This is a genomic window from Micromonospora sp. CNZ297 (assembly GCF_007827625.1).
The window spans coordinates 112922-156260 of record NZ_VISU01000018.1 but is presented as its reverse complement, the minus strand read 5'-3'; the positions used below and the strand labels follow the sequence as shown (position 1 = coordinate 156260).

Annotated in this window: 39 protein-coding genes (1 of these 39 only partly in view); 19 read left to right on the top strand and 20 right to left on the bottom strand. The window is 72.3% G+C overall.

Annotated elements, in window-relative coordinates; genetic code table 11:
- Positions 1 to 118 precede the first annotated feature (118 nt).
- The 5 genes from fabI to FB454_RS26380 all read right to left on the bottom strand — a co-directional run bounded on the left by fabI (position 119) and on the right by FB454_RS26380 (position 5162).
- Complete coding sequence (gene fabI, locus FB454_RS26400) at positions 119 to 886, bottom strand: enoyl-ACP reductase FabI (protein WP_145751994.1); 768 nt, start codon at positions 884 to 886, stop codon at positions 119 to 121.
- Between the two features lie 23 nt (positions 887 to 909).
- Positions 910 to 1614, bottom strand: coding sequence for a beta-ketoacyl-ACP reductase (fabG, locus tag FB454_RS26395; RefSeq protein WP_013287372.1), 705 nt, complete (start codon positions 1612 to 1614; stop codon positions 910 to 912).
- Between the two features lie 568 nt (positions 1615 to 2182).
- On the bottom strand, positions 2183 to 3133 hold the full coding sequence (locus tag FB454_RS26390) for a VWA domain-containing protein (protein ID WP_013287373.1): 951 nt from the start codon (positions 3131 to 3133) through the stop codon (positions 2183 to 2185).
- Positions 3130 to 4077 carry a DUF58 domain-containing protein gene (locus FB454_RS26385; RefSeq protein WP_041799075.1) on the bottom strand — a complete coding sequence of 316 codons (948 nt, stop codon included), beginning with the start codon at positions 4075 to 4077 and terminating at the stop codon, positions 3130 to 3132. Before FB454_RS26385 ends, FB454_RS26390 begins: the two co-directional genes overlap by 4 nt.
- Positions 4056 to 5162 (bottom strand): AAA family ATPase, encoded by a 1107-nt coding sequence (locus FB454_RS26380; protein WP_013287375.1) that lies wholly within the window; start codon positions 5160 to 5162, stop codon positions 4056 to 4058. Before FB454_RS26380 ends, FB454_RS26385 begins: the two co-directional genes overlap by 22 nt.
- 254 nt (positions 5163 to 5416) lie before the next feature.
- Between FB454_RS26380 and FB454_RS26375 the strand changes: the two genes are divergently transcribed.
- The 3 genes from FB454_RS26375 (at position 5417) to FB454_RS26360 (ending at position 7888) form a co-directional block, all read left to right on the top strand.
- Positions 5417 to 5626 (top strand): hypothetical protein, encoded by a 210-nt coding sequence (locus tag FB454_RS26375; protein ID WP_013287376.1) that lies wholly within the window; start codon positions 5417 to 5419, stop codon positions 5624 to 5626.
- 73 nt (positions 5627 to 5699) lie between these two features.
- Positions 5700 to 6227, top strand: coding sequence for a PH domain-containing protein (locus FB454_RS26370; protein ID WP_145823705.1), 528 nt, complete (start codon positions 5700 to 5702; stop codon positions 6225 to 6227).
- Positions 6228 to 6523: 296 nt separating this feature from the next.
- Positions 6524 to 7888 (top strand): PH domain-containing protein, encoded by a 1365-nt coding sequence (locus FB454_RS26360; protein WP_357001298.1) that lies wholly within the window; start codon positions 6524 to 6526, stop codon positions 7886 to 7888.
- A gap of 86 nt (positions 7889 to 7974) precedes the next feature.
- On the opposite strand, the gene FB454_RS26355 is transcribed toward FB454_RS26360, so the two are convergent.
- Positions 7975 to 9045, bottom strand: a complete 1071-nt coding sequence (locus FB454_RS26355) for a phosphatase PAP2 family protein (protein WP_013287379.1) — start codon at positions 9043 to 9045, stop codon at positions 7975 to 7977.
- 115 nt (positions 9046 to 9160) lie between these two features.
- Between FB454_RS26355 and FB454_RS26350 the strand changes: the two genes are divergently transcribed.
- Complete coding sequence (locus FB454_RS26350) at positions 9161 to 9565, top strand: thioesterase family protein (protein WP_013287380.1); 405 nt, start codon at positions 9161 to 9163, stop codon at positions 9563 to 9565.
- Positions 9562 to 10389: an MBL fold metallo-hydrolase gene (locus tag FB454_RS26345; RefSeq protein WP_013287381.1), complete on the top strand. Its 828-nt coding sequence runs from the start codon at positions 9562 to 9564 to the stop codon at positions 10387 to 10389. Before FB454_RS26350 ends, FB454_RS26345 begins: the two co-directional genes overlap by 4 nt.
- A 13-nt stretch (positions 10390 to 10402) precedes the next feature.
- On the opposite strand, the gene FB454_RS26340 is transcribed toward FB454_RS26345, so the two are convergent.
- The gene (locus tag FB454_RS26340; protein ID WP_013287382.1) at positions 10403 to 11305 is read right to left on the bottom strand and encodes an aminoglycoside phosphotransferase family protein; all 903 of its coding nucleotides are present in this window, start codon (positions 11303 to 11305) and stop codon (positions 10403 to 10405) included.
- Between the two features lie 7 nt (positions 11306 to 11312).
- Positions 11313 to 11822 (bottom strand): MarR family winged helix-turn-helix transcriptional regulator, encoded by a 510-nt coding sequence (locus tag FB454_RS26335; RefSeq protein ID WP_013287383.1) that lies wholly within the window; start codon positions 11820 to 11822, stop codon positions 11313 to 11315.
- Between the two features lie 82 nt (positions 11823 to 11904).
- On the opposite strand from FB454_RS26335, the gene FB454_RS26330 reads away from it, so the two are divergent.
- A complete protein-coding gene (locus FB454_RS26330; RefSeq protein WP_013287384.1) occupies positions 11905 to 13131 on the top strand; it encodes a multidrug effflux MFS transporter in 1227 nt (408 codons plus the stop codon).
- Positions 13132 to 13229: 98 nt separating this feature from the next.
- On the opposite strand, the gene FB454_RS26325 is transcribed toward FB454_RS26330, so the two are convergent.
- The gene (locus tag FB454_RS26325) at positions 13230 to 14159 is read right to left on the bottom strand and encodes a carbohydrate kinase family protein (protein WP_145823704.1); all 930 of its coding nucleotides are present in this window, start codon (positions 14157 to 14159) and stop codon (positions 13230 to 13232) included.
- Between the two features lie 328 nt (positions 14160 to 14487).
- Between FB454_RS26325 and FB454_RS26320 the strand changes: the two genes are divergently transcribed.
- Positions 14488 to 15621: a lytic polysaccharide monooxygenase auxiliary activity family 9 protein gene (locus FB454_RS26320; protein WP_176739886.1), complete on the top strand. Its 1134-nt coding sequence runs from the start codon at positions 14488 to 14490 to the stop codon at positions 15619 to 15621.
- A gap of 59 nt (positions 15622 to 15680) precedes the next feature.
- Here the strand turns inward: FB454_RS26320 and asnB are convergent, their stop codons facing one another.
- Positions 15681 to 17642 carry an asparagine synthase (glutamine-hydrolyzing) gene (gene asnB / locus FB454_RS26315; RefSeq protein ID WP_036311876.1) on the bottom strand — a complete coding sequence of 654 codons (1962 nt, stop codon included), beginning with the start codon at positions 17640 to 17642 and terminating at the stop codon, positions 15681 to 15683.
- Between the two features lie 113 nt (positions 17643 to 17755).
- On the opposite strand from asnB, the gene FB454_RS26310 reads away from it, so the two are divergent.
- The 3 genes from FB454_RS26310 (at position 17756) to FB454_RS26300 (ending at position 23400) form a co-directional block, all read left to right on the top strand.
- Positions 17756 to 19231 carry an aminopeptidase P family protein gene (locus tag FB454_RS26310; protein WP_145823703.1) on the top strand — a complete coding sequence of 492 codons (1476 nt, stop codon included), beginning with the start codon at positions 17756 to 17758 and terminating at the stop codon, positions 19229 to 19231.
- Positions 19232 to 19498: 267 nt separating this feature from the next.
- On the top strand, positions 19499 to 21259 hold the full coding sequence (locus tag FB454_RS26305) for a hypothetical protein (protein WP_145823702.1): 1761 nt from the start codon (positions 19499 to 19501) through the stop codon (positions 21257 to 21259).
- A gap of 284 nt (positions 21260 to 21543) precedes the next feature.
- Positions 21544 to 23400, top strand: a complete 1857-nt coding sequence (locus FB454_RS26300) for a hypothetical protein (protein WP_145823701.1) — start codon at positions 21544 to 21546, stop codon at positions 23398 to 23400.
- 69 nt (positions 23401 to 23469) lie between these two features.
- Here the strand turns inward: FB454_RS26300 and pulA are convergent, their stop codons facing one another.
- Both pulA and FB454_RS26290 read right to left on the bottom strand, forming a co-directional pair.
- Positions 23470 to 28965: a pullulanase-type alpha-1,6-glucosidase gene (gene pulA / locus FB454_RS26295; protein WP_145823700.1), complete on the bottom strand. Its 5496-nt coding sequence runs from the start codon at positions 28963 to 28965 to the stop codon at positions 23470 to 23472.
- Between the two features lie 142 nt (positions 28966 to 29107).
- A complete protein-coding gene (locus tag FB454_RS26290) occupies positions 29108 to 29797 on the bottom strand; it encodes a cellulose binding domain-containing protein (RefSeq protein WP_013287392.1) in 690 nt (229 codons plus the stop codon).
- A 153-nt stretch (positions 29798 to 29950) separates the two neighbouring features.
- Between FB454_RS26290 and FB454_RS26285 the strand changes: the two genes are divergently transcribed.
- Entirely contained in the window at positions 29951 to 30550 is a 600-nt protein-coding gene (locus FB454_RS26285; RefSeq protein ID WP_013287393.1) for a GNAT family N-acetyltransferase, read from the top strand.
- Positions 30551 to 30589: 39 nt separating this feature from the next.
- Here the strand turns inward: FB454_RS26285 and FB454_RS26280 are convergent, their stop codons facing one another.
- Entirely contained in the window at positions 30590 to 31243 is a 654-nt protein-coding gene (locus tag FB454_RS26280; RefSeq protein ID WP_013287394.1) for a GOLPH3/VPS74 family protein, read from the bottom strand.
- A 198-nt stretch (positions 31244 to 31441) separates the two neighbouring features.
- On the opposite strand from FB454_RS26280, the gene FB454_RS26275 reads away from it, so the two are divergent.
- On the top strand, positions 31442 to 32953 hold the full coding sequence (locus FB454_RS26275; protein ID WP_013475927.1) for an APC family permease: 1512 nt from the start codon (positions 31442 to 31444) through the stop codon (positions 32951 to 32953).
- Positions 32954 to 33005: 52 nt separating this feature from the next.
- Here FB454_RS26275 and FB454_RS26270 read toward each other — a convergent pair whose 3' ends face one another.
- Both FB454_RS26270 and FB454_RS26265 read right to left on the bottom strand, forming a co-directional pair.
- The gene (locus FB454_RS26270; protein ID WP_030274248.1) at positions 33006 to 33395 is read right to left on the bottom strand and encodes a hypothetical protein; all 390 of its coding nucleotides are present in this window, start codon (positions 33393 to 33395) and stop codon (positions 33006 to 33008) included.
- Between the two features lie 40 nt (positions 33396 to 33435).
- Positions 33436 to 34161, bottom strand: a complete 726-nt coding sequence (locus tag FB454_RS26265; RefSeq protein WP_145823699.1) for a C40 family peptidase — start codon at positions 34159 to 34161, stop codon at positions 33436 to 33438.
- Here FB454_RS26265 and FB454_RS26260 point away from each other — a divergent pair.
- Together FB454_RS26260 and FB454_RS26255 are read left to right on the top strand one after the other, a co-directional pair.
- Positions 34160 to 34351: a hypothetical protein gene (locus FB454_RS26260; RefSeq protein ID WP_139135452.1), complete on the top strand. Its 192-nt coding sequence runs from the start codon at positions 34160 to 34162 to the stop codon at positions 34349 to 34351. The two genes, FB454_RS26265 and FB454_RS26260, sit on opposite strands and share 2 nt — an antisense overlap.
- 41 nt (positions 34352 to 34392) lie before the next feature.
- Positions 34393 to 35157, top strand: a complete 765-nt coding sequence (locus FB454_RS26255; RefSeq protein ID WP_486485458.1) for a hypothetical protein — start codon at positions 34393 to 34395, stop codon at positions 35155 to 35157.
- A 499-nt stretch (positions 35158 to 35656) separates the two neighbouring features.
- Here the strand turns inward: FB454_RS26255 and FB454_RS26250 are convergent, their stop codons facing one another.
- Together FB454_RS26250 and FB454_RS26245 are read right to left on the bottom strand one after the other, a co-directional pair.
- Positions 35657 to 36310 carry a DedA family protein gene (locus FB454_RS26250; RefSeq protein ID WP_047893328.1) on the bottom strand — a complete coding sequence of 218 codons (654 nt, stop codon included), beginning with the start codon at positions 36308 to 36310 and terminating at the stop codon, positions 35657 to 35659.
- 23 nt (positions 36311 to 36333) lie between these two features.
- Positions 36334 to 36690, bottom strand: coding sequence for a VOC family protein (locus FB454_RS26245; RefSeq protein WP_013287401.1), 357 nt, complete (start codon positions 36688 to 36690; stop codon positions 36334 to 36336).
- A gap of 156 nt (positions 36691 to 36846) precedes the next feature.
- On the opposite strand from FB454_RS26245, the gene FB454_RS26240 reads away from it, so the two are divergent.
- A complete protein-coding gene (locus FB454_RS26240) occupies positions 36847 to 39702 on the top strand; it encodes an aconitate hydratase (protein ID WP_145823697.1) in 2856 nt (951 codons plus the stop codon).
- A 66-nt stretch (positions 39703 to 39768) separates the two neighbouring features.
- Here FB454_RS26240 and FB454_RS26235 read toward each other — a convergent pair whose 3' ends face one another.
- On the bottom strand, positions 39769 to 40083 hold the full coding sequence (locus tag FB454_RS26235) for a hypothetical protein (RefSeq protein WP_013287403.1): 315 nt from the start codon (positions 40081 to 40083) through the stop codon (positions 39769 to 39771).
- An 88-nt stretch (positions 40084 to 40171) separates the two neighbouring features.
- Between FB454_RS26235 and FB454_RS26230 the strand changes: the two genes are divergently transcribed.
- Both FB454_RS26230 and FB454_RS26225 read left to right on the top strand, forming a co-directional pair.
- Complete coding sequence (locus FB454_RS26230; RefSeq protein WP_047893331.1) at positions 40172 to 40939, top strand: DUF5753 domain-containing protein; 768 nt, start codon at positions 40172 to 40174, stop codon at positions 40937 to 40939.
- On the top strand, positions 40930 to 41115 hold the full coding sequence (locus FB454_RS26225) for a DUF397 domain-containing protein (RefSeq protein WP_145823696.1): 186 nt from the start codon (positions 40930 to 40932) through the stop codon (positions 41113 to 41115). Before FB454_RS26230 ends, FB454_RS26225 begins: the two co-directional genes overlap by 10 nt.
- Before the next feature lie 6 nt (positions 41116 to 41121).
- Here the strand turns inward: FB454_RS26225 and FB454_RS26220 are convergent, their stop codons facing one another.
- A complete protein-coding gene (locus FB454_RS26220) occupies positions 41122 to 41637 on the bottom strand; it encodes a GNAT family N-acetyltransferase (protein WP_145823695.1) in 516 nt (171 codons plus the stop codon).
- A gap of 279 nt (positions 41638 to 41916) precedes the next feature.
- On the opposite strand from FB454_RS26220, the gene FB454_RS26215 reads away from it, so the two are divergent.
- Positions 41917 to 42882 carry a trypsin-like serine peptidase gene (locus FB454_RS26215; protein ID WP_013287407.1) on the top strand — a complete coding sequence of 322 codons (966 nt, stop codon included), beginning with the start codon at positions 41917 to 41919 and terminating at the stop codon, positions 42880 to 42882.
- 82 nt (positions 42883 to 42964) lie between these two features.
- On the top strand, positions 42965 to 43171 hold the full coding sequence (locus FB454_RS26210; protein WP_013287408.1) for a hypothetical protein: 207 nt from the start codon (positions 42965 to 42967) through the stop codon (positions 43169 to 43171).
- Between the two features lie 64 nt (positions 43172 to 43235).
- Here FB454_RS26210 and FB454_RS26205 read toward each other — a convergent pair whose 3' ends face one another.
- Positions 43236 to 43339, bottom strand: the 3' end of a protein-coding gene (locus tag FB454_RS26205; RefSeq protein WP_013475915.1) for an SRPBCC family protein. It continues 301 nt past the right edge of the window; only the last 104 of its 405 coding nucleotides appear in the window; its start codon lies beyond the right edge, outside the window; it ends in the stop codon at positions 43236 to 43238.

Here is a 43339-nt window from a genome sequence, read left to right as displayed (position 1 = left end):
CTGGGCCATGATCCACGTCATGGTCACCCGCCTGGCCCGACACACGAAACCGGCCCAGGCAACCCACACCTGAGCCGGAATCTCAAACACTCACTAAGAAGGGGCCCTTCCTTACATCTCAGGCGCCGATGGCGTGGTAGCCGCCGTCGACGTGGACGACCTCGCCGGTGGTGGCCGGGAACCAGTCGGACAGCAGCGCCAGGCAGGCCCGCGCGGCGGGCTCCTGGTCGGTGAGGTTCCAGCCCAGCGGGGCGCGCTCGGTCCAGGCGTCCTCGAACCGGTCGAAGCCGGGGATGGACTTGGCCGCGATGGTCCGCAGCGGGCCGGCCGCGACCAGGTTGCTGCGGATGCCCTGCTTGCCCAGGTGCAGCGCCAGATAGCGGGAGGCGGACTCCAGCCCGGCCTTGGCCACGCCCATCCAGTCGTAGACCGGCCACGCCTTGGTGGCGTCGAACGTGAGACCCACCACGGCGCCCCCGGCGGACATCAGCGGCAGCGCGGCCATGGCGAGGGACTTGTACGAGTAGGTGGAGACCTGGAGCGCTGTCGCCACGTCCGCCCAGGGGGCGTCGAGGAAACCGCCGCCGAGGCAGCTCTGCGGGGCGAACCCGATCGAGTGCACGACGCCGTCCAGGCCGTCGACGTGCTCGCGCACCTTGTCGGCCAGCCCGGCCAGGTGCTCCTCGTTGCTGACGTCCAGCTCGATCACGGGCGCCGGCTCGGGCAACCGCTTGGCGATCCGCTCCACCAGGGAGAGCCGGCCGTAGCCGGTGAGCACGACCTGGGCGCCGTTCTCCTGGGCGAGCTTCGCCACCGAGAAGGCGATCGACGCGTCGGTGATGACGCCGGTGACCAGCAGCCGCTTACCGGCGAGAAGTCCGGACATTGCGTGTCTCCTCCGTGCTCTGCTCAGTGGCCCATGCCGAGGCCGCCGTCGACCGGGATGACGGCGCCGGTGACGTATCCGGCCGCGTCCGAGGCGAGCCAGGTGACGACGCCCGCGACCTCGTCCGGGGTGGCCATCCGGCCGGCCGGGATCGACTTGCGGATCTCCGCCTTGCGCTCCTCGGGCAGGCCCGCTGTCATGTCGGTGTCGATGAAGCCGGGCGCCACCACGTTCGCGGTGATGTTGCGGGTGCCCAGCTCGCGGGTGATCGAGCGGGCCACGCCGACCAGGCCGGCCTTGCTGGCCGCATAGTTGACCTGGCCCGCGCCGCCGGAGAGGCCGACCACCGAGGAAATGAAGATCATCCGGCCCCAGCGGCCGCGGAGCATCTTCGTCGAGGCCCGCTTGGCGACCCGGAACGAGCCGGTCAGGTTGGTGTCGAGGACGCGCGCGAACTGCTCCTCGGACATCCGCATGATCAGCGTGTCGTCGGTGATGCCGGCGTTGGCGACCAGCACCTCCACCGGGCCGAGTTCGGCCTCGATCGCGGTGAACGCGGCGTCGACCGACTCGGCGTCGGTCACGTCGCACCGCACCCCGAACAGGCCGTCGGGAGCCTCGCCGCTCCGGTACGTCACCGCCACCCGGTCGCCCTGCTTGGCGAACGCCTGCGCGATGGCCAGGCCGATCCCCCGGTTCCCGCCGGTCACCAGCACGGTTCGGGCCACGGATCCCCCTCTGCTCCAGTGATCTCTCGGTCGGTCGGAGCCTAGGGGTTACCGACAGGTAAGCGCTAACCCGCGCAGGTCACAGGGCCCACCCCGGCCGACGTCGGCGGGGGTCCGCGGAGGCTGCCGGCCGCGCGCGCGACACCCACACCCCCGGTGTACGATGATCGCGTCTACGGGCCGCTCCGTGCCCGCTCCGGGCCCCGCCGACCGCAGGAGGTGATCGCTGTGCGAGATAGCGATCCTCCCAGTCGTGGCCGGGCCCACCGTCAGCCCCGCTGAGCCACGGCTCGGTCCACCCGGCTGACCCGCTTCCCGCCCTCCGCACCGCATCCGCTTCCCGGCGACCACGCCGGGGTGTGGCCTGCCGCGCGGCGGAGCACCCGGTCACGACTTCGTGCGCGTACGCCCCGACCCCCCCACGGCCCTCACCGGCCGACCGTCGCCACGGAGCACACTCATGAGCCGTTACGTCGCCCCGCTGGGCTTCACCCTCGCCGCCGTCTGGGTGGCCGTCCTGTTCGTGCTGGCCGGCGGCGGTCACTGACCACCGCCGGCCGGTTCCGGCTCAGACCAGCCGGGACGTCCAGAGCAGACTCAGCCCGCCCGCGCACAGCGCCAGCAGCAACGCGATCCCCGCGTACCACTGGGTGATCTCGCGCGGCTCGGTCCGGTAGCCGATCGAGCTGCCCATGTCCTGGTAGACCTGCTTCAGTTCGCTGGCCGACGCGGCCTCGTAGAAGAAGCCCTGCGTGGTCTCCGCGAGCTGGGACAGCGCGGTGCGGTCCACCGGCACCCGCTGGAGCTGCCCGCCGATGTCGACCTGCCCGGAGTCGGTGCCGAACGCGATTGTGGACACCGGCACGTTCGCCGCCTGCGCCGCCGCGGCGGCCTCCTCGACCGAGCGGCCCGACGTGCGGTAGCCGTCGGACAGCAGCACGATCCGGGCCGGCGGGATGCCGGCGGCGCCGTCGGCCGGCACCGAGCGGATCGCCTCCAGGCAGGTGAAGACCGCCTCGCCGGTGGCGGTCGCCTCGGCCAGCACCAGCCCGTCGATGGCGGTGGTGACGGCGGCCCGGTCCTTGGTCGGCGGCACCAGGACGTTCGCCGACTTGGCGAACGAGACGAGCCCCAGGTTGTAGCTCTCCGGCAGCTCGCCGACGAACTGCTTCGCAGCCTCCTGGGCCGCCTCCAGGCGGTTCGGCGACACGTCGTCGGCCTGCATCGACAACGACACGTCGATGGCGAGCATCACCGTGGCCCGCTCCAGCGGCTCCCGGGTGTCGATCGCCGGCCGGGCCAGCCCGGTCGCCAGCACCAGCAGGCAGAGCAGGAACGCGGTGGCCGCGACGTGCCGCCGCCAGCCCAGTCCCTTGGGCGCGACGGTACGCAGCAGGTCCACGTTGGTGAACCGCAGCGCGTACTGCCGGCGGTGCAGTTGCCGCCAGACGTACGCGGCGGCGAGGGCGAGCACCGGCAGTACGGCGAGCAGCCACCACGGTTGCAGAAAACGGATCATCGCGTCGTCCCTCTGGTGCGGGCGTGCCGCTGCGCGGCGACGAAACGCACCATGTCCAGCAGCCAGTCTCGGTCGGTACGCAGGCGCAGGTGGGCCGCGCCCGCGGCGCGCAGCTCGGCGGCGATCGCCCCGCGCTGGGCGGCCGCCGCCTCGGCGTACCGGCGGCGCAGGCCCGGGTCGGCGGTCTGCACCTCGTGCAGTTCACCGCTCTCCGGGTCGACCACCGGCAGCACCCCCACGTCGGGCAGTTCCAGTTCCCGCGGATCGACCACCTCGACGGCCAGCACGTCGTGGCGGACCCGCAGCTTACGCAGCGGCCGGCCCCACTGCTGCGGCGGCGCGAGGAAGTCGGAGATCACCACCGCCACGCCGCGCCGCCGGGGCGGGCGGTTGAGCATGTCGACGAGCGCGCCGAGGTCGCTGCGGCCGGGCCGGATCTCGGCGCCGGCGACCGCCCGCAGCAGCCCCTGGGCCTCCTTGCGGCCGGAGCGGGCGGGCAGCCGCAGCATCGTCCCCGGCCCGCCGGTGCCGACCACCGCGCCGATCCGGTTGCCGCCCCGCACGGTGAGGTGGGCCAGCGCGGCGACCGCGGCGACCGCCACGTCCCGCTTGAGCCACCGGCCGGTGCCGAAGTCCAGGCTGGCCGACATGTCGACGGCCAGCCAGGTCTCCAGTTCGCGGTCGGCCACCGTACGCCGGACGTGCGGCATGGTGGTGCGGGCGGTGACGGGCCAGTCCATCCGGCGCACGTCGTCGCCGGGGCGGTACTCCCGGGACTCCCCCGCCTCGCTGCCAGGTCCGGGCAGCAGCCCGGCGTAGTCGCCCTGGAGCAGCCCGTCCAGCTTGCGGGTCACCATGAGCTGGAGCCGGGCCAGCACGGCCCCCGAGCGGTCGCCGGCGGCGCTCAGCGGGGTGGGCGAGGTCACGGCCGCTGCCCGGGCCATCCGTTGTGCGGGACGGCCGGTGGCGGCGGTGTGGCCTGCTGACGGGGCGCGACGGCGGGCAGCGGGATGGTCGACATCACCCGGTGCACGATGTGGTCGGCCGGTACGTCGTCGGCGAGCGCGTCGTAGCTGAGCACCAGCCGGTGGCGCAGGATGTCCGGCGCGATGTCCTGCACGTCCTGCGGCAGCGCGTAGTCCCGCCCGCGCAGCAGCGCCAGCGCGCGGGTGGCCCGGACCAGGCCGAGCGAGGCGCGCGGGCTGGCGCCGTACTGGATGAGCTGAGCCACGTCGGGCATGCCGTGCTCGGCCGGCGCCCGGGTCGCGAGCACCAGCCGGACCGCGTAGTCGACCAGCGCGTTGTGCACGAACACCTGGTCGGCCTTGTGCTGGAGGGCGACCAGGTCCGGGGTGTCGAACACCCGGGCCGGCTCGGGCGGTGCCACGCCCATCCGGTAGACGATCTCGCGCTCCTCGGCGTCGGTCGGGTAGCCCACGACGATCTTCATGAGGAACCGGTCCCGCTGCGCCTCGGGCAGCGGGTAGACGCCCTCCTGCTCGATCGGGTTCTGGGTGGCCATGACCAGGAACGGGTCGGGCACCCGGTGGCTCTCGCCGCCGATGGAGACCTGCCGCTCGCTCATCACCTCCAGCAGCGCCGACTGCACCTTGGCGGGCGCGCGGTTGATCTCGTCGGCGAGCAGGAAGTTGACGAAGACCGGGCCCAGCTCGACGTCGAACTTCTCGCTGGACTGCCGGTAGATCCGGGTGCCCATGATGTCGGCGGGCACCAGGTCGGGGGTGAACTGGACCCGGGCGAACGAGCCGCCGACGACCCGGGCCAGGGTCTCCACGGCGAGCGTCTTGGCCACACCCGGTACGCCCTCCAGCAGGCAGTGCCCGCGCGCCAGCAGCGCGACGAACATCCGCTCGACCATCCGGTCCTGGCCGACGATCACCCGCTTGGTCTCGAACAGCGCCCGCTCCAGCAGCGTGGCGTCCTGTGCCGGGGTGGTGCCCGCCGGGGGCGGCGCGTCCGGCGCCACCTCGGTCGGGTTCGGCACGTCGGGTGTGGTCGGCTGGGCCACCGGTCCTCCACAGCAGGTTCGTCGTCGCGGCGTGGTGCGTATCAAGACTGTCATGCCTCGCTGAGAGCCGAGGGTGGGAGAGGCACGATTTTCGCCGCGCCGTCCGGCCACGCCGTCCCGCCGCGCGGGAAACGCTGAACACGGGTGGACAACAAGGGGTCCGCAGTGTGTACGATTCACCCCGTCGCCGGGCGGCTCCCCCCGTGGCCGCCCGGCGCTAAAACTTCCGGCGTGCGGCCTCTAGACTCGCCCCGGTGACGACTCCCACCACCCCGGACGAGACGCTGATCTGCTCGGCGCGGGGGTGTCGCGCGCCCGCCGCCTTCCAGCTCCGCTGGCACAATCCCCGCCTGCACGCGCCCGACCGGCGCAAGACCTGGCTGGCCTGCCCGGACCACCGGGGCTCCCTCGGTGACTTCCTCGACGCACGCGGCTTCCTCCGCGAGGTGGTCCCGCTGCCCTGATCGCCTACGCTCGAAGCGTGAGCGAGCAGATGACCCGAGCCCGTACCGGCGGCGAGCACGGCAGGTCCTCCCGGTGAGCGGTGACGGCCCGGCCGGCCTCCCGCCCGCCTCGCGCAGCGCGTTGGAGCCCTGGCCGGACACGGTCCGCTGGCAGCCGATCTCCCGCGACCTGATCTGGGTGGAGCTGATCCGGCTCGGCATCGGGCTGGCCGTGGCGCTCGTGGTGCTCGGCGTGTCCTGGGCGCTGTCCGGGCACTGGCTGCTCGGCGCCGTCGTCGGCCTGGCGGTGCTGATGGGCGTCTGGCGGTCGGTCACCATCGTGCGGGCGGTCCGCGCCTGGGGGTACGCCGAGCGCGACGACGATCTGCTCGTGCGGCACGGCCTGCTGGTGCGGCGGTTGTCCATCGTGCCGTACTCGCGGATGCAGTTCGTCGATGTGAGCGCGGGTCCGCTGGAGCGCGCCTTCGACCTCGCCACCGTGCAATTGCATACGGCCGCGGCCGCGAGCGACGCGCGGGTGCCCGGGCTGCGTCCGGCCGAGGCGTCCCGGCTGCGCGACCGGCTGACCGCCCTGGGCGAGGACCGGGCGGAGGGCCTGTGAGCGAACGGAGCGACTCCGGCGCCCCGCCGCCCCAGGACGACCGGCCCGAGCCGACGCCCGGCCCGCCCACGCCGGCCGACGCGGCGCAGCCACCGGCTCCGGGTCAGCAGCCCAACGGGTATCCGTGGCCGCCCGCGCCGGGATACGGACCGCCGCCCGTCCCCGGACCACCATCCGGGTACGGGCCTCCGCCCGGCTACGGACCTCCGACCGGGTACGGGCCGCCCGGCTCGGCGGCACCCGGGTACGGGCCGCCGCCCGGACCCGACGCGGCGCCCGGGCCGTGGCCCGCGCCGCTGCCGCCGTACCCGGGACCGTGGGGTCCGGCGGCCGGGCCGCCCGCCGGTGGTGAGGAGCCCCGGCAGCGGCTGCATCCGCTCAGCCCGGCGCTGCACGGCGCGAAGTCGCTGGTCGTGGTGATCGCCGGGCTCTCCTGGTCGACGCTGTCGCGGGTCGGGTTCGGCTGGTTCGCGGTGCTGGTCACCGTCTTCGTGCTCGGCGCCACGGTGCTGTCGGTGGTGAGCTGGTGGAACACCGGCTACCACCTGGTGGGCCGCGAGCTGCGGGTCTACGAGGGCCTGCTGTGGCGGCGTACCCGGGCCATCCCGCTGGAGCGGTTGCAGGCGGTGGAGGTGGTCCGGCCGCTGCTGGCCCAGCTCACCGGCCTGGCCGAGCTGCGGCTGGAGGTGGTCGGCGGGGGCAAGACCGAGGCGCCCCTGGCCTACCTCAGCGTCGCCGAGGCCACCGCGCTGCGTCAGCGGCTGCTCGCGGTGGCCGGTCGCTCCGCCCCGGCGCCGGTTCCGGCGGCCGAGCCCGGCGCGCCGGTCGCGCCCGTGCCGGAAGGGCGCCGGCTGCACGCGGTACGCAACCAGGACCTGCTGATCAGCCAGTTGCTCACGCCGCAGGCGTTCCTGCTGCCGTTGGGCCTGGCGTTCGTCGGCGCCCAGTTCCTCTCCGAGGGCTCGTGGTCGTTCATCGCGGTGGCGAGCACGCTCACCGCGATGGCGGGCGTGGTGCTGCAACCGATCCGCCGGGTGCTCGACGACTGGAGCTTCCGGCTCGACCGGGACGACGGCACGCTGCGCGTGCACAACGGGCTGCTGGAGACGCGGATGCAGACCGTGCCGCTGCACCGGGTGCAGACCGTACGGGCGACCTGGCCGCTGCTCTGGCGGATGAAGGGGTGGTTGCGGCTGCGGCTGGAGGTGGCCGGCTACTCGGCCGGTGAGCCGGACGACCGCAACCGCCCGGACCGGCTGCTGCCGGTCGGCGACGCGGGCACCGGCGCGATGGTCGTGGCGGAGGTGCTGCCCGGCGTACGGCTGGACGCGCTGCCCGCCACGCCGCCCCCGTCGCGGGCCCGGTGGCTGCGCCCGCTGAGCCGCAAGGTGGTCGGCGCCGGTCTCGACGAGCGGGTCTTCGTGGCCCGCTCCGGGCTGCTGACCAGGCAGTTGACGCTGGTGCCGTACGCCCGGATCCAGAGCGTGCGGGTCACCCGCGGTCCGGTGCAGCGGCTGCTGCGGCTGGCCACCGTGCACGCGGACACCGCCGGTGGGGCCGGGGCTGCGGCTGTCGACCGGGATCTGGCCGACGCGTGGGAGCTGGCCGCGGAGCTGACCGAGCGGTCGCGCGCCGCCCGCCGTACCGACAGCGGCCGCTGACCCCGGCGGCCGCGACGCCACGACGGCGGCGGGCGAACCACGGCGGCGCGCAGACGACCCGGCCGCCCGTGACGGCGGCGGGGGGCCTACCGGCGCTCGGCGGGCACCGCGTCCCGGTCGTCGGCGGCGCGGTCCGGGGTGTCGGCGGCGGTGTCGCCGTCGGCGGACGGGGCACCTGCGGCGACGGCGGGCTCACCGGCACGCCGGGCCTGCCGCGCCGCCCACCAGCGCTCGGCCAGGCCGACCACCAGGAACGTCATGCCCACGTACGCCCAGCCGACCAGCACGTCGATCAGGTAGTGCTCGCCGCTGTACATCAGCGTGAACGTCATGGCCAGCGGATACGCCAGCATCAGCGGCCACCAGCGCTTGCGCACCGACCGCATGAAGAACAGCACCACGAACAGCGCGAACGCGGTGTGCAGCGACGGCATCGCGGCCACCGGGTTGGAGGCGATCTGCCCGGCGTTGAGCAGGTTGCCCGCGCCGTGCATGCCGATCTCCTTCCAGCCCCGGGTGGAGATCCGCGCGACCTCGGTGAGCAGGCCGTTCTGCGCCGCCCACCACGGCGGCGCGGCCGGGTAGGCGAAGTAGGTGACCAGGCCGGCCGCGCACAGGAAGCCCCAGCGCGACATGTACGCGATCCAGCGCCGCCGGTTGCGCATCCACAGCACCGCGGCGGCGGCGAACGTCGCCACGAAGTGCGAGAAGTAGATCCAGCTCACCAGCACGTCCCACCAGCGCACCTCGGACGCGTCGTACAGGCGCTCCTGGAGCCAGATCGTCGGCACCTCGCCGCCGGTGAGCCACCCGGTGAGGAAGCGGTCGGCGACGATCAGCTCCATCGCGTGCGGGGTGGCGCCGTTGTCGGCGAACCCGCGGGACAGGTTGTACGCGGCGAGCAGCAGCACCACCGGGATCCAGTCCCGGGCGAAGCGCAGGTGGCTGCGCCACGGGCGGGCCGAGTTCCACGCGACGGTGCCGGCCCAGATCCACAGGAACGCGTACGCCGGGTCGGTGGGCAGGCCGATGGCGAGCCAGGCGACGACGAAGGCGACGCCCCAGATGGTCATCGCGATCACACGGCGGCGCCCACCGTCGGGCGATTCGGTGGTCGCGTCGGGGGCGGGGGTCGGAGATTGTGTCAGCTCGGCCATCGCGGACAAGGTTAACGGCGGGCGACGGGCGGGCATGCGGGCGGGCGGTGGCGACCGGACCGGCGGCGGCCCGGACGCCGGACGGCCGCGGGTCGGCTGCACTAGGCTCGGCCGCATGCAGGAGCAGCCGGAGTCGCCCTTCACGCCGGGCCTGACCGCCCGGGTCGAGCTCACAGTGACCGACGCCGACACCGCGCAGGCGGTCGGCTCGGGGGACGTGCCGGTGCTCGGCACACCCCGGGTGCTGGCGCTGGCCGAGGCCGCGACGGTGGCCGCCACCGCGACCCGGATGCCGTCCGGGTCGACCACTGTCGGCGTGCGGGTGGAGCTGGAGCACCGCGCGGCCACGCCGGTCGGTCGTACCGTGGCCGCCCACGCCGAGCTGGTGAAGGTCGACGGGAAGCGGCTCGTCTTCGACGTGACAGTCACCGACGGGCCCACCGTGGCGGCGCAGGGCCGGGTCGAGCGGGTGCTCGTCGACCGGCAGCGCTTCGTCGAGCGGGCCGTGCGCCAGTCATGACGGCCGGGTTCTCCGAGGTCGCCGCCGGGGTGCACGTGCTGCGCGAGCCGACGCTCGCGGTGAACGTCGTGCTGGTGGCCGGTGACGGCGCGGCGCTGCTCGTCGACACGCTCTCGACCGCCCGGCAGGCCCGGGAGCTGGCGGAGGCGGCGCGGGCGGTGACGCCGTACCCGTGGACGATCGTGAACACGCACCACCACTTCGACCACTGCTTCGGCAACGCCACGCTGGCCGGGCCGGACACGGCGATCTACGCGCAGGCCCAGGCCGCGGCGGCGCTGCGGGACCGGTCCGACGCGGTGCGCCGCGCCGCGTACGAGGAGATGCGTGCCGGGCACCCGGCGCTGGCCGAGGAGCTGGCGCGTACCGAACTGCGGGCGCCGACGCACGAGGTGCACGAGGAGACGGTGCTCGACGTCGGCGGCCGGCGGGTGGTGCTGCGCCATCCCGGGCACGGGCACACCGACGCCGATCTGGTGGTGCACGTGCCCGACGCGGACGTGCTGGTCGCCGGCGACCTGGTGGAGCAGAGCGGGCCACCGGCGTTCGAGGAGTCGTACCCCCTGAAGTGGCCGGACGCGCTGGCCGACCTGCTGCGGCTGACCACGCCCGCGACGGTGGTGGTGCCCGGCCACGGCGAGCCGGTCGGCGTGGACTTCGTCCGCGAGCAGCACGCGCAGCTCGCGCGGCAGGCGTGGCTGATCCGCGCCGGGCACACCGGCAGCGCCCCGCCGGAGCGGGTGGCGGCCGAGTCGCCGTTCGGCGCCCGGCCGGGCCTGATCGCCGCCCGCCGCGGCTACGCGGAGCTGGACGGCACGGCCTGACCGGCGGCCGCGCTCAGCCGGCGTCGGCGAGGATCTCGCGGAGACGGTTGCGGCACTCGGCGACGAACGCCGGGAACGTGTCCCAGTAGTAGGAGACGCCGCTGGCCGCCACCCCGAGCGCCCAGGCGCGGGCCCGTGCCCAGGTCACGTCGTCCACGCCGAGCGCCTCCCGGTAGGCGTGCCGGGCCCGCGGCGGAAGGTCCCAGATCGGCGCGTGTTCCGCGTCGGGGTGCCCGACGGTCAGGCCGCCGAAGTCGATGACCGCCCGCAGCCGTCCGCCGTGCACCAGCAGGTTGGTGGGCTTGAGGTCGCCGTGCAGCCAGACGTGCGGCCCGGCGGGTTCGGGCAGGGTGAGGGCGTCCCGCCAGAGCCGGACCAGGGTGTCGACGTCCGTCTCGTCGCCGATCCGGCTCCGGCAGTCGTCGAGCGCCGCGGAGATCCAGGCGTCGCAGGGGTGGAGGCTGCCGCCGCGGTATCCGCTGAGCGGGCCCGCGCGGGTCGCGCCGAGCAGGTCGGTCGCGTGCAGGCGCCTGACGAATACGGCCAGGTCGGCGCCGAGGGCGGCCCAGTCCTCGACCGTGCCGGACCGGACCTCGTCGCCCGGTATCCACCGCTGCACCGACCACGGCAGCGGGAAGGCGTCGGCCGGGACGCCGGCGTACACCGGTTCCGGCACCCGGTACGGCAGCAGCGGCGCGAGCCGGGGCAGCCACTGCTGTTCCTTGCGCAGGGCACCGGCCTTCTCGGCGGTGCGCGGCAGCCGGACGAGCAGGTCGGCGCCGAGGCGGTACATCGTGTTGTCGGTCCCGGCCCCGGCCGGCGTCAGCGGCAGCGCGGCCCACTCGGGGCGCTGGTCGGCCAGCAGCGCCCGGACGACCTGCTCGTCCACGGGTATCTCGTCCTGGTGCAGGGCCATCCGGTGATCATGCGGGGCGGGACGGCGCGACGGCCACCGGGTTTCCGGGGGCCCGTCCGGGCGGTTCCGGCCGGGCATGGCCCCGCAGTGCGCCGAGCAGCGCGTCGAGGTGCGGGGCGGCGGCCAGGATCGCCTCCCTCGCCGCCGGGTCCAGCTCGGCCAGTGCCTCGTCGAGCAGCGCGGCGCGGTTGGTCTCGTAGTCGGCCATCCGGGCCCGGGCGGCCTCGGTCACGCGCAGCCGCAGCACCCGGCGGTCGCCGGGGTCGCGGTCACGGGCCAGCAGCCCGGCGTCGGTGAGGTCGCGGACCAGCGTGCTCACCGTGTTGGGCGCGGTGCAGAGGCGCCGGGCCACCTCCTTGCCGCTGATCCCCGGCGTCTCCCGGACCAGCAGCAGCAACTCCACCTGCGCCTCGGGCAGCGGGTCTCGTCCGACGCGCGCCCCGGTCCGGCGGCGCAGGAGGCGGTGCAGCTCCCCCACGACCGCTCCGACGCGCGCGACCTGCTCGTTCGTCGCCACGGGGTCACCCGCCTCACATCGCAATAGTTCTGACTACAGATGTAAGGTACCCGGACGCACCGGATCCAGGGGGTACCCACTCGTGAGCAACGCCGCGCCGACCGCCGCGCGCCCGGCCGCCGACCGCACCACCGCGTCCACCGGCGGCGTGACGCTGCTGGTGCTGCTCGGCACGCTCACCGCGATCGGTCCGCTGTCGCTGGACATGTACCTGCCGGCGTTCCCGGCCATGACCCGCGACCTCGGCGCCGACCAGGCCGGCATCCAGCTCTCGCTGACCACCTGCCTGATCGGCCTCGCCCTGGGCCAGCTCGTCACCGGTCCGCTCAGTGACCGCTGGGGGCGCCGCCGCCCGGTGCTGGTCGGCGTGGTCGCGTACACCGTGCTGGCGCTGGCGTGCGCCGCGGCGCCGAACGCCCCGCTGCTGGCCGCCGCGCGGTTCGCCCAGGGCGTCGCCGGCGGCATGGGCGTGGTGGTCGCCCGCGCGGTGGTCCGCGACCTCTACTCGGGACGGGACGCCGCGAAGTACTTCTCCCGGCTCACCCTGGTCTTCGGCGTGGCACCGGTGGCGGCGCCGGGCGTGGGCAGCCTGGTGCTGCGGTTCGGCTCGTGGCGGGCGGTCTTCGTGGCGCTCGCCGTCATCGGGGCGGTGCTCGCCGTGGCCGTCGCGCTGCGCCTGCCGGAGACGCTGCCGGCCGAGCGCCGCAGCACCGGTGGCCTGGGGGCCACCGTCCGGACCATGCGGTCGCTGCTCGCCGACCGGGTCTATCTCGGGTACGCGCTGACGCAGGGCTTCGCGTTCGCCGGGCTGTTCGCGTACATCTCCGGGTCGTCGTTCGTGTTCCAGGACGTCTTCGGCGTCTCCGCGGCCGTGTTCAGCGTGATCTTCGGCGTCAACGCGCTCGCCCTGGTCGCGGTCGGGCAGGCCAACGCCCGGCTGCTCGACCGGTTCACGCCGCGCCGGCTGCTGGTCACCACGCTCGTGGTCGGCCTGGTCACCGCGCTCGGCGTGCTGAGCGGCGCGCTGGCCGGCAGCCTGGCCGTGACGGCGGTGGCGCTGTTCGCCTTCGTCGGCTCGCTCGGCATGGTGATGCCGAACAGCACCGCGCTGGCGCTGGACGCGCACGCCCGGCACGCGGGCACCGCTGCGGCGCTGATGGGCGGCATCCAGTCGGTGGTCGGCGCGCTCGCCGCGCCGCTGGTCGGGCTCGGCGGCGAGGGCAGCGCGCTGCCGATGGCTGTGGTCCTGGCCGGCGCCGCGTTCCTGTCCCTGACCGCCGTCCTGACGATGACCCGTCCGCGCGCCTGAGCTCGCCCTCCGCGCGTGACGCCGGCCTCCGCGCGTGGGGGCGGGTGTTAAGAAGGGGCCCCTCCTCTACCGGAGGCGTTAAGAAGGGGCCCTTCCTTTCACGCGAAGCGGGCTTCGACCGCGGTGCGGGTGGGCATGGCGGTGGCGCCGCCCGGTGACTCGCACACCACCGCCGCCACCCGCAGCGCGAACGCGACCCGCTCCCGCCACCCGGCCGGGTCGGCCGGCTCACCGGCGACCAGCAGGTCGGCCACCAGCGCGCCCATCACCGAGTCGCCCGCGCCGGTGGCGTCCACCGCGTCCACCTTCGGCGCGGGCACGCGTACCACGTCGTCGCCGGCGGCGACCAGGGCGCCGTCCGCGCCGAGCGTGACCACGACGGTGCTCGCGCCCAGTTCCCGCAGGTACGCGGCGACGCCCTCGACCGGCTCGTCCGGGTAGAGCAGCCGCGCGTCGGCGCTGCTGAGCTTCACCAGGTGCGCGGCGGCGGCGAACTCGGCGACCACCGCCCGCAGCCCGTCCAGCGCGCCCGGCGTGGTGAGCAGGCGGGGCCGCACGTTCGGGTCGAACACCCGCAGCGCGCCCGCTATCGACCAGGCGCGCCGGGCGGCGGCCAGCACCGGCGGGTCGAGAAGCACGATCGAGCCGCAGTAGAGCACGTCCGCGCCCTCGACCAGCGCCACGTCCAGGTCGTCCGGGCCGAGCAGCGCGTACGAGCGGGGTTCGCCGTAGAAGCGGAAGTCCGGCTCCGCGCCGGCGAACGTCGCCACGGCGAGCGCTGTGGGCGCCGGCACCGTGACAGTCCCGCTCACGTCCACACCCGCGTCGGTGAGGAACGCGCGGATCCGTCCGGCCAGCGCGTCGTCGCCGAGCGACCCGACGAACCGCGCGTCTCCGCCGAGCCGGGCGATCGCCACCGCCACGTTGAGCGGGCCGCCGCCGATCGCCTGCCGGTAGACGGGTTCTCCGTCGTGCTCGGCGTCGAGCAGGTCCACCAGCGCCTCGCCGAGCACCACCGCGTACCCCATCCTGGCTCCCCTCGTCGTCCTCCCCCGATCCTGGCGCATGGCGGGGTCGCGGCGCGCCGCGACCCGGACATCGAGCAGCACCTATTGCGGGCGGCGTCCGGACGTGGTGGGATGGCGATGCCGGGTAACGACGCGGGGGGCTGCCGCGTCACCGGCCGCCGGGTCGAGCCGACGCGAGGGCATCCACGGTCCGTGGCAACGGACCGCAGGCGGTGCGCGCCCGCCGACGGCCCCGGCCGCACGCCGACCGGGCGCGGGCACCGCGATCGTCGCATCCGCTCGTCGCAGCGGGGCGGGCCGAACCGGGCCACGCTCCGCGAGTCAGGAGATCCCCGTGCACCGATCCCGTACGGCCGCGTTGCTCACCGCGGCCGCCACCCTGGCCCTGGGCGCGTTCGCCCTGGCCACCAACTCCGGACCGGCGGCCGCACACGGCGCGGCCATGACGCCGGGCGCCCGCACCTACCTGTGCTGGAAGGACGGCCTCACCGGAACCGGTGAGATCCGGCCGAACAACCCCGCCTGCTCGTCGGCGGTGGCCACGAGCGGGGCGAACTCGCTGTACAACTGGTTCAGCGTGCTGCGCTCCGACGCCGGCGGGCGGACCGTCGGGTTCATCCCCGACGGCAAGCTGTGCAGCGGCGGCAACCCCGGCTTCAGCGGGTACGACGCGGCGCGCAACGACTGGCCGATCACCCACCTGACGGCGGGCCGGTCGATGGAGTTCCGGTACAGCAACTGGGCCCACCACCCGGGCACGTTCTACTTCTACGTGACCAAGGACAGCTGGAGCCCGAACCGGCCGCTGGCCTGGAGCGACCTGGAGGAGCAGCCGTTCCTGCAGGTGACCAACCCGCCGCAGCGCGGCGCGGTCGGCACCAACGACGGTCACTACTACTTCACCGGTAACCTGCCGTCGAACAAGAGCGGCCGGCACATCATCTACTCGCGCTGGGTCCGCTCGGACAGCCAGGAGAACTTCTTCGGCTGCTCCGACGTGACGTTCGACGGGGGCAACGGCGAGGTGACCGGGATCGGTTCGGGCGGCAGCCCCGGCCCGACCACCCCGGCGCCGACCACGCCCGCCCCGACGACGCCCGCGCCGACCACCCCGGCCCCGACCACGCCCGCGCCGACGACGAGCCCGACCATGCCGTCCGGCACCTGCATGGCGGTGTACAAGGTGGTCAGCGCCTGGAACGGCGGCTTCCAGGGCGAAGTGATGATCATGAACCACAGCACCCGGACGTACTCCGGGTGGACGGCCAACTGGACCTGGCCCAGCGGTCAGACCATCAACCAGGTGTGGAACGGCACGTTGAGCGGCAGCGGGGCGTCGGTGAGCGTCTCCAACGCCGCCTACAACGGCAGCGTCCCGCCGGAGGGCACCACGACGTTCGGCTTCACCGCGAACTTCTCCGGCACCAACTCCCTGCCGACGGTCACCTGCACCGGCAGGTGATCCCGCAGTGAGAAGGGCCCCCGGGGGCGTACCCCGGGGGCCCTGTCACGTCTGGCGGGTCAGCGGACCATGCTGCCGACGACCGGCTTGGTGAGCAGCGCGGACTGGTTGCGCTGGATGCCCGGGTCGAGCGTCTTGGCCACGAAGATGGCGTGCCAGATGCAGAAGATCAGCACGGTCCACACCTTGCGGGAGTGGTCGGCCTCCTCCCGCTTGTGCTCGTCGAGCAGGCGCATCGCGTACGACAGGTCGATCAGGTCGCCCGCGCCCGAGGTGGCCAGCACGTGCCGCGCCCACTCGTACATCTCGCCGCGCAGCCAGACCCGGGTCGGGGTCGGGAAGCCCAGCTTCTTGCGGTTGACGATGGCCGGCGGCACGACGCCCTGGAGCGCCTGGCGCATCGCGTACTTGGTGGCCTCGGAGCGGGGCGGCAGCTTCAGGTCGACCGGGATGCCGGCGGCGACGTTGAACACCTCCCGGTCCAGGAACGGCACCCGCACCTCCAGCGAGTGCGCCATCGAGATCCGGTCGGCCTTGACCAGGATGTCGCCGCGCAGCCAGGTGTAGAGGTCGACGTACTGCATCTTGGTGACGTCGTCCAGCTCGGTGCACTCGGCGTAGATCGGCGCGGTCACGTCGGTGTAGCGCACCGAGGGGTCGTAGCGGCGCAGCAGGTGCTGCTTCTCCTCCTCGGTGAACATCCGGGCGTTGCCGTAGTAGCGCTCCTCGATCGGGGTGGTGCCGCGCTCCAGGAAGCTCTTGCCCTTGACGCCCTGCGGGATCGCCTTGGACACCGCGCGCAGGCCCTTCTGCACGCCGTCGGGCAGGCTGTTGACCGCGTTGAGCGACAACGGCTCCCGGTAGATCGTGTAGCCGCCGAAGAACTCGTCCGCGCCCTCACCGGAGAGCACCACTGTGACGTGCTCGGCGGCCTTCTTCGCCACGAAGTAGAGCGGCACCAGGGCCGGGTCGGCGACCGGGTCGTCCAGGTGCCAGACGATCTTCGGCAGCGCGTCGATCATGTCCTGCGGCCCGATCTTGGTCGGGATCGTGGTCACGTCGAGGTGCCGGGCCGAGTCCTGGGCCACGTCGATCTCGGAGTAGCCGGGCACGTCGTAGCCGACCGTGAAGGTGAGGATGTTCGGGTTGAACTCGCGGGCCAGCGCCACCACGGCTGTGGAGTCGATGCCGCTGGACAGGAACGAGCCGACCGGCACGTCCGAGCGCATGTGCATCCGTACGCTCTCGCGCAGCGTCTCCCGGATGTCGTGGTAGAGCCGCTGCTCGTCGGAGACCGGGGCCGGCCGGAACACCGGGCGGTACCAGCGGCGCACCTCGATCCGGCCACCAGGGGTCCAGGTCAGGTACTCCCCCGAGCCGATCCGGCTGATCCCCTTGTGCAGGGTGCCCGGCTCGGGCACGTACTGCAGCGTCAGGTAGTGGCTCAGGTTCGCGGTGTCGATACCAGCGTCGCCCTGGTACGCCGAGTGCGCGAACGGCAGCAGCGCCTTCTTCTCCGAGGCGAGGTAGAGGCCGTCCTGTGTCTCCAGGTAGTGCAGCGGCTTGATGCCGAAGTAGTCCCGCGCGCCGAAGGCCCGCCGCTCCTGCCGGTCCCAGATCACGAACGCGAACATGCCGCGCAGCTTGGTGAGCACCTGCTCACCCCAGTAGTGGTAGCCGGCGACGATCACCTCGCCGTCGCCGTTGGTGGCGAACTGGGCGCCGTAGTCGCGGATCAGCTCCTCGCGCAGCTCGATGTAGTTGTAGATCTCGCCGTTGAAGGTGAGCAGGTACCGCCCGCCCGCGTACGGCAGGGGCTCGTGGCTCAGCGCCACGTCGATGATCGCCAGGCGCTTGTGCGCGAACACGCCGTCCGCGTACCGGCCGGAGGCGTCGCCGACCACCTCGACCCCTGTCTCGTCCGGGCCGCGGTGGTGCAGGCACTCCAGTGCGCCGGCGATGTTGTCGCGGTGGGCGGCGGCGTCGCCGCGCGCGCTGAAGAAGGCCAGGAGTCCGCACATGGCCGCCATCTTTCCACGCGCCGGAAGCCACCGTCGCGGCACCGCAGGCACCTCCCGCTGTCGTGCGCGCGGTACCGTCGGGACCAGCGACGAGGCTCAGGGAGGGGCGGATCATGGCCGAGGAGCGGACCGGGCAGGGCAAGGCGGCGGACGGCACGGAGTCGCACGACCCGGATTTCCCGGAGGCGTTCCTGTCGTTCATGCGGCAGGGCTGGCGGGACACCGAACTGCCGGTCACACCGCGCGCCGAGGTGCCCAACCACGCCAAGCGCCGGGCCGCGCTGGCCGAGGCCTTCCCGGGCGAGACGCTGGTCATCCCCACCGGCAACGAGAAGGTACGCGCCAACGACACCGACCACCGGTTCCGGCCGGGCAGCGACTTCGCGTACCTGACCGGCGACCTGGAGCCGGACAGTGTCCTCGTGCTGCGGCCGGGCGGCGAGGCCACGCTGTTCATGCGGCCCCGGTCGTCCCGGGCGACCGATGAGTTCTTCCGCAGCCGCCACGGCGAGCTGTGGGTGGGCCGCCGGCCGACGCTGCGGGAGAAGTCGACCGAGCTGGGGCTGCCGACGGCCGACCTGAGCGAGCTGGACGCCGCGCTGGCCGAGCTGGCGCCGGGGCGTACCCGTGTGCTCCGCGGTTTCGACGCCCGGGTGGACGCGGCGGTGCGTCAGTACGACGGCGCGCGCGCCGAGGGGCAGCCCGGCCGCGACCGGGAGCTGGCGATCGCGATCGCTGAGCTGAAGCTGGTCAAGGACGAGTGGGAGATCGCGCAGCTCCAGGAGGCGTGCGACGCGACGGTGCGCGGCTTCGAGGACGTGGCACGGGCACTGCCCGCCGACCGCCGGGTCTCCGAGCGGCTGCTGGAGGGCGTCTTCGCGCTGCGTGCCCGGCACGACGGCAACGACGTCGGCTACGGCTCGATCGTCGGGGCCGGCGAGCACGCCACGATCCTGCACTGGGTGCACAACCACGGCGCCACCCGTCCGGGTGAGCTGCTGCTGATGGACATGGGCGTGGAGAACCGCAACCTCTACACCGCCGACGTGACCCGGGTGCTCCCGGTCGACGGCCGGTTCACGCCGTTGCAGCGTCAGGTCTACGACGCGGTGTACGCCGCGCAGCAGGCCGGCATCGAGATGTGCCGGCCCGGCGTGGCGTTCCGGGACGTGCACCTCGCCTCCATGCGGGTGCTGGCCGAGGCGTTGAAGGATCTCGGGCTGCTGCCGGTCAGCGTGGACGAGGCGATGGACCCGGCCTCCACGGTCTACCGGCGGTGGACGCTGCACGGCACCAGTCACATGCTCGGCATCGACGTGCACGACTGCGCCAACGCCCGCAAGGAGACCTACCGCGAGGGGCCGCTCGGCGAGGGGTACGTGCTCACCGTCGAGCCGGGGCTCTACTTCCAGCCGGAGGACGAGCTGGTCCCGGAGGAGTTGCGGGGCGTCGGCGTGCGGATCGAGGACGACATCCTGGTCACCGCCGACGGCCCGGTGAACATGTCGGCCGGGCTGCCGCGCGCCTCCGCCGAGGTGGAGACCTGGCTGGCCGAGCAGCGTGAGGCGGGCCCCCGCCTGCCTGGCTGATCCCCCGCGGCCGCGAACTCCCTCGGGCCCCACCACCGCGCCTTTCCGGCAGGTGGCGGGGCCCGCCGCCGTTCCGGGCCGTTCCCGTACCGCTCACGTGGTTGGTCACCGACCGCCGTTCGTGGGAGGAATGCGGGCTTTTTTCGGATACGTCTTCCTCGCGAGGAACCTTCTCATACGGTGCTGATCAGAGGCTACAACCGGTTTGTAGCTGGTCGCCCGGCCTGGGGCGGTGCGACCCGTTTGGGAAGAACCGAAAGGGCTCTCATGTCGAACGACGTAACGACACCCGACGGCGGCGCGCCGATGGCGCCCCCGCCGCGGACGAGCAAGCGGCGGGCGCTCTGGGTCGCCACCGGCGTGGCCGGGCTGACCGGCGTCGTCGGGCTGGCGGCACTCGGCGGTCTCGCCGCCCGCGACGACAAGTCCGGCACCGAACCGGTGGCGGAGAACCACGCCGCCGCGCCGCAGAACGCCGCTGACGACTCCCGCGCCGAGGGCGGGAAGGGCGGCGAGAAGGGCGAGGACGGGTACGGCAAGGGCGGCCGCGACCGTGGCGAGTGGGGCCCGGACAAGGGCGAGTGGGGCAAGGACGGCAAGGACGACCACGGCAAGACCCGCGAGGTCCCCTGCAAGGACGACGCCCTGATCGACGCCCTCGAACTGGCCAACCGCGACCACGGCGGCACCATCAAGCTCGCCGAGAACTGCACCTACGAACTCGGCGTCAAGGACCGCAAGTTCGGCTCCGCCCTGCCCGAGATCAAGCAGGACGTCACCATCAAGGGCAACAACTCCACCATCAAGCGCGACGCCGAAGACACCTTCCGCATCTTCCGCGTCGTCGACGGCGGCGACCTCACCCTCAAGGACCTCACCGTCAAGGGCGGCAACGCCAACGAGTTCAAGTACCCCGGCGGCGGTGGCCCCGCGCCGACGGCGCTCGTCCCGGACGGCAAGGACGACGACAAGCGGTTCGAGGGTGACGGCGGCGCGCTCCTGGTGGAGCGTGGCGGCAGCGCGCACCTGTCGAACGTGAAGCTCGTCGACAACAACGCCGAGGGCGACGGCGGCGCCATCGCCAACTACGGCCGCACCTGGCTCAAGGAGAGCAAGGTCGTCGGCAACCACGCCCAGGGCGACGGCGGCGGCGTCTACAACGAGGGCATCCTCAAGGTCGAGGAGACCCACGTCGACGACAACACCGCAGGCGGCAACGGCGGCGGCATCGCCAACGGCGGCGGTGAGCACCACGACGGGCCGGTCGACCTGGCCTCGGCCGCGAAGCCCGGCAAGGGCGACAAGGGCGAGCACGGCAAGCACCACGCGGGCACCGTCGAGATCATCGGGGCGCACGAGGGCAAGGACGCCTCGCTGAGCACGCTGAGCCACAACCGGGCCGGCCACAACGGTGGCGGTCTGTTCAGCAGCGGCGGCTGGGTCACCGTCTCGTTCACCGCGATCGGCGGCAACGTCGCCTGCGAGAACGGTGGCGGCGTGTACGCCGAGAACACCGACCTGCTCCTGGAGAAGGTCCACGTGGCGGGCAACCACGCCGACGGCGACGGCGGCGGCGTGGTGACGACCGGTGGTCGGGACTGGGCCGGTAACGGCGCCGAGAAGGACGGCCTCGCGGGGAGCGCCACGATCGCCGACAGCGCCGTCGTGGACAACACGGCCGGCCGGTTCGGTGGCGGCATCTTCAACGGTGAGTGGCTCGTCAAGATCGAGGACGGCTTCATCGTCCGCGACCACGACAAGGACGACAACGCCACCCTCACCATCCGCGACACCGACATCAAGGGCAACACCGCCCTCAACGGCGGCGGCATCTTCAACAACAAGGCGAAGATCACCCTGACCAAGACCCACGTCACCAAGAACACCGCCACCGACTCCAGCAAGCTCCACCGGGTCGCCGGCGGCGTCCTCAACAACGAAGGACGCGTCAAGCTCGACGACAAGTCCCTCATCAGCAACAACGACCCCACCAACTGCGCCAACACCGTCGAGGACTGCTTCAACTAACGGAACCACCACATAACCGGGAAGCCCTCCTCGCGCCGTGTCGCGAGGAGGGCTCCCACCCCGGGCAGCCCGGCTGGCCGTGGTGTCCCCCGCCGGGGCATCCGGGCCGCACTGCGCCCGCCCATCCCACCCGCACCCTTATGCGGGTTTTTTTCGTGTATGACCACGAGGCGAAGAAGGTTCTCATACGGTCATCTTCAGCAGCTACAACCGATTTGTAGCGAAGGCCGCCTCGCCAGGGCGAAGCGACCTTGTCAGGTACAAGGAGAGGGCAGAGAGCTCCGATGTCCAACTACCTTCGCAATAACGATGACGCCACCAGCAAGACCATCTCCCCGCTCCGGCGTCGCCGGATGTGGCTCGCCACCGGCGTTGTGGGCCTGACCGGAGCGGTCAGCCTCGCCGGCGTGGCCTACGCGACCACCGGGGCCACCGGCCCGCACCGGCTCGCCGACGTCAAGTGGTCGACCACGCAGCAGCTCAGCGACGGCGACTACGGCGACAAGGGCGCCGAGGGCGAGTACGACAAGGACGGGTACGACAAGGACGGGTACGGCAAGGACGGCAAGGACCGCGGCAAGGAAGGCCGCGACCGTGGCGAGTGGGGCCCGGACAAGGGCGAGTGGGGCAAGGACGGCAAGGACGACCACGGCAAGACCCGCGAGGTCCCCTGCAAGGACGACGCCCTGATCGACGCCCTCGAACTGGCCAACCGCGACCACGGCGGCACCATCAAGCTCGCCGAGAACTGCACCTACGAACTCGGCGTCAAGGACCGCAAGTTCGGCTCCGCCCTGCCCGAGATCAAGCAGGACGTCACCATCAAGGGCAACAACTCCACCATCAAGCGCGACGCCGAAGACACCTTCCGCATCTTCCGCGTCGTCGACGGCGGCGACCTCACCCTCAAGGACCTCACCGTCAAGGGCGGCAACGCCAACGAGTTCAAGTACCCCGGCGGCGGCCAGCCGCCGGCCGCCGCTCCGGCGGTAGCGGCCCCGGCTGTCGCGGCCCCGGCTGTCGCGGCTCCGGCCGCGGCGACCACGGCCGCCGCTGTCACGCCCGTCGCGGACGGCATGAACGGCGGCAAGGACGACGACAAGCGGGTCGAGGGCGACGGCGGCGCGCTGCTCGTCGAGCGTGGCGGCAGCGCCTACCTGGACAACGTCAAGCTCGTCGACAACAACGCCGAGGGCGACGGCGGCGCCATCGCCAACTACGGCCGCACCTGGCTCAAGGAGAGCAAGGTCGTCGGCAACCACGCCCAGGGCGACGGCGGCGGCGTCTACAACGAGGGCATCCTCAAGGTCGAGGAGACCCACGTCGACGACAACACCGCAGGCGGCAACGGCGGCGGCATCGCCAACGGCAGCGGCCTGTCCGGTGGGCACGGCCCGGCGGCCTCCGCCGCGCCGAAGGGCTACGACCCGAAGGGCAAGCACCACGAGGCCGGCATCGTCGAGATCTTCGGCTCCGACCACGGCAAGGACGGCGTCAAGTCCACCCTGTCGGACAACCGCGCCGGCAAGAACGGCGGCGGTCTGTTCAGCAGCGGCGGCACCGTCACGGTCTCCTTCACCGCGATCACGGGCAACACCGCCTGCGAGAACGGTGGCGGCGTGTACGCCGAGAACACCGACCTGCTCCTGGAGAAGGTCCACGTCGCCAAGAACCACGCCGACGGCGACGGTGGCGGTGTGGTGGTCACCGGTGGCAAGCACTGGGGCTACCCGGACAACAAGGAGCACGCCAGCGCCACGATCGCCGACAGCAAGATCGTCGACAACACCGCCAACCGCTTCGGCGGCGGCATCTTCAACGGTGAGTGGCTCGTCAAGATCGAGGACGGCTTCATCGTCCGCGACCACGACAAGGACGACAACGCCACCCTCACCATCCGCGACACCGACATCAAGGGCAACACCGCCCTCAACGGCGGCGGCATCTTCAACAACAAGGCGAAGATCACCCTGACCAAGACCCACGTCACCAAGAACACCGCCACCGACTCCAGCAAGCTCCACCGGGTCGCCGGCGGCGTCCTCAACAACGAAGGACGCGTCAAGCTCGACGACAAGTCCCTCATCAGCAACAACGACCCCACCAACTGCGCCAACACCGTCGAGGACTGCTTCAACTGACCTGACGGCCCGGGGTACGCGACCGGCCCCCTGCCACGAAACGTGGCAGGGGGCCGGTCGGCCGTGCGGTCAGCTCTGGACGAACACCGCCACGCTGCGCGCGGGCACGGTGAACGTGCCGGCGGCCCGGTCGAACGACGCGGTACGCAGCGCCGGGTCGGCCGAGTTCCGCAGCACCGGGTGCAGTGCCACGTTCGCCCCGCGCAGCCCGGTGACTGTCTGCTTCGCCGTCTCCGGCGTGGCGTTGAAGACGACTGTCACCGACTTCCACCTCCCGTCCAGCCCTCGCGCGTCGAGGGTCATGGTGAGCACGCCCGGGGTCTCCTTCGTCCCGGACAGCGGGAACGCCACCCGCTTCTGCACCTGGGCGGCGGTGTCGAGCCCGAACACCGGCGAGGACCGGCGGACGCGCAGCAGCTCCGCGTACCGGGCGTCGGCCAGGTCGATCGCCGCGCAGTCCGGCACCAGCGACGGATCGGCCAGCAGCGGCTTCGCGTACGACCACTTGTCCTTGTTGTCGGCCTCCGGCGGCAGGCCGGCGCCGAACCCGTTGCCCTGGGCGCAGTCCCACCGGATCTGGTTGAACCAGTCACCGGAGTTGTACGAGTTGCGGTCCAGCGACTTCGAGCGCAGCCGCTCCGAGCCGGTGGTCACGAACCCGGCACCCTGCCCGAGCGCGGTGGTCGCCAGCGCGAGCACCTGCATCCGGGCCCGGTCCTGCGCCGAGGTCCCCTGCGGCAGCTTGTACGCCAGCGCGTCGTACAGGATCTCGTTGTCGTGCGCGTCGACGTAGGTGACCGCCTCGCCCGGCGCGGCGGTGTACCCGGCCGGGGCGCCGTTGTAGTCGACCTGCGCCCCGGTGACCCGCTTGCCGGTGGAGTCGGTGAACCGGTAGCCGCGCAGGTTCCCGGTCAGCCCCACCTTGATCAGGTCGTGCTGGTGCAGCAGCCGGGCCCGCTGCTCGGCCGCCGAACCGTTGACGTCGTCGCCGTTGGGGTCGGTGTAGAGGCCGGAGGCGAAGCCCTGCGCCCGCGGGTTGGCGTCGAACGGGCCGCCGCCGCGCACCGCGTCGCGGAGCCGGTCGTTGAACGTGCCGACGCCGGTGCCGGCCATGTTGGCCTGGGTGGCCTGCGTGAACCGGGCGTCGTCGGCGACCTCGCCGAAGTTCCAGCCCTCGCCGTACAGCAGGATCTTGCGGCCGTCCACGCCGTCGCGGGCGAGCGTGAGCTTGTCCAGCGCGGCCCGTACGGCGAGGATGTTCGCCTTCGGGTGGTGGCCCATCAGGTCGAACCGGAAGCCGTCGACCTTGTACGCCTTGGCCCAGGTCACCAGCGAGTCCACCACGAGCTTGCCCATCATGGCGTGCTCCGGCGCGGTGTTGGCGCAGCAGGTGGAGTTGGCGACCGTCCCGTCCTCAAGGAGCCGGTGGTAGTAGCCCGGCACCACCTGGTCGAGCACCGACTTCGGGTCGGCGCCGGCGGCCGAGGTGTGGTTGTAGACCACGTCCATGACCACCCGCAGCCCGGCCTTGTTGACTCCGGCGACCATCTGGCGGAACTCGGTGGTGCGCTTCGCGCCGTTCGGGTCGGTGGCGTACCCACCCTCGGGCACCGTGTAGTGCAGCGGGTCGTACCCCCAGTTGTAGCCGTCGGTGCCGGCGACCGCCGCGACGCACTTCTGCTGCTCGTCGGAGTCCGGCGGCAGCGCGGCCAGGTCGCAGTTCGGCCGGGCCTGGTCGGCCCGCTTCTCCGGGATGGTGGCGAAGTCGAAGGCCGGCAGCAGGTGCAGGTGGTTGACCCCGGCGTCGCCGAGCTTGCGCAGGTGCTTCATGCCGGCGCTGTTCGGGTCGGTGAACGCCAGGTAGGTGCCCCGCCGGTCGGCGGGGACCGTGGTGTCGGCGATGGAGAAGTCCCGTACCGACAGCTCGGAGATCTGGACCTTGGACGCCGGCGGCGCGGCCGGCTTGCGCAGGTTCGCCCAGCCGGCCGGCGCGAGCGCCGGGTCGGTCAGGTCGACGATCTGGCTGTGCGTGGAGTTCGGCGCGAGCGCCACCGAGTACGGGTCGGTCACCGACGCGGTGACCATCTTCTGCGTGGCCGGCTGCCACGCCTGCACCCGGTAGCGGTAGTAGCGGCCGTTCCACGCCTTCGTGCCGCGTACCGACCAGACGCCGGTGCGGTCGTCGCGGCGCATCGCCACGGTGGCCGGCTGGGCCGTGGGCGAGTCGAACAGTTCCAGCGACACGGTCCGCGCGGTCGGAGCCCACACCGCCAGGGTGGGCACCCGGCCGGCGAACGTCGGCCCGAGCTTCGCGCCGGTCGCCGCCGCGTAGACGTCGTCGAGCACGCCGGGGATCTGCACGCCGGTGGCGGCGAGCAGCGCGCCCTCGGCGTCCCGCTCGGTCACCACGATCTGGCCGCGCAGCGCCGCCGGCACCCGGGCCAGGTCGGCGCGGTCCAGCGAGAAGGCGCGCGAGGCCCAGAGATGGGGGTACGCCTGCCGTTGCGCCTCGGTCAGCCCGTTGCGCTGCGCCCGCAGCGCGATGGTGGTGTACGTGCCGGTCAGCTCACCGTCGGCGAGGCCGATCCCACCGGCCGGGGCGACTGCCAGCGCGTACCGCCTGCCGTCGGTCGGCCCGGTCGCCCACGCCACCGTGGACCTGTCGATCCACTGCGCCTTCTGCTTGGTCAGGTCGAGATCCTTCGCGGCGCCGGACGTGGTGGTCGGCAGCAGCCGTCCCTTCACGCCGGCGAGCAGCCACACCTCGCGCCCGGCGGTGGCGAAGTCGAGCCGCTGGTCCTCGGGCTGATCCTTCTCGTCGCCTCGGTGGATGATGTAGCTCAGCCCGGTCGCCCCGGCGGCGAGGGGCACCCGGAACACCGCGCCGTACGCGTCGGTCTTCTCCGGCTTGAGCGGGGCGGCCCAGTCGGTCGGGTTGGCCGCGCCGTCCCACAGGTGCAGGCCCCAGCCGTCGTAGTTCCCGTCGGCCTTGCGCCAGTGGATCAGCGCGGTGTCCTGGGCGACGGGCGGGTCGGGCTCACCGGTGGCGGCCTGCCGCGTCGGGTAGACGGCCGGGTCGCCCTGCTTGACCCAGACCTCGCCGGTCGCAGTCACGTCGATGGTGCGGTCGTTCGCGACGTCCTTGTTGCCGTCGCCGTCGATCACGAGGAACCCGACCGTCTTCGCACCGGGCTTGAGCTTGACCCAGGCGAACCGGCCGTACGAGTCCTCACCGGCGAACGGCTGCCCGGCGGGCCACTGCGTCACGTACGCCGGGTCGATGTCGCCCCAGGCGTAGAGCCGCCAGTCGTCGTACCCGCCGGCCGGACGCTGGTAGTGCACGATCGCCCAGTCCCGCGACGCGCCCTGGGCGGGGGTGCCGACGGTGCCGGTGGCCCGGGCGGTGGCGGTGCGGCCCTTGCCGTCGCGGACCACCGCCTTGTACTCCACGCGGGTGCCGCCGGGCAGGCCGGTCAGGTCGTGGTGCACGGTGTACGGCGCGCGGTGCGCGGTGCCCAGCAGCGTCCACTTGCCGCCCGCGACCCGGGCGGCGAACGTGACGGTGGCGAGCGGGTCGCCGGTCACCTGGGCGGTGACGGCGGCCTTGCCGGGCACCGGGTCGTCGCCCGGCTCGGTGATCGTGATCGTCGGTGCCCCGGCCTGCGGGATCGCCCGGTCGGCCTTGAGCACCAGCGCCGACATGGCCGGCACGGTGACGCTCAGCTTGCCGTCCGCGCCGGCGGTCGCGCCGGTGGCGCCGCCGTACACGCCGGTGAAGCGGGCGCCGGCCGACCAGGTGTCCACTGTGACAGTCTGCGGCGTCGCGGCGTTGTTCACCGCCGCCACGTACTCGATCCGGTCGGCGGGCAGGACGCGGGAGAACGCGAAGACGCCCGGCCCGTCGGCCGCGTACCGGGTCACCTGCACGCCGTCGCGCAGCGCCGGGTGCGCCGTCCGCAGCTCGCCCAGCTCGGCGATGGTCCGGTAGAGCGGGTGGCGGGTGTCGTACTGGTCGGCGGCGTGGGTGCGGGTGGTGCCGATCAGGTCGTCGTCGAGGTAGTCGGCGGTCCGCGAGGCGAACATGTCCTGCCGGGCGTCCTTGTCGCCACCCGGTCCGGTGAAGCCCTGCTCGTCTCCGGAGTAGACGACCGGCTGGCCGCGGGTGAGGAACATGAGCTGGTGGGCGAGCCGGCTGCGGTTCAGCTGGGCGGCGTCGTCACCACCGGCGGCGGCGACGAACGAGCCGATCCGGCCCATGTCGTGGTTGCCCAGGAACGTGGTGAGCCGGTTGGCGTTCGTGTCCCGCGCGGAGTACAGGTCGTCCTTGGCGTAGACGTCGGCGAGCGACTTGGCCGAGCCGTCGGCGGCGGCGTACCCGCGTGCCGCCTCCTGGAACGAGAAGTCGAGCGTGGCGGGCAGTCCGCCCTGCCGAACGTAGGTGGACTGGATCTCCTGCTCGGCGCTGTAGACCTCGCCGAACATGAAGAAGTCCTTCTTGCCGGCCTTCGCGGCGGCGGCGTCGATGCCGCGGGCGAACTGCGGCCAGAAGTCGAGGTTGGCGTGCTTGACCGTGTCGAGGCGGAACCCGTCCACGCCGGCCTTGCCGATCCACTGGGCGTAGATGTCGGTCATGCCGCGGACCACCTCGGGACGCTCGGTCCACAGGTCGTCGAGGCCGAAGAAGTCGCCGTACTCGCTGTTCTCCCCGGCGAAGGTGGAGTCACCGCGGTTGTGGTACATGGTCGGGTCGTTCAGCCACGCCGGTACCTTGACCTTCGCGTCGGCCGGGGTGGCGAACACCGGGGTGTACGGGAACGACGTCGAGTTCACCGCCGGGAACTTCCGGGTGCCGTCGGCGTAGTTGCGGTCCTCGAAGGGACGCCCCTGCGCGTCGCGGTACGGCGCGGTCTTCTTGTCCACGTAGCCGTACTTGTCCTCGGCGTACCGGATGACGTCGGCGGTGTGGTTGACGATGATGTCGAGGTAGACCTTGATGCCCCGCCGGTGGGCCAGGTCGACCAGCTTCTTCAGCTCCGCGTTGGTGCCGAAGTGCGGGTCGACCTGGGTGAAGTCGGTGATCCAGTAGCCGTGGTAGCCGGCCGAGACATCCGCGCCGGTGCCCTGCACCGGCCGGTTCTTGAAGATCGGCGCAAGCCAGATGGCGGTGGTGCCGAGCCCCTGGATGTAGTCCATCCGGTCGATCAGGCCCTTGAGGTCGCCACCGTGGTAGAAGCCCTTGTCGGCCGGGTCGAGGCCGGTGGTGAGCCGGCCGCCGGTCAGACCGCCGGTGTCGTTGCGCTTGTCGCCGTTGGCGAACCGGTCGGGCAGGACGAAGTAGAACTGCTCGGCCTTGGCGGTGCCGGTGCCGGCCTTGAGGAGCGCGTCGGGGGAGGGCTCGCGGTTCCACTGCAGAGCATTGCCGGCGGCCAGGACGTCGGGGGTGGCGGCCGGGGCGGTGGCGTCGGCGCCGAGCTGGTGGAGAGCCACCGGCACGCCGACGAGAGTGAGTACGAGGGAGGTGACCAGGGCGAGCAGCGCCTTGGGGGATATCGGCGGCGGTTTCATCGACGGCCTTTCTCTGGTCGCTGATTCGCCCGCACGCTAGCCCTTGCCGAAACATTCTGCAATACCTTGCAAACCATGCCGCAACAAAGCAGTCACCTTGCAAGAGGAGACACTCGCGCCGGCCCCGACCGGGCCGCCGGATCTAACGGTCGGTGCAGGGCGTGCCGTCGACAGTGCAGCTCACCGGCCGGGTGCCGGCCCGCTCGATGTGGAACCGCACCGGCACGGACTGCCCGGGGGCCAGGTCGAACCCGCTGCGGTAGGTGAACACGCCGTCGTCGAAGCGGAACACGCCCTGCTCGGCGCCCTCGACCCAGGCGGTGACCAGCCGGCCACCGGGGAACACCGCGCGCACCGTCCAGCCCTGCGGCGTACGCGCGGTGTTGACCAGCAGCACCTCGCCGATGAAGCCGCCGTCGAAGGCGCTCATCACGCTGTACCGGCCGGTCACCGCGGACGGCGGCGGCGCGGGAGGCGGCGGCGGGGGCAGCACCGGCCGGGCCACGCCCCGAGGGCTGGGGGTCGGCGCGGCCGGCGTCGGCCGGGCGGGCAGCACCGTGGACCGGGGAGACAGGCCCGGCACCACCGGAGCGGTGGCGGCCACCGGCGACGGGCCGGTGGCGCTGACCGCCGTGGGCGTCAGCGGGACGTGCGGCAGCGACATCACCGGATCCGCCGGACCGGCCGCCGGGAACGTACGCCGGCCCCGCACCGAACCGAGCGCCACCACCAGCAGGACCACCATCACGACCACGCCCGCGGCGACGAGGATCCAGGGGGACGAGGTCATGGCGGTCCCGGGCTGCGGGCCGGGACGACGCGTGCGGGACATGGTCCTCCTGTCGGGGTCCGGGCCAGCGTAGCCACACGGACCGGGTCGCGGCGAGCACTCCGATCGGGGCCTGCCGCACGGCGTGGACACCTGATACCTTGCACGCCGATCAATGACCACAATGGCTCGTCGAGCCGGTAGGACGGTTGGCCAGTGAGTGAGTGGCAGGGCAACATCCGGCGGGCGTCCACGGCGGACGCAGCCGTCGTGACCGCGATCCTCGCCGAGGCGTTCATGCGGGATCCGGTGAGCGGCTGGGTCTTCCCGGCCGACGACCACCGCGCTCGGGTCCATCCCGCCTTCTTCGGACCGTTCGTCGCGCTGGCGCTGCGCACCGGTGAGGTGCACGTCGCCGGCGACGGCCTGGGCGCCACGCTCTGGCTGCCCACCGGCGAAGGACACGACGCCGACGAGGGCGACGAGTTCGACGAGATGGAGGCCGCGATCGGCGCGGAGGCCATGAAGCGGTTCGGCGTGCTGGACGAGATGATGAGCGCCCGGCACCCGGCTGAGCCGCACTGGTACCTGCCCTTCATCGCGGTACACCCCGACCATCACGGCAAGGGCGTCGGCTCGGCGCTGCTGCGTAACAAGCTGGCCGAGCTGGATCAGGCCGGCACCGCGGCGTACCTGGAGGCCAGTTCGCCGCGCAACGCCGCGCTCTACGAGCGGCTCGGATTCCGGCGCCGCCCGCTCACGCTGGACCTGCCGGAGGGCCCCAGCCTCTACCCGATGTGGCGCGACCCGGCCTGACCGGTACCGTCCCGCCCCGGCTCGGCCCGGGGCGGGACGTCATCGCCGTACCGTCGTGGTGGTGACGTCGAGCGCGCCCACGACGGCGGCGAGCAGCCCTTCGAGCTGAGCCGGCAGGAACCGGCGGCAGTCGCGCATCCGCGTGGCCACCTGCGGGTCGAAGATGTGCGTGGCCAGCCCGACCGCCTCGGCGAGGGTCGCCAGCAGCAGCGTGCCCGGGTCCAGTTCGGCCGGGGACGAGTGCATCAGCATCGCGGTCAGCCGCACCCGCGGTGAGGCCGCCTGGTTCGGGTCGATGGCCGGCCAGCGCACCATCCGGCCGATCAGCTTGCCCTGCTCGCGCCGGAGCACGCCGGCGGTGACCAGCCGGGTGCCCACGCGCTCGTTGATGTTGAGCTGGGTCCGCAGGTAGCGGATCCACAGCCGGGCCGGATGCGCACCCTCGCGGCGCAGGATCTCGGTGATCAGCAGGTCGGTGAGCGGCTCCTGCCACAACCGCGGATCGACAGCGGCGATCCCCCCTCCGTCGAGGGCGATCCGGCCCTCGAACATCAGCTCGGCGAGCGCGGCGCCAGCCAGCCCGCACTCCAGCCGGTCGACGGCGACATGTGGCTTGCCGGTGAACTCGTCGTGTCCGATAAGGAACAGCGCATCCGCAAGCCGGTAAGTGGCCTGCGCCCCGGGGTAGGTCATGGTCCATCCTCGAACGGTGGCCGTGATCGTCGACACGGGACGGTACGGCATGACCACGCACAGCTCAATTCCGGCCGATCACGCGCACCCCAATCGATATCGAAGCGGGGTTGTCACGATCAGTGATCACCAATACCCTGCTTCAGGTTGTTCCGAAGTAGACACCTCAATCCCCTCACCCCCTCCCCTGGAGAAGCCTTGTCCTCCGATCCGTTCTTCTCCGACGGTGGGCTGCGCCGCGGTCGTCTCGGCACCGCCCACCTCGTCTTCTTCACCGTCGCCGCGTCCGCCCCGCTGACCGTTCTCGGCGGTGGTGTCACCACCATGTACGCGGTCAGCGGCAACATCGGCGCCGCGCTCGGATACGTGCTCCTCGCCGCCGTGCTCGCCGTCTTCGCCACCGGCTACGCCGCGATGAGCCGGTACGTCGCCAACGCCGGCGCGTTCTACGCGTACATCGCCAACGGCCTCGGCCGGGCCGGCGGGGTGGCCGGCTCGGCTGTCGCGCTGGCGGCGTACAACGCGATCCAGATCGGTCTCTACGGCCTGCTCGGCGCGATCCTGGGCGACTTCATGGACGCCAAGACCGGCATCAGTCTCGACTGGTGGGTCTGGGCGCTGCTGGCCTGGGTGTTCATCGGCGCGCTCGGCGTCCTGCGCATCGACCTCAACGCCACGGTCCTCGCCGTGCTGCTCATCCTCGAGTGCGTGGCCGTGCTGATCTTCGACCTGGTCGCCTTCGCCAACCCCGACGGCGGCACCGTCACCACCGCCGGCATCAGCCCCGGCCACCTGTTCGGCGCCGGCTTCGGCGCGGTGCTCGCGTTCACCATCGCCTCCTTCACCGGCTTCGAGAGCGGCGCCATCTACAGCGAGGAGGTCAAGGACCCGCGGCGCACGGTCGCCCGGGCCACCTACATCGCGGTCGCGTTCACCGGCCTGTTCTACGCCTTCTCCGCCTGGGCGCTGACCGTGCTCACCGGTCCGGAGAACGCCCCGGCGGCCAGTGCCGAGGCGGGGCCGGGCATCATCTTCGGCGCACTCGACCAGTACACCGGCGCGGTCGTCGCGGACATCGCCAACGTCCTGTTCATCACCAGCGTGCTGGCCGCCCTGCTGTCGTTCCACAACGGCGTGGCGCGTTACCTGTTCGCCCTGGGCCGGGAGCGGGTGCTGCCGGGCTTCCTCGGCGCCACCTCCAGCCGCAGCGGCGCGCCGGTCGCGGGCTCGCTCGTGCAGAGCGTCCTCGCAGTGGTGGTGTTCCTGGCGTTCGCGATGACCGGCCGTGACCCGGTCATCGACCTGTTCACCTGGCTGTCCGGCGCCGCGGCCGTCGGCGTCGTGCTGCTGATGACGCTCACCTCGGCCTCCGTGGTGGGCTTCTTCCGGGGCCGCCCCGGCCCGGAGAGCGCGTGGCAGCGGGCGATCGCCCCGGCGCTCGGCACGGTCCTGCTCACCGCCGTGCTGCTGGTGCTGCTGTTCAACTTCGACGCGCTGCTCGCCCCCGACACGGCGAGCTACCTGAAGTGGCTGCTGCCGGCGATCCCGGTGGCGGCGGGCGTGGTCGGCCTGATCTGGGGCGCGATCCTGCGTACCAGCCGGCCGGACACGTACCGCCGGATCGGCCAGGTCACCGAGGAGGGCCTGCACGAGCCCGGCCTGCACCCGGCCCCCGAGGCCGACCGCTGGGCCGGCGCCCACCACCGCTGACACCGGTCGGTGCGGCGGCCGGCCCGCGTGGCCGGCCGCCGCACCACCACGATCAGGCGGTACGGATGACGGTGCAGATCACCGGGCCGTCCTCGGTGGTGCGCAGCAGATAGCGGTAGCGCTCGCCGGGCACCGCGCCGCCCTGGCTGTCCAGGAACTCCCAGCGCACCGCAACCTCGGTGAGCAGTGCCGAGATCTGCTGCACGTCCTCGATCTGCGCGTTCGCGGCGACGAGTTCCCGCTCCTGGTAGTCCGGGGCGGCGCCGACGAAGCTGAGCGCCACCGCCGCGGGCGAGGTGAACGAGAAGCTGTAGGTGTCGGCGACCACCAGCCCGGGCAGGGCGTAGCAGCCGGCGATGGCCGGCACGTCGGCGGTGGTCAGCGCCACGCCGTACCGGTCGAAGAAGTCGGTGAGCGTGTCGAGGTCGGTGGAAGCCGTCACGACGCTCCTCATTACCGGCACGCCCCGGCGGCAAACCTGGTCAGCGCGGCGGGATCTGCACCTCGATCTCGGCACCGAGGTGCGCGCCGCCGTTGAGGGCCAGGTCGTCGCCGCTCCAGAACCGCCCCGGGTCGTACCAGTTGGGCCGTCGCCCGGCGGGCAGCAGGCCCATCGCCTCGTAGGTAACAGCGACCACCTCGGCGCAGTACGCCGTCTCCAGTGCTGCGGCGTTCTCCCTGCTGGTGTCGCCGATCCTGCTCGTGTCGGCGGTCCTGCTGGTGTCGGCGGTCCTGCTGGTGTCGGCGGCCCTGCCCCGGAGGCCGCCGAGGCTCAGGCGGGGCGGGTGCGGCAGCCGCCCCCGGGCCCACCGCCAGGCGAGCTGCGCGGTGGACGGGAACGGTGTCCCGTCCAGACGAGCCACGGTACGCAGCACCGCCTCCTCCATCGCCGTGTCGGCCGGCGGTTCGAGCTGGCGCAGCCAGCCCCGCTGGCCGTACCGGTTGCCCCAGACGCAGACCGCGTCCCGGAGGTCGTGCAGCTGCACGCCGCGCTGGTGGGTGCCGGTCCACATGTCCGGCAGCGAACGGCCCAGCTCGGCGTGCCACATCAGCGGCGGCATGTCGTCGAGCACCACGGCCATGCCCACGTGGTTCACCGGGCTGTTCGTGGTGAGCTGGATGGCCCGGTCGGGCACGCTGCGTCCGCGGAACACCCACAGATCGCCGGTGCGGGTCAGCTCCACGGCCTCGTCCAGGCTGATGCTCATGGAGGACTACCCTATGCGGATGCGGCAACGGATGCGGTGGTGGAAGGTACTCGGGCTCGCGGGTCTCGCCGGCGTCGCGGCGACCGGAGTGGTCGTGGCGCGGGCCGAGCGGCGGCGCCGGGCGTACACCCCGGAGGAGATCCGGGACCGGCTGCGCGAACGGCACGCCAAGGCGTCCTCGTCGTCCTGACCGGACAGTCGCGGGCGGCGGATTCTCCTACCATCGCCATGATGGGAACCGTTTTCTGGGAGAGCCCGTTCGTCCTCGATCCCCCGCCCGCCGCCGTGGAACGGCACGGCGACGTCGACCTGCACGTGCCCGTGGGCGACGGCCGGCATCCCGCTGTCGTCGTCGTGCACGGCGTACCGGGGCCGCCCGAAGCACCCGACGCGCGGGACTGGCCGCTCTACCGCGGCTACGGCGCGCTGCTCGCCGAGGCAGGCGTGCTGACCGCGATCCCCCGGCTCACCGTCGCGAGCCCCGACGACCTGTACACGGTCGCCGCGCGGGTCGCCGCCGCCGCCGAAATGCTCCGCGCCGACCCGCGCGTCGACGCCGACCGGCTCGGGCTGTGGTTCTTCTCCGGCGCCGGCCTGCTGCTCGGCGACTGGCTCCGCGACCCGCCCGCCTGGCTGCGGGGCGTGGCCGCCACCTATCCCCTGCTGGCGCCGCTGCCCGGATGGCCGCCGGTGGACCCGCGCTTCCGCCCGATCGACGCCCTCGACCTGCCCGCCGGCGCAGGTGTCGGAGCCGCGCAGACGGAGGGCGCGGCACGGCCGACGCTCGTGCTGACCCGGGCCGGGCGGGAGCGGCCCGAGGTCGCCCCCACGATCGAGGCGTTCACGGCTGTCGCGCAGCGTCGCGGCATCCCGTTGTGCGTGGTGGACGTGCCGAACGGGCAGCACGGATTCGACGCGCTGGACCACACCGAGGAGTCCCGCGACGCAGTTCGCGCCGCCCGCGACACCCTGCTCACCCTGCTCACCGCCCCCTGACCACCGGCACGCGCCCCGCCCCGTCGATCATGAAGTTGACGGCGTTTCCTGTCCGTTTTGTCGCCGCCAACTTCATGATCGACGCTCTGGAGTGGTCGGGTCGGGTGCGGCCGGCCGAGATCTTGGTAGGAAACGGCCCCTCTGAGGGCCTTTTCCTACCAAGATCTCGTGGGCCTTCCCGCTGCGGGACATCACGCCCCCGGTCCACCCGGGCATCGCGCCCACCCGGTCCACCGTGACCCCGCACTGCTCGCCGCCCCACCCACCCACATCGGTGATCAAGGAGTTTGTGTCACTGCGGGAGCCACTGCAGGACACAAACTCCTTGATCAACCGGGTAGGGGCGGGCAGCGCAAGGGTGAGGCGGGGCCTGGCGAGGGCGGGCAGCGCAAGGGCGAGTGCCGGGCCGGGCGAGAGCGGGACCAGGCGAGGGCGGCGGCGCAGAGGCGAGGGCACGCCGGGGCAGAGGCAGAGGCGAGGGAAGGCGCTGGGGCGGGGGTCAGCGGTCGGCTGCGGGGACCGGGGTGGGCTGGTCGGAAGGCTCGGACACGTGCAGGCGCTTGGCCCGGCGGCGCAGCCACGCGGTGCTGACCACGCCGGCCAGCACCGCCAGCACCAGCCCGGCCCAGGAGATGTCCTTGAGCCAGTGCTCGGCGGCCTGCCCGAGGTAGAACAGCAGGTAGGTGGTGCCGAACGCCCACACCAGCCCGCCTGCGGCGTTCGCGACCAGGAACCGGCGGTACGGCACGCGCAGCGCCCCGGCGAGCGGCCCGGCGAGGATGCGCAGCAGCGCGACGAACCGCCCGAAGAACACGGCCCAGACGCCGTGCCGGGCGAAGCTCAGCTCGGCGCGGGCCAGGTGTGCCGGGCCGAGGTGTTTCGGGAAGCGCCGGCCGAGCCGTTCCAGCAGGGGGCGGCCACCACGGCGGCCGACGGCGTACCCGACGGAGTCGCCGATGATGGCGCCTGTCGCCGCGGCGGCGGCCACCCACTCGGGCCCGACGGCGCCTGTGGCGGCGAGCAGGGCGGCGCTGACCAGCACGATCTCGCCGGGCAGCGGGATGCCCATGCTCTCCACGCCGATCACCCCGCCCACGAGCAGGCAGATCAGGGCCGGTGGGAGCGCGGCGAGCCAGTGCTGTACGTCGACCACCCGCCGACCCTACCCGCGCCTGGTCAGCCCGCGGGGGCCAGAAACTCCAGCCGGTTGCCGTGCGGGTCGTACGTGTGGAACCGACGCATGCCGGGAATCTCGTCGTCGCCCCAGGTCACTGTGTGTCCGGCGGCGTCGAGGCGGGCGGCCAGCTCGTCCAGGTCGGTGCGCAGCAGCGCGGGGTGCGCCTTGCGGGCCGGGCGGAAGTCGTCCTCGACGCCCAGGTGCAGTTCGGCGTCGTACCCGGTGAACCAGCAGCCACCGCGGGCGGCGAGGGCCGGGGGTTTGGGCTTCTCGGTGAGGCCGAGCAGGCCCGCGTAGAAGGAGCGGGACGCGTCCTCGGAGCCGCGGGGGCAGGCGAGCAGGACGTGATGGATCATGGTGGCACCTCCTCGTCCCGCAGCGTGGCACGAGGTTGCACGAATAGCAAGACGGACGTACGGTTTTGTAGAGACCGACGCAGGTAAGTGTTGCCTAAGCACGGCAGCGCCCCGGCCGGTGCGACAAACTGCTCAGGACTACTCACGGTCGCTGGTGTGAAGGAGTACGACGTGGCGAGCCTCGACACCTTCGGTGCGAAGACCCAGCTACGCGTCGGAGACGCGAGCTACGAGATTTTCAGGATCGACAAGGTGGAGGGCCACGAGCGACTGCCCTACAGCTTGAAGATCCTGCTGGAGAACCTGCTGCGGACCGAGGACGGCGCGAACATCACCGCCGACCACATCCAGCAGCTCGGCGCGTGGGACGCCACCGCCGACCCGAGCGTGGAGATCCAGTTCACCCCGGCCCGGGTGCTGATGCAGGACTTCACCGGCGTGCCCTGCGTGGTCGACCTGGCCACCATGCGCGAGGCGGTCCGTGACCTGGGCGGCGACGCCACCAAGGTCAACCCCCTGGCCCCGGCCGAGCTGGTCATCGACCACTCGGTCATCGCCGACCTGTTCGGCCGCGAGGACGCCTTCGAGCGCAACGTCGAGCTGGAGTACGAGCGCAACAAGGAGCGCTACCAGTTCCTGCGCTGGGGCCAGACCGCGTTCAACGAGTTCAAGGTCGTCCCGCCGGGCACCGGCATCGTGCACCAGGTCAACATCGAGTACCTGGCCCGTACGATCATGGAGCGTAACGGCCAGGCGTACCCGGACACGGTCGTCGGCACCGACTCGCACACCACCATGGTCAACGGCCTGGGTGTGCTGGGCTGGGGCGTCGGCGGCATCGAGGCCGAGGCCGCGATGCTCGGCCAGCCGGTCAGCATGCTGATCCCCCGGGTCGTCGGCTTCAAGCTCTCCGGTGAGATGCCGGCCGGCACCACCGCCACCGACCTGGTGCTGACCATCACCGAGATGCTGCGCAAGCACGGTGTGGTCGGCAAGTTCGTCGAGTTCTACGGCCCGGGCGTGAGCGCGGTGCCGCTCGCCAACCGCGCCACCATCGGCAACATGTCGCCGGAGTACGGCTCGACCGTGGCGATCTTCCCGATCGACGCCGAGACCGTCCGCTACCTGGAGCTGACCGGCCGCGACGCGTCTCAGGTGGCGCTGGTCGAGGCGTACGCCAAGGAGCAGGGCCTCTGGCACGACCCGGAGCGCGAGCCGGAGTACTCCGAGCGCCTGGAGCTGGACCTGAGCACGATCGAGCCGTCGCTGGCCGGCCCGAAGCGCCCGCAGGACCGGGTGCCGCTGGGCAGCGCCAAGACGCTGTTCCGCGCCGCGCTCAGCGACTACGTGGCAGCCGACGAGACCGGTGGCGACCCGGGCCGCAAGCCGGGCGTGCCGCAGCAGGAGAAGCCGTTCGGTGCCGACGGCCCGGCCGACGAGGCGTCGGCCGAGTCGTTCCCGGCCAGCGACTCCCCCGCCAACGGCGTGAACGACCCGGCGGACGCGCCGCGCGACCTGGAGACCGCCGCCGTGGGCGCGGGCGGCCGGGCGAGCAATCCGGTACGCGTGACCGGCGCCGACGGCGTCGAGTACGAGCTGGACCACGGCGCCGTGGTGATCGCCGCGATCACCTCCTGCACCAACACCTCGAACCCGCAGGTGATGATCGGCGCCGCGCTGCTGGCCCGAAACGCGGTGGAGAAGGGCCTGGCCCGCAAGCCGTGGGTGAAGACCACCCTGGCGCCGGGTTCGAAGGTCGTCATGGACTACTACGACCGAGCCGGCCTCACGCCGTACCTGGAGAAGCTCGGCTTCAACCTGGTCGGCTACGGCTGCACCACCTGCATCGGCAACTCCGGCCCGCTGCCGGAGGAGGTCTCCGCCGCCGTCAACGACGGTGACCTCGCAGTCGTGTCGGTGCTGTCCGGCAACCGCAACTTCGAGGGCCGGATCAACCCGGACGTCAAGATGAACTACCTGGCGTCCCCGCCGCTGGTGGTCGCGTACGCGCTCGCCGGCACCATGGACATCGACCTGGCGAACGAGCCGATCGGCGAGGACGCCCAGGGCAACCCGGTGTTCCTGCGGGAGATCTGGCCGAACAGCGCCGAGATCCAGGACGTCATCGCCTCCGCGATCGGCGCGACCGGCTTCAGCGCCGCGTACGCCGACGTGTTCGCCGGTGACGAGCGCTGGCAGTCGCTGCCGACCCCGACCGGTGACACGTTCTCCTGGGACGGCGAGTCGACGTACGTGCGCAAGCCCCCGTACTTCGAGGGCATGCAGCAGGAGCCGGCCCCGGTCCAGGACATCGCCGACGCGCGCGTGCTGGCGAAGCTGGGCGACTCGGTGACCACCGACCACATCTCCCCGGCCGGTTCGATCAAGGCGGACTCCCCCGCCGGCAAGTACCTGGCCGAGCACGGCGTGGCCCGGCACGAGTTCAACTCGTACGGCTCCCGCCGCGGCAACCACGAGGTGATGATCCGGGGCACGTTCGCCAACATCCGGCTGCGCAACCAGCTCGTCCCGGGTGTCGAGGGCGGCTTCACGGTCAACCACCTGACCGGCGAGCAGACCTCGATCTACGACGCCTCGATGGCCTACCAGGAGGCGGGCGTCCCGCTGGTCATCCTGGCCGGCAAGGAGTACGGCTCGGGCTCGTCGCGTGACTGGGCCGCCAAGGGCACCATGCTGCTGGGCGTGAAGGCGGTCATCGCCGAGTCGTACGAGCGGATCCACCGCTCGAACCTGATCGGCATGGGCGTGCTGCCGCTGCAGTTCCCGGGCGGCGAGACCGCCGAGTCGCTGGGCCTGACCGGCACGGAGACGTTCTCGATCAGCGGCGTCACCGCGCTGAACGACGGCGACACCCCGCGCACGGTGAAGGTCACCACCGACACCGGCGTGGAGTTCGACGCCGTGGTCCGCATCGACACCCCGGGTGAGGCGGACTACTACCGGCACGGCGGCATCCTGCAGTACGTGCTGCGCCGCATGATCGCCAGCTGAGTTCTTCATGTAAGGAAGGGCCCCTTCTTAACAGACGTCTGTTAAGAAGGGGCCCTTCCTTACATCTCAGCGGAGGCGGAGCGCGACGGCGCGTGCCTCGGAGTCGGTGAGCGGCAGGAACCACAGGAAGCGCCGCACGATCGCGATCGGATCCGGGCCGTCGGGGCGGCCGCGCAGGTCGCGGATGGCCTGCCGGGTGAGCCGGGAGAACTCGGGGATCATCGTGGCGCGGCGGGCCGCGTCGGTGGGCGCGGCCCGCAGGGTCGGGCACGGCCAGGGCTCGCCGCAGCGGTCGCAGCGCCAGGCCGGACCGCACGCGCGGTGGCCGGTCAGCGGTAGCACCACCCGGGGGTACGCCGATGTGGGTGTCGGTTCGGTCATGCCTCCACCGTGCCGAGGGTGCCCGAACAATCACACAGCGTTGTGTAATCTCCTTCGGACGGTTCTTTTGCTCCGGGGAGGAATGGGCATGAACCATGCCTTCGTCACCGCGCTGGCCGGCGCCGGCCACACCGCCGAGAGCCTGGCGGAGCGGCTCGGCCTGCACCCGAAGACGGTGGCCCGGTGGGCGAACCCCGGGCACATCCCGCAGAGCCGGCACCGCGCGACTGTGGCGAACCTGCTGGGCCAGCCGATCGAGGCGCTCTGGCCCGACGCGGTCCGCCGCCGCGAGCCCGTCTGGTTCCGCCCGTGGGTGGACATCGAACGCGAGGCGGTCGCGCTACGCACGTTCGAGCTGGCGTGGGTGCCGGGTCTGTTGCAGACCGAGGCGTACGCCCGGGCCACGTTCATCGGCCAGCCGCTGACCGCCGACGAAGTCACCGACCTGGTCACCGCCCGGCTGGACCGGCAGGGCATCCTCACCCGGCCGCGCGGACCGCTGTACGTCGTGGTGCTCGACGAGCAGGTACTGCGCCGCGCCGCCGCCGGCGACCGGGCGCTGATGGCCGCGCAGGTGACCCACCTGCTCGCCTGCGCCGAGCTGCCGAACGTGCAGCTCCACGTGGTGCCGGCCGACACGCCGACCTATCCCGGGCTGGACGGGCCGTTCGTCATCGCGGAGCTGCGCGACGGCAACCGGGTGGCGCATGTGGACAGCCAGGCCCGCGCGCAGATCATCGAGCAGCCCTCGGAGATTGCTACCCTGGAGCGTCGGTGGGAACGCATCCGGGGCGAGGCGCTGCCCCGCGCGCGGACCCTGGAACTGCTGAGGGAAGTGGCGGCGGCATGGACCTGAGCGGCGCCCAGTGGCGCAAGAGCACCCGCAGCGGCGGCAACGGCGGCAACTGCGTCGAGGTCGCCGGCAACCTGCCCGGTGTGGTCGGCGTCCGCGACTCGAAGGACCCGGCCGGGCCGGTGCTCACCTTCACCCCGGCCGCGTGGACCCGGTTCGTGACGTCGGCCCGCCGCTGAGCCCGGTCAGGCCAGGCGCGCGGCGTACACATGCACCGGATCCCCCGATTCGGACGTCGTCGCACGCTCGAAGCTCAGCCCGATCCGCTCCGCGACCCGCTGTGAGGGCGTGTTGTCCGGGTGGATGATCGCGACGAGACGGTCGACGCCCAGCCGGTCGCGCGCGTGGTCGCGACACGCGGCCGCCGCCTCCGTGGCGAATCCGCGGCCCTGCATCCCGGTCCGCAGGTGGTAACCGACTTCGACCTCCATCACCCCGTCCACCGGCTGCGGAGTGAGACCGCAGTCGCCGACGAACTCGCCTGTCGCCCGTGACCTGAGCACCCACAGTCCGAAGCCGTGGCCGCAGTAGAGGCCCTCGTTCCAGCGGATCCAGTCCAGTGCCTCCGCCCGGATCTTCGGTCGCGGGTAGTAGCGCATCACGACCGGGTCGCCGAGAAGGGCGGCCATGTCGTCGAGGTCGTCGACGGTCATCTCGGCGAAGGTCAGTCGCCCGGTGGCGGGCGGCGGATCAGCAGTCATCGTGGCCCCGGTCCCTTCGTCACGGCTTCGAGGCTACCGAGGCCGAGCGCCGCTCACGGACCGGCGGCAACGAACGACCGCTGAAGCCGGCATCCCACTCATCGCGAAATTGCAATTCGATGATATCCCTCGCCCCCGATCGCACATCCGACACCGCAAACAATCGACGTCCATGATTCGTTGACACGCTCCGAAGCCCGTCGATACGTTGCCGATATCGCGATGCACAACGGGGGCGCTCCAGTTTCGATCCGGGAATCGAACACTGGGAAGGATTTCATGAAGACGACGATCAGACTTCTGGCCCTGCCGGCCCTGATCCTGCCGGCGATCCTCGCCGGCACTCCGGCACTGGCCGGCACCGGCACCGCCGCAGGCACGGCCGCTCCGGCTGCTGTCACGTCGATCGAGCGCAAGGCGGGGTCGTCCTCGCAGGCCAGGGCCTACTGGACGGCCGAGCGCATGGCGGCGGCCACTCCCGCCGACGAGGTGGAGAAGGCCGCCGGCCCGGTCACCCAGAGCCCCACCGCGGAGCGGGTGCGGCGCTTCGCGGAGGCGGTGGCACCGAAGGACGGCAGCGGCTTCGGCACCCAACTGAACGAGTCGATCACGGTGGGGAAGATCTTCTACACCAGTTCCACCGACGGTCTCGGCCACTACTGCTCGGCGAGCGTGGTGAACAGTCCGGCGCGCAACATGGTCTTCACCGCCGCGCACTGCGTGCACGACGGGCCGGGCCGGGACTGGCACACCGCGAACTGGATGTTCGTGCCGTCGTACCGCAACGGCGCGCAGCCGTACGGCACCTGGGACTGGTCCACGCTCGCGGTGCCGAGCGGCTGGATCAGCACCCGTGAGCGGCAGTACGACGTGGCCGTCGCGCTCGTCTACGGCAGCCGGTCGATCGTGGACGCGGTCGGCGCCAACGGGCTGCTCACCGGCGGTGGGCGCGCGTACCACTACGACATCTTCGGCTACCCGAGCAACAAGGACAGCGGCGAGATCCAGTGGGTCTGCTCGGGCACGTCGCGGGACGCGGGCAGCAACCGGATCGAGATGAACTGCGGCTTCGGCGGCGGTTCGAGCGGCGGCCCGTGGTACTACAGCTACGACAACACCACCAGGCGTGGTGACGTGCACGGGGTGATGAGCTACTCGAGCGGCTCGAACACGAACGGCTCGCCGTACTTCTCCGCCGCGGTGGTGGGGACGCTCTACAACACGTACGCGAACGACACCTGGTGAACGACGGTCCGCCTGGTGTGCCACCCGGCGCACCAGGCGGGCCGGCACCAGGCGGACCGGCACCCGGCCCGGAGGAGGCGACATGTCACATCGTGTGCTGCTCGGCGCGGCCGCCGTCGCGGCGCTCGCCGTCGCCGCGGCCGTCGTGGTCCTCGCGGCGCGCGAGGGCGACGCGGGGCGACCGGCGCCGCCCGGCCCGGTGGTCGCGACGCACAATCCGAGCCCCGGCGCCACCGACCCGTCCGAATACTGGACGCGGGAACGAATGCGGGACGCCATCGGCGACTGATTCACCGAATTGCATTCACCGGCCACCACAGCTGTTATTCGCCGCAGCGCAATTCCCGTTCCGGTCAGCCGGTGGCGCTCTCCAGTACGGCCTTGAGCCGGGCCAGGTCCGCCTCCACGAGCGCGGTGTCCCGGTCGAAGTCCGCGTCGCTCATGCCTGGCATCCGCC

What these genes read in the sequence shown, in the direction of transcription:
- fabI (WP_145751994.1), bottom strand. Translation starts at nt 886, where the DNA reads ATGTCCGGACTTCTCGCCGGTAAGCGGCTGCTGGTCACCGGCGTCATC.
- FB454_RS26390 (WP_013287373.1), bottom strand. Translation starts at nt 3,133, where the DNA reads ATGATCCGTTTTCTGCAACCGTGGTGGCTGCTCGCCGTACTGCCGGTG.
- FB454_RS26385 (WP_041799075.1), bottom strand. Translation starts at nt 4,077, where the DNA reads ATGGCCCGGGCAGCGGCCGTGACCTCGCCCACCCCGCTGAGCGCCGCC.
- FB454_RS26355 (WP_013287379.1), bottom strand. Translation starts at nt 9,045, where the DNA reads ATGGCCGAGCTGACACAATCTCCGACCCCCGCCCCCGACGCGACCACC.
- FB454_RS26350 (WP_013287380.1), top strand. Translation starts at nt 9,161, where the DNA reads ATGCAGGAGCAGCCGGAGTCGCCCTTCACGCCGGGCCTGACCGCCCGG.
- FB454_RS26345 (WP_013287381.1), top strand. Translation starts at nt 9,562, where the DNA reads ATGACGGCCGGGTTCTCCGAGGTCGCCGCCGGGGTGCACGTGCTGCGC.
- FB454_RS26340 (WP_013287382.1), bottom strand. Translation starts at nt 11,305, where the DNA reads ATGGCCCTGCACCAGGACGAGATACCCGTGGACGAGCAGGTCGTCCGG.
- FB454_RS26325 (WP_145823704.1), bottom strand. Translation starts at nt 14,159, where the DNA reads ATGGGGTACGCGGTGGTGCTCGGCGAGGCGCTGGTGGACCTGCTCGAC.
- asnB (WP_036311876.1), bottom strand. Translation starts at nt 17,642, where the DNA reads ATGTGCGGACTCCTGGCCTTCTTCAGCGCGCGCGGCGACGCCGCCGCC.
- FB454_RS26310 (WP_145823703.1), top strand. Translation starts at nt 17,756, where the DNA reads ATGGCCGAGGAGCGGACCGGGCAGGGCAAGGCGGCGGACGGCACGGAG.
- FB454_RS26305 (WP_145823702.1), top strand. Translation starts at nt 19,499, where the DNA reads ATGTCGAACGACGTAACGACACCCGACGGCGGCGCGCCGATGGCGCCC.
- FB454_RS26300 (WP_145823701.1), top strand. Translation starts at nt 21,544, where the DNA reads ATGTCCAACTACCTTCGCAATAACGATGACGCCACCAGCAAGACCATC.
- pulA (WP_145823700.1), bottom strand. Translation starts at nt 28,965, where the DNA reads ATGAAACCGCCGCCGATATCCCCCAAGGCGCTGCTCGCCCTGGTCACC.
- FB454_RS26290 (WP_013287392.1), bottom strand. Translation starts at nt 29,797, where the DNA reads ATGTCCCGCACGCGTCGTCCCGGCCCGCAGCCCGGGACCGCCATGACC.
- FB454_RS26280 (WP_013287394.1), bottom strand. Translation starts at nt 31,243, where the DNA reads ATGACCTACCCCGGGGCGCAGGCCACTTACCGGCTTGCGGATGCGCTG.
- FB454_RS26260 (WP_139135452.1), top strand. Translation starts at nt 34,160, where the DNA reads ATGGAGGACTACCCTATGCGGATGCGGCAACGGATGCGGTGGTGGAAG.
- FB454_RS26265 (WP_145823699.1), bottom strand. Translation starts at nt 34,161, where the DNA reads ATGAGCATCAGCCTGGACGAGGCCGTGGAGCTGACCCGCACCGGCGAT.
- FB454_RS26255 (WP_486485458.1), top strand. Translation starts at nt 34,393, where the DNA reads ATGGGAACCGTTTTCTGGGAGAGCCCGTTCGTCCTCGATCCCCCGCCC.
- FB454_RS26245 (WP_013287401.1), bottom strand. Translation starts at nt 36,690, where the DNA reads ATGATCCATCACGTCCTGCTCGCCTGCCCCCGCGGCTCCGAGGACGCG.
- FB454_RS26235 (WP_013287403.1), bottom strand. Translation starts at nt 40,083, where the DNA reads ATGACCGAACCGACACCCACATCGGCGTACCCCCGGGTGGTGCTACCG.
- FB454_RS26230 (WP_047893331.1), top strand. Translation starts at nt 40,172, where the DNA reads ATGAACCATGCCTTCGTCACCGCGCTGGCCGGCGCCGGCCACACCGCC.
- FB454_RS26225 (WP_145823696.1), top strand. Translation starts at nt 40,930, where the DNA reads ATGGACCTGAGCGGCGCCCAGTGGCGCAAGAGCACCCGCAGCGGCGGC.
- FB454_RS26220 (WP_145823695.1), bottom strand. Translation starts at nt 41,637, where the DNA reads ATGACTGCTGATCCGCCGCCCGCCACCGGGCGACTGACCTTCGCCGAG.
- FB454_RS26215 (WP_013287407.1), top strand. Translation starts at nt 41,917, where the DNA reads ATGAAGACGACGATCAGACTTCTGGCCCTGCCGGCCCTGATCCTGCCG.
- FB454_RS26210 (WP_013287408.1), top strand. Translation starts at nt 42,965, where the DNA reads ATGTCACATCGTGTGCTGCTCGGCGCGGCCGCCGTCGCGGCGCTCGCC.